Genomic DNA, 57,671 nt, shown 5'->3' with positions numbered 1-57,671 from the left:
GCACGAACTTCTCGATCGACGGAACTGTTTTCGAAATGCAGGACAAAATCAAGAACATCAACAACCACGAACTCGCGTTGTACGACAAATTCGTGATCGCGTTCGCTTGTATACTGATGTTTTTCATCGGCGCGCCTTTGGGAGCGATCATACGCAAAGGCGGAATTGGATTGCCTATCGTATTCGCGATCCTGATCTTCATCACGTTCCACTTCATCAACACATTCGGAAAGAAAATATCGCAGAGCGACGGAATTCCGCCATTCATGGGCGCTTGGATGTCATCGTTCATATTGTCGCCTTTCGCCGTTTTACTTACGTATCGAGCGACCAATGACATCGGGTTATTCAACTTCGATAGCGTGACCGAGCCGATACAAACATTTTTTACCCGTATTTTCTCGAAAAAGAAGAGAATACACGAACAACCTGAATCAAATGTCAATTAAACTCAACACCATAGAAGAAGCCATCGAGGACATCCGCCAAGGAAAAGTCATAATCGTGGTCGATGACGAAGACCGCGAAAACGAGGGCGATTTTTTAGCCGCCGCTGAAAAGACGACACCTGAGATGATCAACTTCATGGCAACCCACGGTCGCGGGCTCATTTGCGCGCCGCTGACTGAAAGCCGATGTAAGGAACTCGATCTGCGTCCGATGGTGACCAACAATACCGATCACATGGAAACGGCCTTTACGGTTTCCATCGATCTGAAAGGAAATGGCGTCACAACCGGAATCTCGGCCGACGATCGTTCAAAAACTGTGATCGCACTTACCGATCCCGATGTCAAATCGTACGACTTTGCTCGTCCCGGACATATTTTTCCTCTTATCGCCAAACAAGGCGGTGTGTTGCGAAGAACAGGACATACCGAGGCCGCCATCGATTTTGCGCGCCTTGCCGGATTCAAACCCGCGGGCGTTATTTGCGAGATCATGAACGAAAACGGCTCGATGGCGCGTTTGCCCGAACTTGTGGAAGTCGCCAAACGATTCGATCTGAAACTCGTCTCTATCGAGGATCTGGTCGCCTATCGCATGCAACACGACAGCTTGATCGTGAAGAAAGAGGATTTCGACGTGGAAACACGATTCGGGACGTTCAGGCTTCGCGCTTACGTACAGACGACGAACAAACAAGTCCATATCGCGCTTACGAAAGGAACCTGGAATTCGGGCGAACCGATCCTGACGCGCATCAATTCCACGCAGGTGAACAACGATCTGCTCGGAACCCTGACCAACAACGCCGACCAGAAACTCGACGATATGTTCAAGCGTATCAACGACGAAGGAAAAGGCGCCGTGCTGTTCATCAACCAGAATATGGAAGCCTACGGTTTGCTCAACCGCATCACCGAACTCAAGGATTTGCAGTCGCAGGGAGTTTACAAGGCGCCAAAGATCATCATCGACAGCAAGGATTTTGGAATCGGTGCGCAGATTTTGCACGACATCGACATCTGTAAAATCCGTTTGGTCTCGAACACCGAGCAAGGAAAACGCGTCGGGATGATCGGGTACGGACTTGAAATTACCGAATACGTCCCGTTTTAATCCGTTAAGATCTTTCCGAGTTTCATCCTGATCACGAGTGCCGAATCTTTCGAGACGTTCGCGGGATAACCCGTGCGTTTCACGAGATTTGCCGATGCCTGAAGCACGCGTATTTCTCCGGTTCGCATGCCGCGCAAACCTTCATCGACGGCTTGCGTAGCTTGGTTCGCCCCTATTTTTACTTTTACGGGTTTGCCAGAGTTCTCGTTCGAATACAAAACCGTTCCATCGCGATAACTCGTGGTTTCGAAAATGAGTACTTCGTCGCCAACTTTTGCGGGCTTTCCGTTGCCTTTTTTAATGATCGTATATTTCAAGCCCGACGCCGTTTCCACCGTTTTGGAAAGTCGGACACCGCATGAAACCGCGATAATAAGCGCGCCGATCGATAGTAATCGTTTCATTTCCATTTATTTTTTGGCGACGATCGCAATATTGAATTCGATGTAATCCGAAATGGTCTCATCGGCTAAATTCGCATAAAACCTGCCCGATTTGTACCGGATATCCCATTGCGTGCGATCGATGATCAGCCTGCCCGTCATTTTCGCGATTCCGTCCTTAATCTCGACTCTGGTCGGAAATGTAACGGAATGTGTAATTTCTTTTATGGTAAGGTTTGCGGTGACTTTGGCGTTTTCACCATCGGATTCCACGTTCGTGATTTCAAAAATCGAAACAGGAAATCGGTTGACGTCGAAGAAATCGGGATCCTTCAAGTGTTTCACAAGCCCGTTATCGCTTTCACGTTTCTCGTCTTGGATCGTGTTCATGTCGATTCTTGCCGAACCCGCAACCAGCAGGTCATTGTCGATCATCAAATTTCCGTCCGACACATAAATGTAACCCGTATGAAAATTCGAACCGAACGCATTCGAACCTTTCCACATCACGACACTTTCCTTCGCGTCCATTGTATATTTCTCTCCTGAAACCGAAGAATTCGCTGTTGAAATGGGCACACTTTCGGCTTTTACCGATTCACGGCAGCTGAAAACCAAAAACGCAAAAATCAAAACTAAACCCGTGACTGTTATCCTTTTGTTCATACGATAAAAACTATTTTGATTGATAAAAAATGAGATTACTTTTTGTTAGCGGATTCGTTGAAATCGGTAACTGTTTTTCCATCGTACCGATGCACGCCATCGAGATCGCCGAACCAAATGCTGCCATCGGACGCTTCCAGAATGCCGAATATCATGGCTTTGGTCGCTATTTCGGTCACCTTCGGATTTTTATCCGACAAAGAATTGCCGTCGTATCGCGAAAGCGCCCACAGCTTGCCGTTTATTTCGGAACTCGTCCAAACATTCCCTTTCTTGTCCTCGATAATATGCCCGACGAAACGCTGCGTGAAATTCGTAAACGTGCTCCCGTCGTATCGCCAGAGTCCATCGGCGCCGCCAAGCCAGATGTTGCCTTTTTTGTCTTTGATCATCGAGCGCACGTTTTTAAATGCTTTACCATTATTCGTAATTGTCGTAAGTGTCTTCCCGTCGTAAATCCTTGCGTAACCTCTCGTCGCAAACCAAAACTTCCCGGCTTTATCTTCGATTATGGCGTTCACGTCGTTGTGCGTCCAGTCTTGCGAAACTGAAAGTCTTTTTGACGAAATATGGACGGAATCGCGCCCGACATAAACAGAATCGTTTTTGTTGACCGACAACGGTTCGGTCATTTTCAAATTCCGAAACGATTTTCCATCGTAACGGCTTGCTCCATTTTCAGTTCCGAACCAGATAGCGCCCGACTTATCCTCGTAAATATGTGTCACGCGGTCGCTGCCAAGCCCATCTTCGGTCGTAAAATTTTTAAACGACTTCCCATCGTAACGATAAACGCCCGCACCGACAGAAGCGAACCAAAAGTTACCATGCCTGTCTTGCAAAATTGAAAAAAATCGCGCCGCGCTCACGTTTGCCGTAACGTTGACGAACGACTTCCCATCGTATTTGAAAATACCGTCGAACGCCGCGATCCAAATGTTGCCGTTTCCATCTTGGATGATATTTCGGGTTATCGCTTTCGGACCTTGAGAATTGATCACCATTTGGCTTTCGGTCTGCGTTTGCGCCTGAAGCGTACAAAAAACAAACAGCACGAACAGCATAAATAATTTCACGGGTCGTTTCATATCGTTTCCGGTTTTTCGTCAACCGACTCTTTCGTCCGGTTAAGCAAAACTATCAAGGTCGAAATCGTCCGAGCGTAAATTCGCGTAAAACCTTTGTAAAGAATTGTAAAAATCGATTTCCGATTGAAAACGCCATCGCCGAATTGGCTATTTTTACACATGCCAAAATCCAAACGCTATCTTATCGCCACCGCGTTGTCGTGCTTCCTGCTCACGATCGCGTGCGCTTACGTCGAACACGACGAAGGCGAAGCGTGGCGGCTTATCGCGTTGCGCAACATCGGGCATCACTTGTTGTTGCAGAGCGGCGACAGTACGTCGAGAGTCTTGCCGATTTCGAAATTGTCAAAAACCGAATATGAAATCCGGTTCGAAAAAGCGTTCCAATACGACGCGGATTCACTCGTCAAGCTCATCAGTCGCGAAGTCGCAAGCGGGCATTTGCCCACGAGTTATGTCGTGAACGTTGTCGACAGTAAGACGAAACACCAATATTATACGTTCGGGCAATCGGAAATGGGAGAACTTTGGACGCCGTGCGTCGGTCGAAAAAATCCAGTAAAGTTGTATTCGCTGCAATTTGTTTTAGCCGACAATTCGAGTGATTTCCCAAAACTGTTGTACGCGGGCGCGATTCCGATCGTATTGCTGCTCGTCGGATTCAGGCGAAACGAAAAGCCCGCAAAAAACCCTGTTCCTGACGAAAACAACGGTTCGATAACCATCGGAAACTACCGTTACAAGGTCAATACGCAGACCTTGACGTTAGGTCCGGACACGATCGTGCTCACGTCGAAAGAGGCGAAAGTGCTTGAAATCTTCGCGCGTCATCAAAACGAAATCGTCGCGCGTGAACTTTTGCAAAAAGAAGTGTGGGAAAACGACGGTGTTATCGTCGGACGAAGCCTCGATGTCTTCATTTCGAAACTTCGCCGCAAACTCGACGCCGACGCACGAATCAGGATTTCAAGCATCCACGGCAAAGGCTACAAACTCATCGTCGACGAAAGCATCATTCAGGCTTGAGCAAATGCGGTTTTTCCCTTGAGATTTTCCAGATCAGTTCCCCGAATAACGTGTTGGCCCATGCGAACCAGGAACGCGTGAATTTCTTCGGGTCGTCCTTGTGAAACGATTCGTGCATGAAACCCGTGTCGGCATGCGTGGTCTTGAGCGTATAAATGCATTGGCGGATCTCGTCGTCGTTCACGCTCGTAAGCGCCTGCATGATCAGGCTGATGTGCCAGATGTAATTTTCGGGCGTATGTGGCGCGCCTCCGCCTTTCGCATATTTCCCGACGTAATAATACGGGTTCGATGCGCTCAGGATCATTTTGCGCGTGTTGATGTAGATCGGATCGTCGACCGAACAACTTCCAAAGTACGGCATCGACAGCAAACTCGGCGCATTCGCATCGTCCATGTACATGCGGTTTCCAAAACCATCGACCTCGTACGCGAACACTTTTCCGAATTCGGGATGATCGACGATCGCGTATTTCTTCAACGCCGACTCGACTTCCGACGCCAATTCCACACAGTCCAGACTCAACGATTTGTCTTTCGTGATCACCGACGCCATTTCACTGAGTTGTCGCAGCGAAACGACCGCGAAATAATTCGACGGAACCAAAAACGGGAAAACCGTCGCATCGTCCGATGGTCGGAACATTGAAGCTATCAATCCGACGGGCTTTATCGGAAAACCATATCCGTCGAGCGGCGGCGTATCGATACTGCGCGGAGACGAACGCATGAAACTGTACGGACCTTTTCCGTCCTTGCGTTGCTGGTCGCGGAACGTCTGCACGACCAATTTCATCGCGCGCGTCCATTCGTCGTTGAATGGCGAAATATCCTTGGTCTGTTTCCAGTAGTTGTACGACAACCGGATCGGGTAGCACAGCGAATCGATTTCCCATTTGCGTTCGTGCAATTCGGGTTTCATCAATGTGATATCGTCTTTGAAGTCGGCGCTTCCCGTCGCATTTTTGTTGAACGCGTTTGCGTACGGATCGATCAGTATGCATTTGGTCTGCCTGTTGATCACGCCCAGGATCAATTTCTTGAGCTGCGGATCCTGTTTCATCAATGCGAGGTACGGCATAACCTGGGCCGTGCTGTCGCGCAACCACATCGCGTTGATGTCGCCCGTGATCACGAACGTATCGGGTTTGTTGTTCTTGATCGAAAAGTCGACCGTGGTGTCGAGCGTGTTCGGAAAGCAATTGTTGAACAACCAGGCGAGTTCGGGATCGCGAAGTTTGGTCTGCATGTCGGTAATCAACTTCTCGACTGCGACGCTTGAAAATTTGCGCTTCGATTTTGAGACGCGAACCGTTGGGAAGTCCTTGGCCGAAAGCGGCAAAAAATCGTAAAACATCATGCCCAAAGCTGCCAACGACGTGGTTTGAAGAAACTGTTTCCGATTCATTGCGTAGAAGTTAACTATCGCTAAGTTACGAAAAGTGTTTTACCGAGTTACTTTTTATAGGCGATGAACCCGTTCGTGCCCAAATCGGTCGTTCCGATCAGGATTGTTGCGCCTGTCGGAAGATTCACTTTCATTGGTTTTCCGAAATTCACGACAACCGTGATCGATTCACCTTCGAAACTTCGCACGAAAAGCAATCGGTCGTCGTCGAGTTCGAGTTTCTCGTAGGTTCCGTATTGCAAGGCTTTTTCGCGGTTGCGCAACGAAATGATTTGTTTGTATACCGACAACAGCGAATTTTTGTCGTTGATTTCCGATTTTATATTTGTCTTCAGATAGTCGGGCTGAACCTTGATCCAGCTTTTTCGGCTCGAAAATCCCGCAAATTCCGAGTCGTTCCATTGCATCGGGCTTCTCGATTTGTCGCGGTTCTGGGCGTTGGCGTCGACCAAGGCTTCCGAAACGTTCTTGCCTTTCTCAACCGACAATCTGTATTGTGTTTTGCCCTGAATGTCGACGATTTCGTCAAGATTTTGCGCGACGATGTTCCTCATCCCGATTTCCTCTCCGTAATACACGAACGGAACGCCTTTGGCCGTAAGCATGATCGCGGCGAGTGCGGCGGCTTTCTTCGGGTCTGAACCCGCGAGACGATCGATCATCCTGGGCATGTCGTGGCTGCCGAAGAACAGCGTCGGATAATTGCTCATGTTGGCTTCCATGCTTTGTAACTCGTCGAAAATCCGCTCGATCGAAAACGAAGGAATGCTGCCGAAGTTGAAATTGAAAACGACATCGAGCAGTTCGTCGCCTTGGTATTGTTCCAACACCTCGATCTTGTCGCTTCCGATTTCGCCGACGATGAATTTATTGGGATATTCGGAAACGGTCGCCTTGATCATCTTCATCGCCGGTTTTACGCCCAATTGGTTGATGTCGTAGATGTGTTCCTGTTTTCCATCGACGATCGGATTATCCTGCAAAATGCCGTCGGTCGTGAGGAAATTGATGACATCCAGTCGGAAACCATCGATACCTGAATCGAGCCAAAACTTCAATATTTTCCGGACTTCGAGTTGGACTTTAGGGTTCGACCAATTCAGGTCGGCCATTCGGACATCAAATTTATGGTAGTAAAACTGATTTGTCGCCTCGTCTTTTTGCCAAGCCGTTCCACCGAAAAACGATTCCCAATTATTGGGTTTATCTCTCCAGATGTAGTAATCGCGATACGGATTGTCCTTTGATTTTTTGGCTTCCCGGAACCATTTGCAATCGGTCGACGTATGGTTGAGCACCATGTCCATGATGACCTTGATGCCGCGTTTGTGGGCTTGTTTCAGGAAGTTGTCGAAATCGGATTTCGTTCCGTACGTCGGATCGACCGCGTAATAATCGGCGATGTCGTAACCGTTGTCGACTTTGGGTGAAGTCAGGAACGGCGTGAGCCAAATTCCTTTGATGCCCAGATCTTTAAGATAATCGAGTTTGGACGTCATGCCCTTGAAGTCGCCATAACCGTCGCCATCGCTGTCGGCATAACTCGGCATGTAGATTTGGTAGAAAACCGTTTCCTTCCACCAGATTTTTTGGCTCCCCGACTGCTGGGCAATCAGGGAGTTACTAACCCAAAAAAATGAAAATAATATGGCGATCGAAGGATCGAAGTAGGATCGCCTATTTGTTTTTCGCTGTTGCATGATAATCGACGACGATTCCGTTTACGAGCATTTTTGAACCTGAATGCGTGATTTTCGCGCCGCTCGGAACCATCACGATCACGGCCGAATTCTTAGCCTTGAGTGTAATCTCTTGAGATTTCGAAACACTTTTAGCTATGAAAGTTCCCGAAACCGTGTCGTAGAAATCGACTTTGTTTCCTTCGTCAACCGTAACCGAAAATGATTTCGGCTCGTTGAACGGGTTGTAAAATAAATACGACGGATAGGATTTGTCGGCGAAAAAATCAGTCGCATTCAAATCGAGGCGCAAGATGCCGTCGACTCCGGTTTTCTTGATGATGCTGCCGAAGATTCCTACGTGTCCGCTTCCGTAAACGCTCAATTGGGATTCGGGCGGATTCTGGTTCTCGACCCAAAGCGGGCCGTCGCCTTGCGCAACCGGAGCAGGAACGTGCTCGTATTTTTTCATGTTCGACTTCTTGATGATGCCTTCGTAAGCGATCACGCCTTTTCCGACCGATGCTTCCTCAGGAATCGATTCGTGTTCGTCGGGCATGTGTTCGGGATAGAAAAACTTCGAGGCGTTTGCCGCGTTGAGCATCCATTTCCCGATCGCATTTGCGTACGATTGGTCGTAACGCACCATCGGAATCAACGGCCAAGCCATATCGTATGTGTTCATCAGGAATCCGTAACCGCCGCGATCGACCGTACTTCCGACGATTCCCGAAATGTCGTAACCGTTCCAGTTTCCGACCAAAACGCCCCAACCTTCACGACAGATAGGCGTGCCGTCGAACGTCCAATGCAACATTTTGTTGACGTCGAAATTCTTGCCTTGTTCGGCATTAATACGGGCAGCAAGGGCAGCGCCGAAAGGCATAAGCAGTTCGTAGGTCGGGTTTGTCTTTTGCGCTTGCAACGCGTTCAACGCCGAGATCGCTCCGTCGAGATATTTCTTGTCCCCGAATTTCTTATACGCCGCATACAACACCCAAGCGTGTCCCGCCGACGCATCGGGCTGGGCGCAGATATTGTTCTTCATGGGCGTCATCTTCCCGTAGTCGAAATACGAATAGTCGTAGTTTCCGGCGAGGATTTTATCGGCTTCGTAGAATTTGTCGGCGATCGTGCGCGCCATTTTCTCGTATTCAGGTTCGTTCGGATATTGGTCGTAAATCGCGTAGAACAGCAAATTCGGGTACACGTCGTACCACCAATCGCGCCCGTAACCGCCGCCAAGAAGCGCGACTTCAGGACATGTATTGTTCATCATGATGTTCCAACCGGTTTCGCTGTTGTAATAATTCTTGAGCATCGCCACGTAATTGCGCCCGTCGCTTTTGGTTTTGTCGATACCGACCAGACTCGCACCCAAAGTCGCGCCCATCGTAGCCAACGCTTCGTGGAACATGCCTTTGTTGTGGTTCGGGCCTTGACGCACGTCGCCGATCGCGGTGTAAATCCCCACGACATCCTGCTTCGAATTCTTCTGGCTGTTATCGACCCAGACCAACGGCCAGAATTCGCCTTTCGCATTGAAATCGTAAACTGTCCTGTCAAAATCAAGCGCGAGTTTGTTGTAATCGATGATCTCGAAATGAGCCGGCACATCAGGCATCTGATCGACACGCGGAATCGGCTGTTGCTTTACCTGCGCGCCGCACGAAAGCACGACGAATAAAATGGAATAACTTAAGAATCTGTATTTTCTGTTCATATGAATTTATAATAATGAGTCGCAGCCTTTACGACTTTCGACTTTCGACTTTTAACTTTCAATTTTCACCTACACTATCTCTGCCGCGACTTCCTCCAACACCTTCGGATCTTCACCCGTTTTTTCAACTTCAGGTTCGATGGCATTGCCCTGTGCGATGATCTTCTTGCTGATCCAGATCGAACACAACTGCAACAATGCGATGATTCCTATCGCGTAGCGCAACGCCACGTCTTCAGACACCGCAAAATACAGCACCAAAAACGTACTCGCGCCTAACAATCGGCCGGCGTAAAGACCCGCTTCATGATTCAAAATATACGTGAATTCGCCTCGCTTTTCGATTTTGGAAACGATGTCGATCACGCGCAATTGGATCGGATAATACGCCAGATCCATCAACGGTTTCGCGATCAGCAACAGTAAAAGGAACACGATCACGCCCGTTTGGTTGAACAGCAATCCGTTCATGCACGCTCCGATAGCGAAAAGAATCAACCCGACCGAAAACGTTTTGATGCGATCCGATGGTTTTGAAAAACGTCCGATGAAATAAATGATGATCGCCGCCAAAATCGCCCCGATGGATTGTGCTTTGCCAAGCGCGCCTTCCTCGCCCAAAATCTTGAAGATCAACATGGCGGGCGCGGTAACCAAAAATCCTTGCGCGAGCCCTTTGAACATTGCGAGCGACAGCAGTTTATGCCACAGCGGATGGAACTTGAAGAAAACATAACGCTTCTGTATCGGGTTCTCGAACCGTCCGCGAAAGCATACGACCGATGCGATCATCGTAATCACGAAAACAACTCCGGTAATGATTTCGTAGGCCAAATGCTTCTGGTCGGCCCCGACTTTGGACTGGATGAACCAACCGATAGTCGCCGGGATCACGATCGCGATGATCGTATAGAAAAACGTTTCGAGCCCGTAGTAATAATTGCGGTTCTCGTCGTGCGTGGTCGATAAAACGAGGTAATCTCGGTTCGACCAATACAGCCCGAACGACAATCCCATCGTAATTCCCGCAACGCCGATCCCGATCAGATCGAGGTTCGTGAGCGACATCATGATGATCATCGAAACGCCGCTGAGCATCATTCCGGCCGAGTATAATTTCTTGATCTTGAAGTGTTTCAACAAGAATCCGTTGAGCAAAAACGTGAGCGGAATTCCCGTATAAATCGCCAACTGATAGATCACGACTTTGGACGTATCGTTGGAATTGCGCATGATGTAGGCCGCGACGAAGATGTCGATGACCGGCTGTACGAGCGCGTAAACCAAATTCGTGAGCACAAGAATCTTGAAATTGTGTTCCTGCTTCCTGAAATGGTTGAGTTCGTTTTGAAGTTTCTTGAACATTCGTCTTAGGTTAAGAGAGATAGGATTTCCTTGATCGAAAATGTCGCGCCGCACACGAATTCGTCGGCGGCACCGTAATACATCGTGATCGTGTCACCGTCCGGTTCGACGATATGGCCGTTGGTGAAGACGACGTTCCCGAAAAATCCGCTCGTTTCGTAGATTTCGGTGGGAACCATGATCGGTTGTTCGGTTCTTGAGAGCACTTTCGTCGGATCGTTCAAATCGAGTAGAAACGCGCCGAGACAATATTGGTGGTCTGCGTTGGCGCCGTGGTAAATCTCGAGCCAGCCTTTATCGGTCTTGATTGGCGACGCTCCGGCTCCGACGCGTTTGCTGTCCCAGGAATTTTTGCGGGTTCTCACGATGCAATGGTGGTTTCCCCAGTGGATTCCGTCGGGCGATGAAGCGATCCAGATGTAATTTCCGCCGATGTCGACGCTGCTCGGACGATGCAACGCATAGAATTTCCCATTGATCTTTTCCTCGAAAATCGCGCAATCCTTATTGTGAGCGGGCAAAATCATGCCGTGTTTCTCGAAGTTTTTCCAGTCGGTCGTTGTTCTTAGTCCGACGCCGACGCCATTGCTCGACACCGATGTGAACGTCAAATAATACGTGCCGCCGATCTCGACCACGCGGCAATCCTCGATTCCGAAAGCCTCGAGAATTCCTTCGCCCACGAGCGTCGGATAATCTTCAGGCTCGTAAAATTTCACGCCATCGTCGCTGCACAACAACCGCAGATGCGACAAGGTTGTCAAGTAATCGGAACCTTTGTAATTGATCACGCGAGCGTCATCGTCATTGAGATCGGGATCGTTTTTGGGGATTTCGATAATGTCGACGCTGCCGGTTTCAGTCAGGATCGGGAACGAAATCATATCGTCGCTTTGCTTGGGTCTTTCGGCAACGCGCACGATGAGCCAGGTCTTGTCCTGGAATCGGAAAACGCCAGGATTCAACAAACAAGTAATTTCGAGACCTTCCCTACTCGATGGTATATCGCCCGGAGACAATAAAGGATTCTCCGCAAAGCGTTTTGCGATGTCTTTCATAATTTGGGAATAAAAAAGTTAACCCGAACCCATAAAGGATCCGGGCCAACTATGGTGTAAAATCAATAACCATCATTTTGAGTGAGCGTGCCCGCCGATGCATCTCTTTCCGATTGTGGGATTGGATACAAATTGTGTTTGGCTTCGAAGTCGATGCCTTGCGCGTTCAAGACTTCCTGGGCGATTCCCCAACGTTTCAAATCAAGGAAGCGTTGGTTTTCAAAACCGAGTTCCACGCGGCGTTCCTGAATGAGCCAGTTCTTGACTTCGGCGGCGTTGGTTGACGCCGGACGGTCAGACAAGGTTCCTGCGGGTGGCGTCGATCCGTCGGCCGCGACTGAAGTTCTGGCACGGTTGCGGATTTGGTTGATGATCGCGACTGAACCCGCGTAATCGCCTGATTCAAGAAGCGCTTCGGCCTTCCACAACAACACATCGGCGAAACGGATGTAGATTTTGTTCGTCGGAGCATCGTCGTTGCCTTTGAAAGTTCCGTCGAGCGTACCCAACATTTTATTGATGTTCTGAGGGCCGACGTTCACCGTGTACAGCAAACGCGGATCGTTCGGTTCAAATGCGTCAAGGAAATTTTGCGTCGGAGCGAAAAAGCCCCAGCCAAGCGGCGCACAAATCCCGTTTCCGCGTCTCGGCGTCGCATTGGTCTGGTGATCGAATACGAATACGTCCTCATTTTCATTGAATTCCGATGTTTGTCGGAACGAGTCGAAATAGTTTGCGTTCAGGCTGTATCCCAAAGCCGCGACTTGGTCGACAAGGCTTGGAACGGCCGTCCAGTTTTCAGTGTACAGCTCGGACTTCGCCAACAATGCGATCGCGGCTGCTTTTGAAACACGCCATTTTTCAGTGTCCGATGAATATTTTGAATTTGGCAGCAATGAAATCGATTGGTTCAAATCGGCTTTGATCTGTTCCCATACGATGGCTTTGTCCTGACGAACCGAAACTTCGTAAGCCGTTTCAATGTCAATCACAGGCTCCAAAAGCAACGGCACGTCGCCGAAATTCGTCACCAATGAAAAATAATAATACGAACGCAAAAACAAACACTCGGCTAGCAATTGGTTTTGTCTTTGCTGACTGATTCCCGTGATCGTCTGGATGTCGGGGTTGTTCAAATGCTTGATTACGACGTTTACGCGCTTGACGCCTTCATAATTGTATTTCCAAAGACCGTTCGGCCCGCCGTTCGTCGATGTAAACGTAAAGTTGTTGAGTTCGTCGATCCACGGTTGGTCGCCATCGAGAACCCATTTTTTCTGCATGTCGTCACTCGCCACATCCTGGACAACGTAGTCGTTTTGGAAAACCAATCCGGCGTTCCAGTTCCACGTATCGAGGATATTCAATCGGCTTGAAAGCAAATCATACGATGCTCTCGTCTGGTTTTCGATTCCCGTCAACGTGGGAGCATTATCAATTTGATCTTGGGTAAGGTTCCCGATCGGGTCCTGCTCCAATTGATCTTCACAGGCCACTATCGTAAGCAGTCCTAATGCCAATCCTAATTTTAAAAACTTTTTCATCTTCTTTTCTTTTTACAATTTAATTCGTGCACCAAACATTACCGATGTCATTTGCGGATAAGTTCCCTGATCTTTCAGGTTAACAGACTCAGGATCAAGTCCTGTATAGTTCGTCCAGGTAAGCAAGTTTTGCCCCGAAACATATATACGTAAATTATTGAGCGTTTTGATGCTCGAAGGGAAAGTATAGCCAAGTTCGATATTTTTAAGTCGTACGTAAGACGCATCTTCGATCATCGCACTTGAAATTCTCTCGCTTCCATTAGCGTTGAACGTAAGGCGAGGCATTGTGTTGCTCGTGCCTTCCCCGTTCCACGCATCGAGCACTGCCGTAGTCGAATTGAACGGTCGTGAATCGTAATCGAGGATCTGTTTCAAGTCGTTGTAACGATCCACATTCGAGACGCCTTGAAAAAGGAACGATAAATCGAAGCCTTTGTACGACGCGCTGAAATTCAATCCATACGTAAACTCCGGAATTGGATTTCCGATGAACGTGCGGTCATTCGCATCGATCTTACCATCGGCGTTTATATCACGGAATTTCATATCGCCGGGCTGAGCGCCGTTGGCGTCTGCAAAAAGATAATTGTCGATCTCGGCCTGATTCTGGTAAATCCCGTCAAACTGGTAACCATAGTAAGACGCTATCGGTTGCCCGACTACCGTTCTCGTGTAATTGATGTTGTCCTCGATGTTGTTGACGTAGGTGTACAATTTCGTGACCTCGTTTTTCAATGTCGCCAAATTCGCCGAAACGCCGTACTTGAACTCGTTGTCGTTGTTTTGGTAACCAAGGAAGAATTCGAAACCTTTGTTTTCCACGGCACCTGAGTTGATATACGTCGCGGCATAAGAACCCAATGTTCCCGGAGGCGTGACCGTAAGCAAGATGTCGTCGGTCTTTTTGAAGAAATAATCGGCGCTGAACGTCAATTTGTTCTTGAAAAATCCAAAGTCAACGCCAAAATTGGTCTGGGTCGTGGTTTCCCATTGCACGTCGTCGTTCCCGAAACGAGTCAACTGAGGGCCATTTTCAGTGTTTATGTAAAGCGCCTGATATGCGTAATTCGGGATTTCCTGATTACCGTTCTTACCGTAGCTCGCACGCAATTTCAGGTTGCTCAACCAACTGACTTCCTTCATGAAACTCTCGTTCGACAAGATGTAGTTGGCTGACACCGATGGAAAATATCCCCATTTGTTGTTCGGTCCGAAGCGGGACGAAGCATCGGCACGCATCGTGCCCGTGGCAAACAATTTATTCTTGTAGCCGTAAGTAGCCGTGGCGAAATATGAAAATAACGTCCATCCTGATCCTGAACCGCCGGAGTAAGGGCGCGCGATCTGATCGCTGCCGACACTTCCGTAGTCAAGATAAAGGAACGGATTCAGCGTGATATCGTAATAAGAACGGGTTCCGCCGATTGTCTCTGAACTGTTCGTAATGTACTCCGTTCCGATAAGCGCATTGATATCGTGATCACCGATCGTTTTTACGTAATTGAGCGTGTTGCTCCACGTGAACGTAACATCCTGGCCACGGTTCTCGCTTAAATTGTTCGGCAAGTTGTTGCGTCCGAGCCCGAAATATGGATGATCCTCGGCAAAAATCTGGTTCGCGTCGCCGTAATTCTGCGCGAAGTTCTTGTTGTGGATGAATTTCGCATCGACACCAAGGTTACTCCTGAACTTAAGCGATTTGTCTCCAAGGAACGAATATTCAGCGTAGACATTCCCGAATGTTTGAAACAGTTCACGCTTGTCGTCGGTAAAGTGAACGATGGCCAAAGGGTTCGATGTGAATTCCAAGGCACTGTTCCAGCCTCCGTTCGGTCCTGTGTAGAAAGGCAAATCGGTGTACGGATCTTCTGCAGACCAAGTTGGATCGCTCGGATCTTTAAAGACCGCAAGTGCCGACGGACGGATCATCGCATGGCGGATCACACCCGGTGCATCTCCTGCCGACGACAATTTATCCTGTTTGATGAACGTCAACTGCAAGTTTGTCCCGACACTGAAACGGTCGCTGACCTTCGCGTTCAGGTTAGTACGGAAATTGACGCGTTTGTAACGGTCATTGTCTTCTTTCACGATACCATCCACGCCATAATAACCACCCGAAATCAAATACGAAATCTTGTCCGATCCGCCGCTGGCCGTAACCTGCGCACTTGTGGTGATTCCTGTCTCAAAAAGCTCGTCGAGCCAATCGGTGTCGGCCAGGTCAGTCCTGCTGCGCAATGCCGTATACGGGTTATTCGCGGGATTGTTGCCTGCCGTATTGTTATAAGAAGTCTCCTGTACATTCAAATATTGCTCAGTATTCAGCATATCGGGAAGATTCGTCGCGAAATGTACGCCCGTGAAAACTTCTGCTTCAAATGAACTTTTGCCTTCAGAACCTCTTTTCGTCGTAATCAGGATGACCCCGCCCGCGGCACGTGAGCCGTATTGTGAGGCTGAGGCGGCATCTTTCAGAACAGTCATGCTCTTGATGTCGGCCTGGTTCAAAAACGTAATGCTGCGTGACGGAACACCGTCGATTACATATAGGACGTCATTGTTTCCAAGCGTTCCTTGTCCACGTACACGCAATTGTATACCATCGCCCGGAGCACCTGTGCTTGCGGCAACGAATACACCCGCAACTTGTCCTTGCAGGGCTTGGGTCACGTCGGGAACTCTCGTTTTCGACAAATCTTCCATATCGACCTGGGCAACGGCTCCTGAGATCGATCGTTTTTGCTGGCTCGAATAACCTGTTACGATTACTTCGTTGAGCAACTGCGGATCCTGCACCAACACCGCGTTCACGATGCTTTCCCCATTTACGGGAACCTCTTTTGGTAAGTATCCTACATAAGTGAACACAAGAACCGCGTTCGGCCCTGCGTCAAGCAACGTATAGTTACCGTCGATATCGGTCGCAGTGTTGATCGACGTTCCTTTTACATTGACGTTTACCATAGGCAAAGGACCGCCGTTATCAGAGACAGTACCTTTAACAGTCTGCGCGTAGATGGCGCTCGTGGACAGGAACGCCCACATCAAAAACAGATAGTACGTAATTTTCCTCTTCATATTAAATTCTGATGAATTGTTAGTAATGGTTTGTTTTTTTTCATTTTGGTTAAAAATTGGTTGGAATAAAAATGAGATTGTTTACTACAACGTTTTAGTTGTTTTGATAAATGTACTTGTTGGACGCAAGATCATGTGTACACTATTTCGCCAAAAGTGTACACAAGTCGTGAAAACGTTTAAAATCAGTTGTTTGAAAAGGACAGCGCGCGCGTCTTGTATTGAAGTTGATAGCTTTTGGGCGTCGTTTGGTACATCTTATTAAACTCCCGATAGAAGTAAGAACGGTTGTTGAAACCCGATTTATAACAAACTTCCGACACTGTAAGCACATTCTTGCGCAACAATTCGGCCGCGTGTTTCAATCGGATCGTGCGAATGAGGTCGCCCGGCGAAATCCCGAAGATCTCCTTCGTCTTCCTGTACAATTGCGAAGAACTGATGCCGATTTCCTTTTCGATGAACGCGCTGTGCAGATTCTCGCTGTCGATGTTGCGTCGGATCAAATCGATGACCTGCCTGATGAATTCCTTCTCGCTGTGGTCGATCGGAAGCACCGACAGATCTTCGACGAGCGAATCCTGCGTGAAATGTTTCAGGATCAAATCCTTCTCCTGTAGCAATTTCTGCACACGCACGAGCAGATGATCGGGATAGAACGGTTTCGGGATGTATGAATTCGCGCCGCTTTCGAGTCCTTCGATCCTGTGGATCACCGAATCCTTCGCGGTCAGCATGATAAACGGGATGTGGCACGTCCTGATGTCGGTCTTGACTTTTTTGCACAGGTCGACGCCGTCCATATTGGGCATCATGACGTCCGAGATGATTAAATCAGGCAGCTCTTTTTCAATGAGTTGCAATGCCTCAACGCCATCGTAAGCCGTCGAAAGGTTATACGTTTCGCCGAGCAGATCGCGCAGGAACAGATGGATTTCCTTTTCGTCCTCAACGACCAAGATGGTTTTTCGCTGGTTTTCAAAGCGTTGCAGCAACTCGATCTTCTCGGGAACGTTCTCGGGCGATTCCTCTTTTTCCTCGAGGATATTTTTGAGGTGGTGCGAAATCAACACCGGCGACGTGCCCAAATCGATTTCATTTTCCTCGAACGCCGACTTTTCGCACGGCAACAACACCGTGAACTTCGTCTGTTCGTCGGGAATGCTTGAGACCTCGATTTCGCCGCGCAGGACCGTGACGAGTTTCTTGATATATGCCAATCCGATTCCGGTTCGGAACATTTCGGTATCCGATGCCTGATTGAGATCCGACAGGAAAAATCGGTCGAACAATGAATCCAGTTTCTCCTTCGGGATGCCTTTTCCCGTGTTCGTGATCGTGATGTTAAGTCGGCCAGATGTTGCGTTCTCAATCGCGAAACTGATCCAGATCTTTCCACCCGCAGGCGTATATTTGAACGCGTTCGACATCAGGTTGAACACGATCTTCTCAAGTTTGTCCTTGTCGAACCAACCCTTTAGTTCCGACGGGATTTCAAGATGGTATTCGATTTTCTTTTCGAACGCCCAATCGTCGAACAATTCCGCGATCTGCTCGATCAGGCTGACCAAGTCGAAATGCTTTACCGTGACGCCAAGATAATCGTGTTCGGCCTTTCGGAACTCGAGCAATTGCTGGGTCAGGAACAGCAACCGCGACGAATTGCGCTGGATCATGTTCACGAACTTCTGGTTGCGTTCATTGAGATTCTGGACTTCTGACAATTTCTGGATCGGCCCGACGATAAGCGTGAGCGGCGTCAGGAATTCGTGGGCGATGTTCGTGAAGAACGCCAATCGGTTCTCGTGCAGTTCCTCTTCGTTCTTTCGGAATAGGATATTTTGGCGCAACGACAGTTTCTTGAGCTGGTAACTGCGGACGAACAACAGGAAGCAAATCCCGAGAACCAGGTAAATGATCACCGCGAGGTTCGATTGCCACCAAACCGGTTTGATCTTGAGGTCGATCGCGCGCACGGGTTCCGTCCAGACACCATCGCTGTTCGACCATTTCACCCAAAGCGCATAATCGCCTCGCGGCACGTTCGTGAACGAGATGATCTTTCGGTTGTCAATCGTATTCCAGTTCTTGTCGAAACCTTCGAGTTGGTACGCGTACTGGCATTTCTCGGAATTCGTGTACGTGAGCGCCGACATCTGGATATCGAAGAAATTCTGGTTGTGTTTGAGCGTGATCGCCGGATTGGTCTTCGAATCGGGCGAAATGACGAGGCCTTGATAATACGGAACGGCCTGGTTCTGGCCCGAAATCTTGTCGATCAACAAATCAGGAATGACAGCCGATTCCTTGATTTTCTGCGGCAGGAAATAGTTGAAACCTTTGATGCCGCCCATGAAAACATAGCCCGATTCAGGATCGTCGTAGAACGCGCCGTCGGCAAACTCGTTGTTCTGCAAGCCTTCGTTCTTTGAATAATTGATGAATTTGTCCTGCTGTACCAAAAAGTTCGAGAGCCCGAAATTCGTGCTGATCCACAGGTTCGATTTTTGGTCGGGCACGATGCCGTGGACGGTGTTGTTGGGCAATCCGTTCGCGGTTGTGTAGCGTTTGAACACAGCCGTTCCGTCGGCATCCAATTTGTCGAGAGAATTAAGCCCGAAGCTCGTTCCGATCCATAATTTTTTCTTCGCGTCGAGCACCAGGCACAAAATATCGTTGTTCGACAAACTGTTCCGGTTGTCGGCCACATTCTTGAAAGTCGTGAACTTACCCGACTTCATGTCGAACAGATTCAATCCGCCGAGCCGTGTCCCGATCCAAAGCTGGCCGTCGTTTCCGGGAACGATGGAGAATACGATGTTACTGCTCAGCGCGTTCTCACCTCCCGCGTTATACTTTTGGAAATCCGAAACCGCGAGCCCGTCGCCCGATCTTGAAATCCGGCAACGCACCATTCCATAACCGTTCGTGCCCAGCCAGACAAAACCGTTTTTGTCCTGATAGATCGCGTAAACCGACTTGAAATATTCATGATTTTTGCTCCCGGCAACATCGCGCCAACTGATCATTTTTGACTTTTCAAGGTCGTAGATCGTCAATCCTTCGCCATCGGTTCCTATAAAAACGAGATTTTCCCTGCCTTTGCTGAGCGCGAAGACCGCGTTGTTCAACACACTGTTGCCTTCGTTGAAATTCACGTACGACAGCGGTTTCTCAGGATTGCGATAAAAATCGTCCGAAATCCGGAACAAGCCTCGGCCTTTCGTGCCCAGCCAGAACGAATTTTGTCCGGCTTCGAGGAAAGCGCGCACGATGCCGCCGTCGAGTTCGGGCAGTTGGGATTTGGAAACGAGGTGAAACGATTTCTTGCTCGGGAACATCTTGAAAACGCCGTCGCCGTCGGTTCCCGTCCAGACGATGTTCTCGTTGCCCTGCACGAGCGTCGTGATTTTTTGGTTCTTTAGGAATTTCGACCACGGACGCACGATTTCGTTTCCGTCGGCGCTTACTAAAATGTAACCCGATTTTGCCGAGAGTACGATTCCGTCGGGCGTTTGGCCAACTATATTTTCGACGTTCTTGACCGAAAGTAGTTTCGACGTTTTGCCAGACATCGAAAACAACGATGCCGTTCCATCAGACAAGACCATGCAGATTTTTTCGTCGCGCAAAATCTCGAAACCGCGCACTCCTTTTGATATAATGTCGATGTTTGCAATGGTTTTCGATCCGTCGGCGAGCGTTTCGAATGTAACCGAATGCAGGCTTCCGTCTTCAAGCAGCAACAGCAGATCGTCGTTTGAGAACGCCATTTTCGTGACCGTTTTTTGCGATAAGGTTTTGTTTCCGAGTGACTTGAAAACACTTCCGTCGAAATAGCCGATTCCCCAATCCTTGACGGCGCAGAATACGTTTTTGGAACCGTCGAGCGCCATGTTGAATTCGGATTCGGTCAATGGCGGCTTGTTCTTGCGGTCGAAATAATACTGCTCGAACGTATCGGTTTTCTTGTCGTATCGGTTGATACCGTGCATCGTAAGCACCCAAATCCGGCCGTTTTTGTCTTCTCCCATTTTGAGTACGACCTGGTTGCTCAGCGAATTCTTATTGTCGGGTTCCGACCGGAAAATCTTGAAATTGTTGCCGTCGTATCTGTTCAATCCGTCCCAGGTCCCGATCCACAACAGGTTTTGGGAATCCTGGAAAATACAGTTGACCGAACTGTTCGAAAGCCCTTTCGTATTGTCGAGCTGTTCGACGGAGTATTTGACATCGGGGTTTTGCGATGCGTTTTTCGTTTCGTTCTGTGCGACACCGACGGTTGGCGACTCGGCTTGGTCGTTGGTTTTTGCACACGACGCCAACACGGCGATCAACACGCAAGCATATAAGGTACGCCCGATGTTAATTTGGCGCAAACGGAATCTGGTATTTTTGGAAGTCATGCGTCGTGTCGAAATCGGCTTGAAAAATTTGCCGATTACTCAAATATACGAAGTAAATCGATTGCGAAACGAGGTTGACTTGGTTTAGGGATTCAGGTTCTGGAAAGGTTTATCTGACAATCAAACAGGCACGCCGGCATGAAGGAAAATTCCAAATTTTGTACGGTTGCGTTGCTGGACCCAATTCCTCTATAGCCGCCGATGTTCGCTCACGGCAACGACTTAAATCACGTCGCCCAAAACAGGAAACTCCAACGTGAACACGGTTCCATCGCCCGGCACGCTTTTCACCGACACTTCGCCTCCTAGGCTTTCCACTTGTTCCCTGACCATGAAAAGCCCCAACCCTTTCCCGCTGCCACGCTTGGTGAACCGTTTGTACAAACCGAACACGTCGCCTGCATGTTTTTCAAGGTCGATCCCGCTGCCGTTGTCGGCGAAAACCAGTTGCAGTTTTTTACAAGCGAGCCTGCTTTTGATCTTGATGTATGGCGTTCGGTCGCCATGTGCATACTTGATGCTGTTCGAAATAAGGTTTTGGAAAATGCTATACAGGTACGCGCGCACGGTGAACATGCCCGATATTTCCCCAAAATCGGTTTCTATGGTCGCGCCTGATTTTTGCACCTCGAACAGCAACCCGCTTCTAACGATGTCGACGAGTTCATCAAAGTTCACCATTTCATTGCCGTCCGACGGTTCGAACCGCACTTGCAAGATCACGTTTAAATCGCGTACTACGCTGTCCAATTGGCCGATGGCCTCGAGCAGCGCCTTTTGCAGGTCAAGCCGTATTTCGTCTGTAGCGGCGTCAAGCAACAATCCAATCCCGATGATGTTCGTGATCGGACCACGCAAATTGTGCGAAACGATGTATGCGAATTGCCTGAGGTCGGCGTTTCGTTTTTCAAGGTCGCGCGCAATCTTGACGAGTTTCTTCTCTGTTCGTGCACGCGTGGCGACTTCAGCTTCAATGCGTGCAATTGAATTCTCGAGGTTTCGCGTGCGTTCGCGAACCAATTTTTCGAGCATTTCGTTGGTTTCGAAAAGTCGGGCTTTGCTTTGCCTCATTTCCTGTTCCTCGAGTACGCGCCATTGTCCTTCTCTTTTGGCGATCACCTTTTCATGCACATGAGCGACGTCCAACAAATTCGAGGCGTTGCTTTGCTTAAGCGGATAAGTACATTGTACGATTATCTTTTTGTCGGCCATGAACGTGTTCAGGTCATCTTCATATTTCATGAACGCCTGCCATTGGTTTTCATCGATCCAACTTTCCATGCCGTTGGCGCGCATCCCTGAAAATCCGGCTTGTAACGCTTTATCGTAAGAGAGTTGCCATCGTTGGAACGTCTTCGCGGCATCGAATCGGCCGTTTTCAAAATACCATTCGTCATACGGAATGATCGTCAATTGCTTCTTGTCGAGATACAGCTCGAGATCGGGAAGCACGCCTTCAAGCGACAACAAGGCCTGGGCAGGCGAAACCGGAGGCGAAACCGCCCAAAGGCACATTTCATTGTTTTGCAGGCCCGATTTGAAAAACGAGGTCATGATGCCTAGCAGATCGTCGGTCGAATTAAAAAAGGTACAAAAATGCGAACCCCAGCTTACATCACCCAGCGCGGGAACGCCACTGTAAGTCGTTTGTGTTTCCATATATCTGAATACGTTTATTATTTCAGTCGCCGAATCTAAAACCGACAGACGAAGTTGAACCTGTTCCTCTCGATACCGTCCCATTCCATTTCTAGCACTTGGGCAACCGCGCCTCGAAGTGCCTCGATCGAAGTCGGCTTAACCAGATAGAGCGACGCGCCCAACCTGAAACATTCCTCGATTCCCTGCAACGCGCCCGATGTCGAGAACATGACCACGGGGATAGACGTATACGAATCAATTTTCCTTATTTCCTTTAACGTCGCGAAGCCATCCTTGCAAGGCATATTGAGGTCGACAAAAATAATTGACGGCTTAGGCGACGGATCTCGCAGCGACAAAAGCAATTCGTCGGCCGACGCAAAAAGCACCGTTTTGATGCCCATCGCATTAACTACATCTGAGAAGAAAAATCGGTCGTCGGCGTCATCGTCGACGTAAAATAATACATGCGTATTTTTTTTAATCATAAACCAAGGCGTTGAGCAAACATAAATCGTCAAGTATTTCTAAACCGATTTCTTTATTTCCTGCATATATGAAACAGTAACTGTATACGATTTGATCGAATTTCAACATCTTGAAACTGTCGAGATTTTGATGATAAGCGCCATAAAAAAAATGATAGTCCAGCGGCAGCGTCACATAGCAGACGAGGCAAACCAAATCCGTTCCCTGAAACTCTTTCAAGTGGCGCGGCCTGATTTCCCAACATTCATAAGCCTTCTCCTTACCTTGAAGTTTACGGTTGGATGTCAATATCTGCGTAGAGAATTCCATTACTCCGTTACATCTGTCGACAATGCCATGAGCCTGAAAAGCGGCTCGAACGTTTTGAAATGCTGTTGGATATCTCGTGTTGCCGTTATCGGTCCGACGCTTCCCTGCAAGCACAACAGTTTTCCGCCCGCGACAATCATGAATTGCAGCATCCTGACTTTGAGCCGTTTTCCCGATGCTTCGAACTCTTCCTCGGCATCGACTGAAACGGCGCGGTATCCATCGATTTCAATGGATTCGATCGCGTGCAGTTTGGCGTTTGGCGGAATCATCTCCTTTATGGAATTTTCTGAGAGTAAGTCGCCCTTTGATTCGGACACATCGTAAGCGATCACGATCATGTGCTCGCTTCCGTTGCCTGACATGCTCGTAAAATGTTTGAGCGCCTGAGGCATCGCGGGATCGATTTCCTTCCAGCTTTTAGGCATCGGCATCTTGAGGCGCAGATTTGCATTTCCCGCCACGGCAAAATGATTCGGGTCGAGCAGCCATTCGTTGTGCGGTTCGTCAATATAGGCCAAATGTAGAATCGCTGCAGGCAATTGCTTGTCGAGATCGCCGTTTGCGCGACGACGGACTTCTTGAAGGAAATCCCGTGCGTGCGCTTCTTTTTCTATGGGTTTTTCGTATTGCTTGTCGAGCGTCGATCTGATCTTGAGTTGTAATGCTCCGAAGTTCTCGCGACCCAGCTCGGCCAACAGCAATTTGTGCGCGTTCGTGCGCGCGCTTTCAAATATCGGATCGACCACTTTTCGTGTGGCGTGCACATCGTGCCTCAGCGTCGGATATTGGTCTTCAACTGTTGATAAAGCTTCATGCTGCCCTTCTAAAAAGGCGTAAGTATCCATGATGATCTGCACGCGCCGCCAACTTGTATCCTGTGAGTAAGATGACGCGGCAAGGGCATATAAAAGTAAAAGTAATGCTCTTCCCATTCCGGTTTTGTGTCTGGAACGACCGCCGGATCAAATCGCTAATAATAATAATTGAGGTGGATTACCTAACGGTACCGGAGCGAAAGATTGCGGCGATGTATTCCCGTTTAATGTTTTTCAAAACTACAAATTGCGATAAATTGCGCAAAAAAAATTCTCATTTTAACACTAACTTTTAATAATTGTTCACCCAATTTTGACAGTTTATTAAACAACTAACACAGTATCTAATTCTACCGAAGATGCGTCAAACCCTGTAAAAATGTTGCCCAGGATTCCAGTTACATTTGAGTGTTGCTTATGATCGTTCCAAAATACATAGCGCCTTGAAAAATACAATCAAAATAACCGCGACGTTTGCAATTCCAAGCTATTTAAATCTCGATTCGTCGCTCGACAATGACATTCACGAGGCGATCGTTTCATTGTTGGCATGGGGAAATCTGCACCATTCGAATTTGATTGTAGTCGATCAGTTCATTTCAGATTCATACATTAAAAATATATTCAATCGCGTCGAAACTGAAGATCCGTACCTGTATTTCCATCTCGTATTCGACGTCGACTTGCTCCTGCTTTCAGTGTTCGACGACGAATGCACGCGCCAGCTTACACAATACATCAAACGCATCGCCGATCCTGAAACCATGTATTGCCGCTCGCGTTTTATGGTCAACTAATCGAAGCATTTTATTCTCGACCTCGATTTCATGAAAGCCGACATCGAGCCGTTATTGCGCCTGATCCATAACTAGATTGCGTTGAGAACAGGAATGCTACTAAAATCTTCCATCACAACCTACAAATTCTACAACGCATTTGCCCTTGGAGATTCGGAAATTGTTGTTCCGAAAATGTAAATCCCATGGCTAAATTTCTAACCGTTTCAATTGCCTTCGCGATCCTGTTCAACATCAGCGAAACGTCGGCTCAAAAAGGAATTCCTCCAACCGATGTCGTCAATATTTCTACCACGACCAAATACGCACAGCACGTCGATTTCTCTCAGGACCATTTAAAGAACCTCAAAGTTCCCGAGGGCTGGCAAGTGTCGATGGTCGCGTCGGGACTTGGAAAACCCAGAATGTTGTACCTGGGCAAACCGGGCCAACTCTACGTGACGAGGCGGGACGCGGGCGATATCTTATTATTGACCGACAAAAACAACGACCGTAAATTCGACGACGTTTCCATTGCCGTGACCGATTTCAAAGGCGTGCACGGCATCGCGATTAAAGACGGCTGGCTCTACGGCTGCAACAACAACGAGGTGCGACGCTACAAGCTCAAACCCGACGGAAGCGCCGACAGCGACACGCCTGAAATCCTCATCAAAGACCTGCCGAGCGGCGGACAACACTCGAACCGGACCATCGAATTCGGCAAGGACGGATTGCTTTACATAACGGTCGGGAGCGTGTGCAACGATTGCGTCGGAGATAAGGAAACCGCGACAATCCTCGCGATCGATCCCAAAACCTGGAAGCGCTCGATCTATGCTTCGGGCTTGAGAAACACGATCGGTTTCGATTGGCATCCCGCGACGGGCGAACTCTGGGGCGTCGACAACGGGTCGGATTTCAAAGGCGATACGTGGCCGCCCGAAGAATTGAACAAACTAAAGAAAGACGCCGACTACGGTTTCCCGTTCGCATACGGAAAGCGCGAAGTCGACAATACGCGTGAAGATCCCGTTGGAGCCACGAAGGACGAAGTTGCCAAGGCCAGCGAACCGTCAATCATGGAATTTCCTGCTCACTCCGCTCCGATCGCGTTCCAGTTTTTCCCGACGGGCGCGCCATTGAGCGGCGATGCGCTCGTGTGCTGGCACGGCTCGTGGAACGCGTCGAACGTCGTCGGATACAAGGTGCAGCGCATTATGTATAAGGACGGAAATCCAACGGCAGCCGAGGATTTTCTTTCGGGATTTTTGATCAACGACAAAAAAGAACGCTTCGGGCGACCCGCCGGATTAGTCATCTCAGAAACTGGGACCGTCTATGTTTCAGACGACGCGAACGGCAACATCTACTGCATTTCCCCACAAAAAAAATAACCATGAAAAATCTGATCATAGCAACATTGGCCGTCTTTTCAATGACGATCCCGCCACAGCAAAAAATCGAATTCGAAGCGCCCGAAGCCTATCCTGAAGGTGTCGCGTTCAACCCTGCCAACAGGAAATTCTACGTCTCGTCGGCGCGATTGGGAACGATCGGAGAAGTGTCCGAAGACGGAAAATACAAGGCGATTTACACGTCGCCCGATCTGAAATCGTCGTATGGAATCAAAGTCCACGCCGACCAAAAACGGGTTTTCGTGTGCCTCGCCGACGCGAATTACAGCAAATTCAAATCGCCTGAAACCGATAAGAAAATGGCGCGCCTGATCGCGATAGACATCAAATCGGGCAAGAAAGTCCTCGATGTCGATTTGTCGAAACTCGTTCCCGGAAATCATTTTTCAAACGATCTGACATTCGACAAAACCGGAAACGCTTACGTGACCGACAGTTTCGCGAACGTCGTCTATAAAGTCACGCCTGACGGGAAAGCATCGGTATTTGCGAAAAGCGACTTGTTCAAAACCCAAGGTGTCGGGCTCAACGGCATCGCGTGGCATGCCAAGAATTTCCTGCTCGTTGCGAACAGCGGCAAAGGTTCGGTTTTCAAGATCGATGTCGCGAATCCCGCGATGGTCACGAAAGTCGAACTGCCCCAATTTTTGATGAACGCCGACGGATTACTGCTTCTTGATGCAAACACACTTATATTGGTGCAGAACGGCGGCAGCAACCGCATCCATAAATTACAGAGTTCCGACGACTGGAAATCGGCCAGGATCGTCGCCTCAACGCAATATGAGGATAGATTCGCGTATCCGTCGACCGCGACCGCCAAAGAAAATGATGTTTGGGTCATGAACGCCAAATTCAACGAACTCAATGACAGCACGGCCGTGTTCTCGAAAAAGTTCAGCATGCAGAAGGCTGAGTTTGTAACAATGAAATAGAACAGCACGTTCGTAAACTGTAAACTAAGAGTTATGGCGTCACGAAAAAAGAAATGGTCAATCGGAATCGGGGTTTTCATCGCACTGCTCGTCATCCTGAACTTTGCACTCGAACCCGTTGCGTTGCATTACGCTAACAAGGCGCTGTCGGAATTAAAAGGCTATAAGGGCAGCATCAAAAATATCGATATCCATTTGTATCGCGGCGCGTATCGCATTGATACACTCGTGATTGAAAAAGTCGGCAATGGAAAGACTTCCCCGTTTTTTAGGGCCGACGGCATTGACATTTCGATCGAGTGGAAAGCGTTGTTCAAAGGCGCCATCGTCAGTGAGTTTTATGTGGAACGGCCGGTCATCAATTTCATCAAGCAGGGCGACGACGTGGCGACGGGAGGCGGAAACGACTTTCTCGACGTGATAAAGAATCTCTCTCCAATTACCATAAACAAATTTACGGTGCAAAACGGGCAAGTCCATTATCTGGATTTCAGTTCAAAACCCAAAGTCGACATCGCAGCGACTCAACTTAACGCCGAAGCCACGAACCTGCGTAACGTCGACGATAAAAAAGACAAACTCCCTTCGAGCATTTTCCTGTTTGCGAATACGAGCGGAAACGGCCGCATCAGCAGTCACATGAAAATCAATGCGCTCAAGAAAGTTCCTGATTTTGATTTTAATCTGGAACTCAAACATATGGATCTCACGTATTTAAAGGATTTTACCGACGCTTACGCAAAATTCACGTTCAAGCGCGGACAACTGTATTTGTCCACCGAACTCGCCATGGAAGACGGCAGATACAACGGTTATCTCAAACCCGTACTTGAAAATATCAAAATCATCGACCTTACGCCCGATACGCCCGAAGAGAAAAAACGTCCGTTCTTCAGGCGTCTCTGGGAACTGATTGTGGGCGCGGGCGTTTCTGTCGTAAAGAACCATCCAAAGGACAGGCTTGCCACGAAGGTTCCGCTTAAAGGTGACGTCAATTCCAACGAGAGCTTCACGTGGACAGCGATCGTAAATATCCTTAAAAACGGATTCGTGAAGGCATTCGACAAAGATGTGGAAGGCTCGATCGATATCAATGACGCGAAATCAGGGAAAGTGGAGAAATAGCGGCCGGAGACGGAAAGGTTGGTTGGTTATTTGGTTAATTGGTTAATCGTTTAGCTATAAAATTTGCCTTCTGATTATAAATAACAATCACTAACCGCTTAAACGACTAATCGTTTAAACGGTTAATTGGTTAATTGTTTATCTGTGGAAAATTTGCCTTCCGCCTACGAACTGAACTGATGTCATCGAGATTATAAAGTCGTCGAAGACATAACGCAAACGACCAATAACCGCTTAGACGATTAACCAGTTAAACAAAAAGTCATCAAAGGCGTACCTCAAACGACCACTAACCAATTAAACAAAAAAAAGCCGGCAAAAACCGGCTTTCAAACAAAATAACAAAACCAACTATTGTAACGTATAGGTGTAACCAACGTTACCTGTGCCGTATTCAAAATCGCCGGTCGTTGCGTTGATACTCGGATACTGGGCATTGGCCTGTGTTCTCGATAACGTTGTGCCTGATGAATTCCACGTCCAGCTGTTTGTTCCAGATCCGCCCGCGGTAGTCGTAGTTGCAATCGTATTGCCTGTTCTCGTCCAGGTTCCGCTGCTGTTCACTGACGACGCGCATGACGAAACTCCCGAACTGATACCGACGCCATTATAGGTCGACGTGAACGTACCGTCTTCATTCAACGTCATGACCGTATTGTTATAGCAATCGCTCTCCGTCATCATATTGACCGAACTGTCGCCGTCGTCATCGTAGTCGATAGCGGTTGGAGAATTGAAGGCAGTCATTCGATACGTCCCGACGATATCGGCGTTTTGATTGTTGTTGTTTCCGTCATCGTCGCTGCTGCATCCTGCCCACATGCATCCCGCAAGGGCAAGCAGGAAATAAGTGATTTTTTTCATGTTGTGTTGTTTAAAAAATTAATACTGACACAAAGTTATAGAGGCATACAAATAAAAGATTTGTAGGATTTTATAGGATTTTGACAGGATTTAAAACGGTTTATAAATTATTCCATAATTATTGAAAATATTGTAAAAGGCGTCGTAGATCGAATTCGGAAATTTAAAGGACGAACATAAAACATCAACCAATGTCCCAAAAAACACCTTTCGACAGCGACGTAACATCAGGCAGGAATTTATCGTACTGGAACCAATCGGCACCTTCGTTGTCTTTTTCCGGATTGACATCTGATCTAAATACAGATGTCCTGATTATCGGCGCCGGAATCTCAGGATTGACCGCCGCGTACTGTCTGCTCAAAGCCGGAAAAAATGTAGTCGTCGCTGAAGACGGAAATATCGCAAGCGGCGAAAGCGGCCGTACTACGGCACATCTGAGCTGCGCACTTGATGACCGATACCATGACCTCGAACGAATTTTCGGGAAAGAAAACAGCGCACTTGCGGCTCGAAGCCATAAAGAAGCTATTGCGTTCATCAAAGACCTTGTCAAGATGGAGAAAATCGATTGCAACTTCAAGGAAGTTGACGGTTATTTGTTCAGGCACGAAACCGATTCCGATCAAAACCTCGACAAGGAATTCGAGGCCACGACAAATGCCGGACTGCTAACCGAAATGACCAAGAAAGTGCCCGGAATCCAAACTGTTCCGGGCAATCGCGCCATCCGATTCCCCTTTCAGGCGCAATTCCACGCCACGAAATACTTGAACGGACTTGCAAATTCGATAATCGGGCTTGGCGGAAAAATCTACACCCAAACCAAAGTTACGGCGATACATTCAAAAGGAGCGACCGCTAACGATTTCGCTATCCACGCCAACCATATAATCGTGGCGACGAACAGCCCGATCAACGATATCGTAACGATGCATACAAAACAAGCGCCGTATCGGACGTATGCGATTGCGGGAAAGGTAGAAAAAGGTGCATTACCCTACGCACTGTGGTGGGATACGGGCGACCAGAAATCAAAATGGACAAGTTTTCCTTATCGATACATCCGTCTGGAACCGTTCGACGACGAATACGACCTGTTGATTTCAGGAGGTGAAGATCATAAAACCGGGCAAGCTGAAGCAGAATCCTTGTGCGAAGAAATGCGATATGCAAAATTGGAAAACTGGATGCGCGAGCATTTTCCGGCATTCAAAAATGTCGAATATCGTTGGTCGGGTCAAGTCATGGAACCCGTCGATTGTTTGGCGTTCATCGGAAAAAATCCCGGAGACGAAAACATTTACATCATCACGGGCGATTCAGGAAATGGGTTGACGCACGGTACAATTGGCGGACAACTCATCTGTGATATGATTTCGGGCAAGAAAAATCCGTATGAAAAACTGTACGATCCGTCGCGCATTTCGGTTTCTACCGCTAAGGATTTCCTGTCGGAACAAGGCAATGTCGCCAAACAATATCTGGATTGGCTTTCATTTGAAGACGGAAAGGGAACTGAAAAACTGCTCCCCGGTCAAGGTGCTATTGTGGGCAGCGCGCTCGCAAAGAAGGCCGTTTATCGCGATGACGACGGCAACCTCAACATTTTCAGTGCCATATGTCCGCACTTGGGCTGCATCGTGAAATGGAACAACGACGAAAAAAGCTTCGACTGCCCTTGCCACGGATCCAGATTTGACACGAACGGCGATGTACTCAACGGGCCGTCGATTTCGGGATTGAAGAAATTAGAACACTAACAAGCAACGATATGAAAAACTACAGCGAATATACGCCCCAGCAAATCGAGGGCAAACGCGTCCTGATAACGGGCGGAACAACGGGAATCGGGCGCGCCACGGCCGTGTTGCTGGCACAAATGAAAGCAAAGGTCTTTGTGTGCGGACGGCACCGGCAGGAATTGGACGACACCTTTGCCGACGCGGCCGAAGCGAACACGCCGATACAAGGATTGGTCGCCGACGTTTCCACAGAGCAGGGCATACAAAAACTATTCGAAGCTGCCGACGCTTCCCTGGGCGGACTCGACATCTTGATAAACAACGCCGCAGTCGCCTACCAAAGTATACTCGACGGGAATTTCGAGGATTGGCAATACGTAGTCAACACTAACCTGCTCGCGTATTTGGCGTGTGCGCGCGAGGCTGTCGACCGCATGAAAGAGTCGGGCGGACATATCGTAAACGTAGGTTCGATGAGTGCCGAAGTGCGCGAGAAAGGCAGCAGCGTGTATGTCGCAACCAAGTCGGGGATCGAGGGTTTCTCAGCAGCGTTGCGCAAGGAAGTGTCCGACATGAACATCAAGATTTCGCTCATAGAACCCGGCGCGACGGCGACCAATATGCAAGGAGACGACGCGCCTACGCTCACCAAAAAGACCGAAGATCTCGAAATGCTCACAGCCGACGACGTCGCGGTCAGCATCGCCTACACATTATGCCAGCCCAAACGGTGCAACGTCGTATTGTTGCAATTACGTCCACACAAACAGGAGATTTAAACTACCAACTGATCCGAACGGTAGTGTTTCCTGGAATCGCGAACTTCTTTTTGGATTTGCTTTCCACACTTTCGTATTTGCGATATTGCATCGATTCGATTGTCAATGTCGCGGCGACCTTGTGCGGAACGTGCATGAGCTCTACCGAGCATTGGAGCGATTCGCTGCCGACGATTGTAAACTTGAACGCGTTTTCACCGTTTCGTACGTGGGTTACGGGATAGTCCACAAAAATCATAAATCCCGCCTTGGTCTTGAAATACTGTCGCGGAACGACGGCGAACGGCAAACCCGAACCGTACACTTCCTGTCCTACTTTCCCGCTTTTGTGCCAGCCGTCCTGCATATCCTCGAGCGGCACGGCAAGATCTCTTTGGATTTCGCCGGTCTTGACGTCGGCTGAAATCATTGCGGCGGGCAGCATCGCGGGATAGTAATACGGCAATCGGGTAATCGCGTACTTGATGAACTCGGGGATTAGGATTTTGAGCGCGGGCATCAGGTCAACATCCTTCGCGCGGATCAGGTATTCCGACAGCGCGGCGTAGACTTCCAACTCCTCGTACGCCGCCGTGTAAGGTGCGTCGTTCAACGGGAAAACCGCAAAAAAATCGGGGATATTTTTTCCGAAGCCATACTTACAATCCCAAAGTCGCACATTCCTAAAGATTGCAGCGAGGCAACTGTAACTCAATTGCAGGTACTTCTTATCATTCGTCTCAAGATACAGATCGAGCAACACGCCCGCCGAGAATGCGGTGTTGTTCGCCTGATAGAAAATTCCGAAGCCGAGCCCTTCGAGTTTTTTGACGGCTTTCTTAGCCTCGTTGAGATATTTCTGCTCGCCCGAAAGCTTGTAGGCGAGCATCATCACATGCGCGTAAGAGCCCGCGACGTCGAACTCGCCGCCTTTTCCTGGTTTCGTTTCGGCTTTCAAGACTTCAAGCGTCGTCATTTTATAAAACACCGGCCATTCGTAGTCGAAATGATGTGCAACGCGGATTGCGAAGTCGATAGAATCGAAAAACAATTTCCCGTCTTCCTCTTTTCCTTTCAAACCCATGCGCGCGAGGTTCATAAGCGGATGGTGCAGATACCATGAATCCATGACCATGGCGCGCTTTTGTTCCTCGGAATTGTCGAGTTCATCCTCAAGCGCCGGATGCCATCGCACGATCGACTTCACGCGCTCGTCGTAAAAATGCTCCAGCCCCGAATTCAGGTCATCGAACAGTTGGTGGCTTTCGCCTTTCCATTCCAGATATTCCTGAAGCGGGAGTTTAACGGCTAACTGCACCATGATCTCCGACGGCGTCTTGTAATCGCCTACATATGCATTCAGGTACGGCACCCCAAAGGTCTGGGTCCAGCACCCCTTGTTGTGGAGCAAGTCGGCGGCAACCTTCTCGGCTATCTCGGGCCAATCGTGCGAAACGGTTTCGGGACGCGGCAGTAACAGATAAACCTTCGCAAGATAATCGAGAAACATACAAGTGGTTTGAATATCGTCGCGCGGCACGGATTCATCGAGTACGACAAACGCATCTGAAATTATGAATTCGACATCGGCGGGAATCGGTTGCTCCTTGTTCACGGGAAATTGAAATCCGATCTCAGGCCATTTGCCTCCGACCGAATCGAGTACGTCGGTCTTCGAAGTGTCGCAATACTCACCCATGGCCGTGAGGTTCTGCATATAGAAAACCGTAGCTTCCTTAGGTGTCGTCATACTAAAGAACATTTGTCCCGACCTACCGCCTTCCTGGTGCGCATGAATCGCGCCAGTGGTGTTCTCTATTCGACCGTTATCGGTAAGCGGTAAAATATCGCGAGGCCAGAACGGGATCAATATCGGGAACTTTACCGTGAATTTCGTCGTGTATCGGAATATCGGTTGCCCAGCATCCGGAAATTGGACTTCGATAGCATAGGCCGCAAGGCGCGTGTCAGCGTTGATCACGACATCTTGACAGCTATCGAGAAATTCCACATCATCAAAATTACTGTTCATGCCGAAAGCCAAACGAAACGCGAATCTCGCTGCACTCGGCCACGTTACCGTAACCCAAATAGAATCTCCTGTGTTGTAAAATTGAAAATCGTAACCGCCGACTTTTTTTTGATAAAGTACGTCGCTTCCGTCTATATCGTTTTGAGCGGTTGCAGCCCATGGCGTAACGGTCGTAATCATTATTTTTTCTTTTGGTGGGTTTTGATATTAGTGGTTATTAATTCAGCCGCTTTATCGATTGTTCGCAAAACGACTGCTTCTGCCTCACCGTCAAACCATTCTGAATGCGGCACCTCCCCGAAAGGTGTGATGATGTGAAGAAACATCGTGCCCACGGGCTTTTCTTCAGTCTCGCTTCCGCCCGGTGCCGTGAGTCCGGTCACTGCGACTACAATATCGGCATCTAACAATTTCTTTACTGATTTGGCCATGAGGGCCGTGATCTCGCTCGATTCGGGTGTGAATTTCTCAAAAAGCGCCCTCCGAATCTTCAAAATTCCTTCCTTGACGCACATGTCGTAACACGTCAACCCACCCAGCAGTATGTCTCCCGAATTCGGCGTCATCGCAAATTCGGCACACATTCGGCCCGCAGTCGCGCTTTCCGCGAATGCTATTTTAAATTTTTGGGCAGCCAACAATTTGCTGCAGTCGATTACTTGTTTTGAAGGCATATCGAATTATTCTCCGGTTTCAAAATTGGGTGCGTCGACGGGTTTTGATTGGGGCGAACCTTTCTGCCTAAGAAATATCGACAGTACGATGATCGCAAACACTGAAAGGAATTCGCTCTGCCAGTTCTGGAACGATTCGAACCAGAACCGTGAGTCTGAAATATAGTCGGACACGTTTTCAAGAGATTCGCCTTTAAGTGCCAATCGCACATTTTCATCTTTCAAACTGCCGTAAAAGTGAAGGCCGAACGCGGCTATGAAAAGCAGTGTGAGTGCGATGGTCAATGAATGGTTGTAGATTGAGAGCATCCATCCTCCTCTTTTGACGGGCCATGGCGCATTTTTTCGATTCGGCGAAGGCTCGCGATCAACTTCTTCTTGTTTGTCGAAGTCTTTCGATTCAGACGAGCCTTTTTGCTGAAGCACTATCGTGACCAATACGAATAATGCCATTTGCAGGAATTCGCTTTCCCAATTCTCAAACGTCGATTGCAGGAAATGTCCCGAGGTCAGGTACGAAACCAACGTGACTTTTTGGCCACCGTCTTCGATAAGTTCCTTGTTGTATTCCTCGAATCCGAACCATATCTGACCCAACATCGAAACCACGAAAGCCGACAAAAAGAAGAGCGACAATCCGTTATTTTTAAGTAGTTTTCTCATGGCGTTTCAACTTACCCAAATTTCGGAATTAACAAATGTTCATCGTTATATGATGTTTTTCAGTGGTTGTAAAATTTTTATTATGATATAATCTGTTACAAAATCCAACTAGTTATCATTCGGAATATTGTCAATCCAGTTCAAACATTCAGTCACCCACGAAAGCACCCTGCGATGCAAATCTGTGCTTCCCTTGTCGATTCGTCTGAGTACTGCGAGGCATTCGTGCGGTCAACGCGACGCAAAGCCTCAAATTTTTTCAAGTGTCGTTTACATGACAATCGCACGTCTTACTTATCAGGCGCAGTTCCCGTAGTGTGCGGTTTGACGTCACCCTTCGGGTTGCTGCTTTTAGTATCGATCGTGTCATTTTGGGAAATCGTAGCCGATTCCGTCCGCTTGGCGTGTGCCGGTTCCTGTGCGGGAACTGACGGGTTGCTTTCTTCATTTTCAGATGGGTCGACGTGCGTATATCTGCACGATGCGAGCGTAATTAGTGACAAAAGGCTCGCTCCGATAAGGATTTTTACATCTTTCATGACGGTATTCTTTAGTTAATATGATTTGTAAGTTCGTATCCTAAAGTTAAATACCAAACCAGCTTTTCGCATTGTAAGATTGAAGGAAGTGCGTGCATAATTTTTTAAGACGATAGCCGTTTACGTCGATTGAACTTATATCCGTGTTTCTTGGATAGTTGCTGTGACAACCAAACTCAAAATAAAAAGGTGCAACACATTTGGTGACAAAAATTTTTCGCAGAAAAGTTTGTCACAGCCTCCCGGTATAAAAAAAGCCCTTTAGTAAGGGCTTGTGAATTAAAATTTATTTTTTCGATAGCGGTTTATTCGCGGACCCCGATTCGAGCTCTTCAGCGGCATCGAAGTTAATCGCGTTGTAAGCTACATCGCTCAACAGCATATCGGCTTGTTTTTCTTCGGCCAATGTTTGCATCAGCAGTTTTGCGGCATCGTTCTCTCCCAACGTCTTCGCGAATGCGCAGAGCGTGCCATAGGTGGCAATCTCATAATGCTCGATTTTTTGTGAGGCCGAGATGATGCCCGCGTCGCGAACCGGTCCATAAGCGGTTTCCTCGAGGATGCCGTCGCCTTCCTTGACCAAACCAGCCATGGCCTCACATTTTTTCCCTTCGGCTTTTTCGCCAATCAGCTCGAACACCTTTTCGAGACGCGCTACTTGATTTTGGGTTTGCGTAAAATGGTCTTTTATGATTGAGGCCAAATTCGGCGAAGACGCATTGTCGGCCATTTTGGGCAACGCTTTAAGCAAGGCATTTTCAGCCCAGTAAATGTCTTTCAGGCTATCGACGAAAAGTGTTTTCAGTTCTTGCGCAGCATCTGCCGCCGCGGCTACTATTTTAGGATTTGAATTGTTCATAATCGTATTTTTAAATTAAAGAATTGCTTCGCGCTCCCAGATTCGGTGCGCGCCCATCGCTTCAGTGAAGCGTTGTGCGAATTGTGCCAGGTCGGGTTCGGTTTCGAGCAACAAGCCCGTATCATCGGCGTTTTCATTTTTAGAGGCGAATTTCGTGCCCGCAATCAGTTCGACGCCTTCAGATTCCGCGGCGATCACTTTACAATGCTTGTACGCATCTTCAATGAACTCCATCACATCTCCGTTTTCGGCTAGTTCTACCAATCCCGAACCGCCCGGAATGTATATCGCATCGAACAACACCGACGAAGAAGTCAGGAAACTGAAATCAACCGGAACCTGCCCGCCCTGGTCAGTCGTGATGAATCCCATATGAGGCGCAATGATACAACCTTTGGCATCCGCCTTCAAAAGCGCCAGCTTTACCGCGGCTACGCTTTCTTCGTTCGTTCCATCGGCGCAAAGGATCGCTACTTTCCTCGAAGCGATCGTGGGTGAAATCGTCGGGTTTTTGATCATGCTGAGTGCGTCCGAAGGGGCAAGCGATGTATCGACCGGCTTCGGCTCTTGTGCATTTGGATCACTGTCGGGCGAAACACCATGGTTCATAGGCGTCTCGGGTTTCGGCGGAACGGGTAATCCAAGGCCTTTCGCGACTTCCTGGGCGAGTGAATCATCGATCTGAGACAACAGTCCCAACATCCTGACGCGGATCGCAGTGGTCTTTACTTTTCCGAGTTCGAACCGCAACGCCCGAATGATGTGTTTTTGCTCCACCTCGGTCTGGCTGATGTAGAAAAGCCGCGCCTGGCTGAAATGATCCGAGAAACTCTCACTGCGCGAACGTACCTTCACGGCGTCGATGCGTTCATTGAAACTCGTGAAGCCGCCTTCGGCAACCATCGCCTGGTATGGACATCCGCCGCCAAGCGAATTGGGGTGATAACTCACGCGGCCCGTATTAATCTCGTGTCGTGCGATACCGTCGCGTTGGTTATTGTGCACGGGTGCGACGGGACGGTTGATCGGGATTTCGTGGAAATTCGGGCCGCCAAGCCTTGAAAGTTGTGTGTCGGTATACGAAAACAGACGTCCTTGTAATAGCGGGTCGTTCGTGAAATCGATTCCGGGAACGATATGTCCCGGATGAAACGCTATCTGTTCCGTCTCGGCAAAGAAATTATCGGGGTTGCGGTTCAGTACCATGCGTCCGACGATAGTTACGGGAACCAATTCTTCAGGAATCAACTTGGTCGGGTCGAGCAGGTCGAAATCGAAATTGTGTTCGTCGGCATCGGGTATGACCTGGACACCCAGTTCCCATTCAGGGAAATTCCCCGTGTCGATCGCCTCCCACAAATCCTCGCGGTGAAAGTCAGGATTCTTACCCGATATCTTTTGCGCTTCATCCCAAACAACGGCATGCGTGCCCAGTTTCGGTTTCCAATGGAATTTTACGAAATGAGATTCACCTTGGTCGTTGATCAACCTAAACGTATGGACGCCGAATCCTTCCATCATTCGGTAACTCCGTGGAATGGCGCGGTCACTCATGGTCCACATCACCATGTGCATCGATTCGGGCATCAATGAGATAAAGTCCCAAAATGTATCGTGGGCCGATGCCGCCTGTGGAATTTCATTGTGTGGCTCGGGTTTCACCGCGTGGATCAAGTCGGGGAACTTGGCCGCATCCTGTATGAAGAATACCGGAATGTTGTTCCCGACGAGGTCAAAATTTCCCTCCTGTGTATAGAATTTAACAGCGAATCCGCGTACGTCGCGAGCAAGATCGGTCGAGCCGCGCGAGCCTGCGACAGTTGAGAATCTCACGAACACAGGCGTCTTCTCGCGCGCCTGTTGCAGGAAATTGGCTTTCGTAAACTGCGGAATCGGGTTGGTCACTTCGAAAAATCCGTGGGCGCCTGAGCCGCGTGCATGTACGATCCTTTCAGGAATGCGTTCATGATCGAAGTGCGTGATTTTCTCGCGCATGATAAAATCTTCCAAAAGCGACGGACCACGTTCGCCGGCCTTGAGCCAATTGTTGTCGTCGTTGATACGAACGCCGTGATCAGTAGTCATGGCCTTTCCGTTAGCGTCGGATTTGTTGAGCGTCAGATCCTGCTGCTTGTCGTTCTGATGGTTTACTCGGGTATCTTGTTGTTTCATGATTTGTGCTGATTATTAACGGGTGAAGTAACAAAATGAATACACGTTTCGCGTTACACAATTTGAGCGCACTAGTGTACCTTTTTTTATCGGGTCAACCCGACTGTTATATTTATCGCAAAAAAATCCCGACACGGCCGGGGATTTGGATTACTTGGTTGGCGTTCCACCACTTCCTGTGGGAGTCGGAGATGATTTGGAAGTACTTGGAGTGGTCGTGCCGGGAGTAGTTGTTGGTTGCGAGCCTGTCGAGTTTGTCCTGCGATCTGTGCTGTTCGTAGAAGGTGTCGTCGTGGTCGAACCGGATTTCTTCTTATTCTTCGAAGACGTACTCTTCGATTTTTCCATTTTCGATTTCGAGGTTTTCGAAGTCGTTGTCGTATCGGTCTGGGCCGATGCGATTCCTACGCAAAGCAATGCGCTTAGCAAAAAGAAGGCTTTTTTCATGATCTTGATTTTTATGGTTTCATTACTTTTTAAGATTGTTGTTTGCCGAGCTGTCGGCAATAGTTTCACTTGATTTTGAAGCCGTCTTTCCGTCGCGCTTCTCATCGTCTTTCAATTCGTTGAACGGTCGGTCGAGCTTGCGGTCGTCCAAATCCTCGCGACCCATTTTCTGCTCGTCGGTGCTGAAATTCTTGCGGTCTTTGTTTACTTGTCGTGTTCCCATGATGTGATGTCGTTTATTCGGCTCTTTCAGTTGCTCCGCTGCCGTCGTCGAGATTATCGTCATCGCTTTCGAGGTCATCGCCAACATTTTCCGATTGTTCGCGTTTGTCGTCCTCATTGTAAGGTTGGTCCGTTTGGCGGCCCGGATTTTCAAGGTCGCGCTCTTTGTCGTCTCGTGTCATAGTATTTGGATTTAAATTAGAATTGTAATCGGTGTTTAAAACATGGAGCGTCGCGAGTGCCGTAAGCCCGAAGTGAAACGCGAGCGCGCTTTTGTCTTTCCTTATCATCCTGGCAGCGAACATTCCATATAAAATCGACAGATTGACTATGTCGAGTTTCTCATGCGTTTTGACCGAAATCAACCGCCGGAACCCGACGCCGTGGTCTGTTGTGCCGTTTATCGCGACCACGTTGCCTCCCATGATGTCGTAAAACGTCTTGGCTTTATGGTTCACGCCCATCAATCGTGGTAAAAAGAACAATGCTGCGGCAAATCCCCAATCGCAAAAGCCGTGTTGTCTTGCAGAAATAGGTTTGGAAGCCATTGTCATCACGTTATTTGTTATCGACAGGTTCCTGCTGTTTCTTCAATTGGTCGGCCAAAACGGTGTCGGGCGTTATGTTACCCATCGCGACCTGCACTTTATTTTTGAATCCTGAGATCAATTTATCTTTGCCCGCCATCAGCGCCTCGTATCCGTCTTTGGCCACATCGGCAGGATCGGCCATCGCGTCTTTATCCTGTATCGCCTTGCTTTGTTGCATATCGGCCTTGTTGAAGAAGTCGGTGTCGGTAACTCCCGGCAATAACGCCGTAACAGTAATGTCAGTGTCGGCGAGTTCTGATCGCAAGGCTTCGGTGAACGACAAAACGAATGCCTTCGTGCCGTGGTAAACCGCTTGCCACGGACCGGGAACCGTGCTGGCAATCGACGCAAGATTGAGTATTTTACCGCTGTTTCTCGCCGTCATCTCTTTTACGAAATGCTTCGTAAGGATTACGGTCGAAGCGATATTGAGGTCTATTATCGACAATTCACGTTCGATATCATTGTCCTTGAATAAGCCGTAAACGCCCTGGCCTGCATTGTTAACGAGCACATCGACTTGGATTCCGCTGCTTTTGATTTGTTCAATGACTTGCATCGCTTCGTCGCGGCTGAACAAATCTTTGGCGATCGTTACTACCTCGACTCCCATTGACTCAAATTCGCGTGCTTTCGCGTCAAGTTCGTCCTGGCTTCTTGCAATTATTATCAAATTGTATTTATCGTGGGCGAACAACTTTGCGAGTTCGTAACCTATTCCGCTCGTGGCACCCGTGATGAGTGCAAAATTCTTATCTGACATGGTTTTTCGATTTTAAGTTTCCGATCGTTTAACTAAGATTGAATTTACTTTTTATCGCATACTCGCGCTTTACACATAAAGTCAAAATCTTGCTACCATTTAAAACGGCCTATGTTAAAATCCTGTGCATTACTTTTATATCGTATAACGGTTTTGATAGTTCTTGTAAAAGAGTTGCCTTTCAGGAATGGTAATTTCACGATTCAATTTTTTCACACGATGAATGCAATTACACTTTTAGGCACGTTGAAACCCACAGGGAAATCGAATACGCTCACTTTGGTCGAGTTCCTAAATGGCTATCTGGAGAAGAAAGGAATCACGAATGAAATCGTCCGACTTGCCCAACATACAATCGGAACCGGAATTTATACGAAACTGCAAGAGCCTGACGACTGGCCCGGGATTTACAGCAAAATCCTCGACGCAGACATTATTTTATTCGCGACGCCAATCTGGTGGAACAGTCATTCCTCAGAACTGCAACGCATTATCGAGCGCCTTGACGAGGTCTACGACATCATCCAAAACGGCAAGCCATCTCCGCTCGAGGGCAAATTCGGCGGCATGATCATTACGGGCGACCGCGATGGTGCCGAACACATAACAGGAAATATTGCGAACTTCTTCTGTTCGTTGGGTGTGACCGTTCCCGCCTATTCTACTCTGGGCGTGCTTTGGGAAGGTCACGGCAAGAAAGAAAAGACGACGAAGGCGGAACTCCTTGATTATTACAAAAAAGAATATGCCAGGGACGCGCAATCGTTCGCATCGTCGATGGCGAAATTCTCACCCAAATAAAACTCATGTAACTTCTAATACAACACAATATGAAAGCAGCAGTCATTCATGGCCCGGGTTCTATCCAATACGACACGGTCGACGATCCGATCCTCAAAGAGCAGGACGACGTAATCATAAGAGTAACCTCGACCGCGATTTGCGGTTCCGACCTGCATATCTACTCGGGTGGAATCCCGCAACCGCGACCGATGGTCCTGGGACACGAATTCATGGGAATCGTTGAAGAAGTCGGCAGAGGAGTGACCAATCTCAAACGTGGCGACAGAGTCGTCGTGCCGTTTCCCATCGCCTGCGGGCATTGCTTTTTCTGCAACCACGAACTCCCCGGCCATTGCGAACACAGCAACCCCGAAAATTACGGCCCTGAAGGCGGCTTGCTCACCGAGAAAGGCGGCGCGCTGTTCGGATACACCGATCTATACGGCGGTTATGACGGCGGACAAGCGCAATATGTCAGAGTGCCGTATGCCAACTTCGGGCCTCGCGTCGTGCCCGAGAACCTTACCGACGAGCAAGTCTTATTCCTCACCGACATTTTCCCGACAGGCTATACGGGCGTGGATTGGGGCAACGTGAACGGCGGAGAAACCGTTGCGATTTTCGGTGCGGGACCTGTCGGGCTGATGGCCGCAAAAAGTGCCTGGTTACGAGGAGCGGGCCGCGTAATCGTGATCGACACGCTCCCCTACCGATTGGAGAAGGCAGGACTTACGACTCGAAGTGAAACGATCTTATGGGAAGACGGGCCCAAAGACGTCGTCGCCCAGATACGCGATATGACGCAAGGGCGCGGCGCCGATGTCTGCATCGATGCAGTCGGTTTTGAACCCGATCGGGGTTTGCTCGATCGCGCGAAAGCCGTCATCAATCTTGAAAAAGGTTCGGTAAAAGTTTTGGAAGCGTGTATGAGTGCCGTGCGCCGCGGCGGAATCGTTTCAGTTTTGGGCGTCTATCCGACGACGTACGACAATTTCCCCATCGGGCAATTCTTTGACAAAGGCCTGATCATAAAAGGCGGACAGGCTCCGGCCCAAAAGCATATCGACAAGTTATTGGAATATGTCGTGTCAGGCCAGGTCGAACTGGACGATATCATCACGCACCGATTGCCGCTTTCTCAGGTCGCGCATGGATATGACATTTTCAAAAAGAAAGAAGACGGATGCGTGAAAGTCGTGATGGATCCGTGGTTATAAGCTTATGCATCTAATATATTTGAAAGCCCGCCGCGACGGGCTTTCTTAGTTAATACGCAACTTATTATTTAAAAACTCGTATTTTTACCGCGCTAAAAAACTAAGATGCCACACCTCCAAAAATTCCTCGACGCCCAAAATCAACTTTATCTCACCGCCCTAAAAGAAATCAGATCCGGAAAAAAAGAATCGCACTGGATGTGGTTTATATTTCCACAAATCGATGGGCTTGGTAAAAGTGAGACGGCGCGTTTTTATGCGATAAAAAATCTTGAGGAAGCCCAGAAATATTACGCGCATCCCATTTTGGGCGATCACCTTGTTCAAGTATCGAGTGAGCTGTTGAGTTTGGACGGGCTATCGGCTGCCGACATCTTTGGTTACCCTGACGACCTAAAACTTCGATCGTCCATGACGCTTTTTGCAAACGTTCCGAATTCATCGAACGTTTTCCAGCAAGTCCTAGATAGGTATTTCGATGGGATGGCCGACATCAAAACGCTGGAGCTTTTGCGCGTCGTATAGTTCTCGCGGGAATCAAAACGTACAAAGTTCGATTCGTCCGATGTAAGGAATTTTAAACGGAATTGGAGGAAATTTGCCCACAAAGAATCTTGTGATGGAATTGCTGCACCTTATCGTCTCATCGTTCATCGGCACATGCGTCATGACGTCTTTCAGTTACATGATATCAGAATCATTCGGACAAATGTATCGCGAACCTGCCTTGCTGGGATATATCATACAACGGTTAAACATCACCGTTTCCGATCGCCTTAAAAACTTGTTGGGATGGGCGCTTCACTATGCAACGGGAATCATTTTTACGCTTTGCTTCCTGCCGATATGGATTTCCCAAGGCGTGACTGTTGCGAATACATTGATAATGGGCACATTTGCGGGAATCGCGGGCATTCTAAGTTGGATGGTCGCGTTTCGCCTCTCGCCTGAAAAGCCCAAGATTGACTATTTGGGATACTATGCCCAACTGTTCGTCGCTCACTTTTTGTTTACGGCCGGTGCTTCTTTCGCGTGGTCGGCTACACAATGCATGTTTGAATAACAATGTCGACTCATACATTGGATCGGTGTTCGATTCGACGATCGCCATGTGGTTTTTGATGTCAGCCATACCTGTGCTTCCAATCCATTTTTAACTTTGTGTATTTCTCGTCTGATTCCGCTTTTTGCCACGCGTCGTAAAAGATTGCTGCCGAGCGTGCCTTTTCGGGATCGCCTGTGCCGCGTTCCATCAAGGAATAATTCTCTTCTTTTTTATATTTTTTCCCTCCTTTGTAGTTTGCGTATCGGCGCGCGCGTGTAAAGCCCATCTGTAAATATTTCCGCGCCATATCCGCTCCGACGAAATCATCATTCGACAAATATTCATCGAACAGTTTTAGAATTTTTGTGCTGCTCCCGGTGGCGACAACGACATCCTTGAATCTCCAAAACTGCCCGATCTCAGATTTATACGGTTCGCAAATTAAAACACCCTGCTCGCCTTTTCCGACCTTGTACAATTCGGGATGCTCGCGATAGTTTACACCGGGTTTCCACGCATAATCGTCGTTGTTGAAATTTAAATAGCTGGGCTTGTCCACGTTTTATTTTTCAGGATACTTAAGGTAAGGATAATTCTTATTATGGTCAATAATAAAATTTGCAACGATTGTTATAACAACACAAATTCCTTCAGATTTGTGTCACACCTGACTAACGCTATCGTGATTTTGACTCTAATTCTAAAAACAGCATGGTCACAACTTTAAAAATCATACAAAATTGCCACGGTAAATCGCAACGCGCATGGCTTGCACATTTTTTAATTTAGGACATTACAACATTAAAAACCTTATATCATGGCCGATAGCAAAACGAAAACAGGAAAACCAGACCGCAACAAAGTAAACGGTTCTGAAAATTATGAAATCCAGTACTTCAAAGACAAACTTGGCGTAAGCGGACAAGCAGTCGCAGGCGCAATTCGCGCGACAGGATCAAACGACAGAAAGGTGCTTACTGACTATCTGAAGAACAAAAAGAAGTAGTTTGCAACGACATAATGGCACTCGAAAAGTATAAGGAAATACGAAATGCATCTTTAACGCCCGAGCCGTTCGGAGGTAAAGGCGATAAGGATGTTTTGCGTTTTGTAATCCAGAAACACGCTGCGTCGCATCTGCACTATGACTTTCGATTAGAAATGGAAGGCGTGCTTAAAAGTTGGGCCGTACCGAAAGGACCGTCGACCGATACTGACATCAAGCGCCTTGCTATGATGGTAGAGGATCATCCGTACGACTATCGAAACTTTGAAGGCATAATCCCGAAAGGGCAATACGGCGGAGGAACGGTCATCGTTTGGGACGAAGGAACGTACGAACCCATAGAATCAGACGCGACAACCAAGAAAGAGCAGGACAAGCAGTTGCTGCATGGGTTGCATAGTGGCAAAATCAAATTTAGGCTTAAAGGCAAAAAACTGAAGGGCGAATTCGCATTGATCAAAGCCCATGGCCGGGGCGAGAACGGTTGGCTGCTTATGAAGCTCGAAGACAAATACGCATCGATCGACGATATAACCAAGAAAGGCAAATCGGTCATTTCAGGAAAAACTTTAGACCAGGTCGCGGCCGATTTCGAAAAGTCGGAGCCTTCGTCAAAGCTAGTCTCCAGACAACGGAAAATAAAAGAAGCAGTAAAGCATGACGAGGAACCTACAAAGGAGTTGTTGCTTCAAGCCGACGCCCTTTTAAAGAAAGGCAAACCATCAAAAATTCCAAACCAAATCAAGCCGATGCTAGCCACACTGGCAAACGAGCCTTTCGACGATCCGGCCTGGACGTACGAAGTAAAATGGGACGGTTACCGCGCGATAGCGTACATAAACAACCAAAATGCGGAGCTTTCTTCGCGCAACAACAAATCATTTACTGAGAAATATTATCCAATCGTGAATGCGATGAAGCAATGGACGATCAACGCAATTCTCGATGGTGAACTATTGGTGATCGGGAAAGACGGTAAAGCCAACTTTAGCGCACTCCAGAATTGGAGAAGCGAGGCCGACGGTGACCTTGTATATTATGCTTTCGATTTGCTTTGGTATGAAGGTAAAGAAATCACAGGCTTGCCGCTCCTGGAAAGACAGGCGATCCTCAAAGAAATTTTGCCCACGAACGACGACCGTATTCGATTGAGCAAAGTGTTTACGGCAAACGGACTCGACTTTTTCGAGGCGGCAAAGAAAATGGGCCTTGAAGGGATAATGGCGAAAAGATCCGATTCCGTTTATTCGCCCGACAGCCGATCAAAGGCATGGCTCAAGATAAAAGCAAACCAACGCCAGGAAGTGGTGATCGGAGGCTTTACCAAAAACGAAGGCAGCGCCAAAACGTTTAGCTCGCTGTTGCTTGGTGTATATGAAGAAGGAAAACTGAAATACGTGGGTAAGGTCGGAACAGGCTTCAATGCGAAAACCCAAAAGGAAATGATGGAGAAGTTCAAGCCTCTCGTCATCAAAACGAATCCGTTCCTGACGGAACCCGACATCAACAAACCGTCACGTTTCAATCCGAACCCTCCCAGGGCTACCGCAACCTGGCTAAAACCTGAACTTATATGTGAGGTAAGTTTCACCGAGGTTACGTCTGATGGCGTTTTCAGGCATCCCTCGTTCGAAGGCATGAGAACCGATAAAAAAGCAAAAGATGTCGTGATGGAAACGGCGACGGAAACCCAAGAAATCGTTGAGACAAAACACAAATCAACGTCGCCAAAAAACGATTTGCTCAAAGCACCAAAAAATGGCGGTCGCCAAACCTTGTTGAATCCCAACGAAGAAACGCAGGTCAAAAAAATCATTGGACACGATCTCAAATTTACGAACCTGAGCAAAGTGTATTGGCCTGAAGATGGGTTCACGAAACGCGACATGTTCAATTACTACTATCAGATAGCCGACTACATACTTCCATACCTTAAAGACAGGCCGCTTTCGCTCAACCGTTTTCCAAGTGGGATACACGGCATGAGCTTCTATCAAAAAGACGTAAAAGGAAAGGCGCCGGATTGGGCCAAAACCTTTCCATATACTACAAGCGACGGCGAGGATAAAGAATATCTGGTTGGTGATGACCTAGACACTTTACTATGGATGGCATCTTTGGGTTGTATCGAGGTAAACCCATGGTTCAGTACCGTACAACATCCTGACAATCCTGACTATTGCGTGATCGATCTCGACCCAGACAAAAACACGTTCAACCAAGTGATACAAGTGGCACAGGAAGTAAAGAAAATCCTCGACAGTCTCGGAATCCCGGGTTATCCCAAAACATCAGGATCCACCGGCATGCACATTTACATTCCGCTGGGCGGTAAATACTCGTACGACCAGTCGCAAATGTTTGCCAAGCTGATCGTTACCCTTATTCACAATCAACTCAGTGAGTTTACGAGTATGGAAAGGCAAATAAAGAATCGCGATGGCAAGATGTATCTCGACTTTTTGCAGAATCGTCCCGGAGCCACAATTGCCGGGCCCTATTCGCTTCGACCGAAAGTCGGCGCGACGGTCTCGATGCCGCTCCATTGGGACGAGGTCAAACTTGGACTTACGATGAGGGATTTTACGATTACGAATGTCGTGTCGCGAGTACGAGAGGTTGGCGATCTATTTGCCGGGACAATCGGGAAAGGAATCGATATGGAAAAAGCACTCGTGAAAGCGCAGGCGTTTTAACAATAAAGTTTTGGAATCTCGTTGTTAAACTTTTAAGAGCGAAGTAAAATAACGGTATTTTTGCTACGTTATCCGTAACAAACACATTTTAGAATTGGGCTTGCAGGCGCCATCCTGCAAGCCTTTTTTTTTGCGGCTAAAAATTTGCCTCTTACCTATTTCAGTTCAAATCAATTTTCTGGACTTTTTGCAGGCATCGGATTTTGCGGCTGTTTGATGCGTTTTGTATTTTCGGAATTAAAATTTGTTCCGGGCTCATCCAAAGTCGACGATGAAGTCGTATCTCGCTTGACAGTAACACGGGATTTTTTAGACGATCTCAAAGCAGCATTCGACTTGATTTTCTTAATATTTGCAACGCTGTCCTCTTTGAGCTTTTCAGATTTTGAGGTCCGCTCAGGTTGCGCATTTTGTCCTGTGGTTTTCGTCACCAATGTATCGACCTGAGCCGACATCGCTGTCCATCCGAAAAGCATTGCCAATGTAAATAGTATCGCCTTCATAGTACTTGAATCAGACATCAAAGGTCGCACGATAGGTTGGTCGGATAATTATATTTAATTGATTTACCATGGTAAAATTCACAAACTATTACCATGATGCTCCGCAAAGAGGTTGCAGCTCGCAGGCTGCGAACCTTAAAATTCTTATTAACATAACGAATAATAAGGCGTTGCCTACGGTCTTAAAGAAGAATAGATGAATTGCATGGCGTTGCATCATGGCGCAACTCAATTATAAATACTGTTTAATATCTATAGCCGAAAATTCACCGAACAAATAATGTTGTTTAAAAAATATTGTGAATTCGTGGACTAAAGTTAATCTCCCGCCAAAATCGAAACATCTCAAATCGTGAAGTCGTAAATTAGAGTTCCTATAAAATAGGAGCGGCAGGAATATCAATAAATAGTGGAACTTACATAACTGTAATTTTTGCTATTTTTTTTTGGCATAAACATGAAAGTTAGATTTTACTTCGACCAGTCTGTCTTACGTGCGCGTATCTTAAAAGATCAATTGGACCTTTTAGGCATAAATTATAAGGAAGATGAATATGGCGTGCCTGAACTTGCAAGCAAACCAAATCCTGACGACCAGAGGGAATTAAGCCTCGCATTGCAGCGATATGGGTTAGAGATTCTCGAGAAGCCGAACAAATGCTTCGTACAACGAGTCAAGGATATAATTGTCCAGGAGATCGAATCTGAGAAACCACCGCGAAAGACACTGTCAAGTGTGTTGTGTGATGAATTCGGGTGTTCCTATACACACATCGCGTCAATGTTTGTAACGGAGACATTGGTGACCATTGAAAAATTTACATTACTGATGCGCATTGAAAAAGTAAAGCAGATGATAACGGCCGGCGAAATGACTATAAAGGAAATTTGCGACAGGCTACATTATAGCAGTTCGGGACACCTTTCAAAGCAATTCAAAAAAGTCACGGGGCTGACAATTACCCAGTTCAAAAACATCTCAGCGAGATGGCTCGAAAATGCCTCACAAGTAAATTACCATACGCTTTCTAAAAACGCAATGGCATCACAAAGGGATAAACGCTTGAACTGAAAAGTTTTCAATACGACGATCCTGCGCAATTGCGTCTTTTAAACTTCGATATGTATTGGCGAACCCTACCAACGACAGCTACATTTGTACGTGAAATGGCACGTTACAAATGCAGCGGTCTCAACTTTGTCGTCGGTAAGAACGTGATGCGAAGCTACTAATTTTCTTACTTTTTTACAACCAAATTCTATTTTCAGGAAACTTTTCATTCGTGCTTACACTCCCTAAACTTTGCGCGTTACTCCTTTCACAATTCTATTTTTGAAACTATAAACGGTCTCGCATATTACTCCCCAAACTCTGCACCCTGCACCTTGCACCCTTACCTTTATATTACCACAACAAAGACTCTCCCAATCCTGTTTCAACGGGCACAACACTCGTAAAAAGTCGCCCGGAGTCCGATTATCCAACTGTGCAGTTTTTGTGCGACGCAATAAAAATATTTTCGTGGGCAAAGCGCTACATTGCAGCGTCGTCCATTAGTCGCCGAATTAAAATCGAAACCCACGAACCATGCTCAAAAATACCCGATTCCTAATCCTGACTTTATTTCTCATCACCATCCCGAATTGCCTCGCGCAGGTTGATATCGTATACAACGATCTGGTCTGGTCGGACGATTTTACTACGAACGGGCCGGTCAGCGCCACGAACTGGTTCCATCAGACGCAATTGCCAAACGGGACGGGTTGGTTCAACGGTGAAGTACAGCACTATACCAATTTGCAGAGCAACTCGTTCGTAGATGCGGGCCTGTTGCATATCGTCGCCAAAAAAGAAAACTATACGAGCCAAGGCGTCACGAAAGCCTATACATCGGCGCGGTTGAACTCCAAGTTCGCATTCAAATACGGTCGCATCGATGTCAGGGCGAAACTTCCCGTCGATTCGGGAACCTGGCCCGCGATCTGGATGCTGGGCAAGAACGTGAACGAGCCCGGAGGTTATTTTTCGTCGGCGTTCGGAACCACCGACTGGCCGGCCTGCGGAGAAATCGATATCATGGAACATGGGATTTTCCCGTCCCAAACCGTAGATTATGTACAGAGCACCTTGCATACGCCGTCATCGTTCGCGAATTCGGTCAACCACGGAGGCACGATGGCTGCAAACCTTGCGACCGAATACCATGTATACTCGCTCAATTGGTCGCCTTACCAATTATCGTTCTTGCTTGACGGCGTCGTGTATTATACCTATAATCCCGCCGTCAAGAACGACAGCACCTGGCCTTTCGATAAGGAACAGTACTTGTTGCTCAATATCGCTCTCGGCGGCATAGCCGGAAACCTGAACGCCAATTTCGATGAGGCATCGATGCTCATCGATTACGTGAAGGTCTATCAAAATACAGCGAGCGATACACAGGCACCGACAAATTTTACGGCTTCGATCGGGACCGTAACAAGTTCATCGGTGGAAATATTGGTGAATGTGACCGACAATTCGGGAAGTGTGGGCTATGAGGTCGCTTACGGCGCGTCGTCGGTGTCTTCGGCAGGAGCTTCGGGCGTACAAAAATCGATCGTCGTTTCAGGACTGTCGCCGAATACGACGTATAATTTTCTCGTGTCGGCAAATGATCAGGCAGGCAACCAGGCGGCGAACAACGCGATTCCGCTCGCGGCAACTACGCTCGCACTTACACAATGTAGCGGCACGTCGTCGGCTGCACAGCAAGGTAGTTTTACCGTTGGCTACACATATTCGTTCCAGACCATAGGGTCGAATGTGCAAGTCACGATTGACCTGCTCGATACCGATAAAGTCGGGCTTGTCGCTTTCTTATGGAACCAGAATCCGTTCGGCGAGGTTCAGATGACAAACGTTTCAGGCAACACATTTACCGTTACGATTCCGGGACTTACCGCGGGTACGACAATCAACAAGGCTGTTAAGTTCGCATTCGCGGGCGGGTTGTCGGTTACACCGTATTTCAGCTATGTGGTCGGCAATGACTGCTCGCTGGGCGAAGATGTCGTTACGTCATCGGCTCCGGTCTTGTTTCCGAATCCTGTCGACGACATGCTGAACCTGCGATTGCCCGACGAACAAAATACCGTATTCGTGACCGACATTGCGGGACGCCTCCAAGTAAAGGCGCAAGTGAAGGCTTTCGATACGCTGGACCTGAGCGCGTTGAAATCGGGGATTTATTTCATCAGGATCGAGAATTCAAACGGGAGCCGAACGTCGAAAATAGTTAAGAGATAAAGCCGAGTCAGGTAAAACGAATCGGTCAAATCCAAGATTTCAATACAAACGAAAAGCCCTCCGTATGGAAGGCTTTTTTTATTTGTCTATTGTCTTTTCCGACTATAAAAACGTGTCGAAGCGTTCCCAATGGCACGTATATCCGTCGGGTTTTTTGAGCAGATAATCCTGATGATAACCTTCGGCCGTCCAGAATCTCGTGAAGGGTTCCAACGTCGTTACGACTGGCCCGTTCCATTTATTCGATGCGTCGACGATTGAAATAACTTCTTTCGCGTCAATCTCTTCCTGCTCATCCTGTATGAAAATAGCCGAACGGTAACTCGAGCCCCGGTCGTTGCCTTGTCGATCGACGGTCGTCGGATCATGAACGCGGAAAAAATAGTCGAGGATTTCCCTGAACGAGGTTTTGTTGCTATCGTATGTGATTTCAATTCCTTCGGCATGGCCCGGATGGTTCTCGTAGGTTGGGTTGTCGTTGCTGCCGCCGAGATATCCCACTTCAGTATCGGTCACGCCGGGACGTGTCCTGAACAATTCTTCCATACCCCAGAAACAGCCGCCGGCGATATAGGCTTTTTTTAAATTTTCCATAGTTGTCGTGTTGGTGTAAAGATACGATTATGGGATTGTTGGGATTTGTAAGAAAGTGTTATAATGTTGTTGGATGTTGTGTTTTTTTGGATGATGCGTTTCGAGGATGACATTTAAATTTCGGGAAATTTACGCACATGATTTGCGCTTTTGAAGGGGAAACTTTTATTGTTTTATTTCTATAATTTTTAAGGTTCGTGAGATAGTGCAGCGCTTGTATTGTTGTTTCAAACGCTTCGCATTAGCAGCGCAAAAATCGTCGCTGATGGACGTTTTGTTTTTGTGATACATTTTGTTTCCAGATGGACGTTCGATGCAATCCGTTAGAAACTGATACTCTTTTACAATTCACGAGAAAAGTTGCAAGATCGCACTAATACTTGTAAAGTTTTATGACCAAAAATCGAATGCTTTCTCGACTGCATTTCTTCACCTGCACATTCATTTACTAAGCACCGGCAAATTTTACTGGAATATTTTTACCTTTAATCAGAAACCAAAATTTTTAACATCATGAAAAATTTACTTAGCAAGACATTTTATGTAGCACTATTTGTATTAGCCGGAATCGTTTTCCAGATCAGCTGCTCAAATTCAGATGACAGTTCCTTACCCGCGCAGACGAATAAAATTGTATTTTACAAAGGAAACGCTACCGAAAATGGGTTTTACACATCTAATTATGATGGAAGCGGACAAACATTGATCCCTGTCACTTTACCATCTACGATTTTTCTGACTACAACAACGGCTTCTCCGCACCTGTCTCCGGACGGACAAAAAGTATTTTTTGTAGGAATCGAAACTGCAACCAATTCGCAAAACATTTATTCATTCAATATTGACGGTTCCGGTTTCCAGGAAATAATAGACAGTGAAAGTGGGATTATCGCTTTAGGAAACGCTAATTGATTTTGAAGTCAAACTGAAGTGTAACAGCGCATATTGTTGCTTGTTTTATAAATCGACACATCTTTTTCCTTACTTTATTTTGTGTTCCGCAATGAGTACAACCGCCGCGCACAATGAACCTTCGCGAATGGATAATAATTCCTGCAAAAGAACTGGACATCTAATGGACAAACAGCTTCACAAAAATAAAAACCTCGAAATGTATTCGCTGGCAATTTGCTGCTTGTTCCTCATTGCCGTCTTTGCCGATTACGCGACCGTATTCGATTTTCAGAAGGACAAGATTTCAATCGCGCTGAGATTCATAATCTTGGGAATAGTCGTTATCTGGAGTATCACGAACTCAATTGAAATATTTGTTGACGCTAAAATGCAGGGTTTAAAAAAAGCATTATGGCTCACGATCAGCTCGGCTCCCATTCTTTTCATCTTTGGAGTTTTATTGTACTTGTCAATTTTCTAGATTGAAATAATTTCGAATATGCGATAACGTAACAATTGAAACATGGATTCCACACGTCGCCGATTTAGGTTGCTGCGGTACATGCAATTAAATTATAGATTTCGGAAACTAAAAAATGGTGAATTCGTTTCCATTTATCGAGTTTGAAATTTATACTCTTTCTTACCTTCGGTTATAAAAATGCCAATTGGTATATCGCCGCGACAGTATTGAGCGATTGAACATTGCACTACGTCCGAAAAAAAAAGTCACATGAACACAAAAAAGATTTTAACCGTTTGCCTCTTTTCGATTGTCCTTCTTAGTGCGATTTTGCTCACAATGGCGCTGCGGATGGGGACAATCGCCAGTTATGAGAAGCTCGCCAATTCGCATGTCAATAGGGTAGCGTCTAAATTGCAGGATAAGGAATCGATTGCGTACACAATGCGTCTTGGAGAAGTCGATAAAAAAAATTTCAAAAAAAATGTCGATGCATCAATTGCCTCGGGTGTAATAGCGTTCCTTGCTTTATTCTTATTAATACAGGAGATCAAATCGAAAAAATGAGACTCGCATACGCAAAGTATCTTCGGTCGGGCAGCGTAAAATCAAATTGAAGCGACCTAACGGCGAGTCGACTAGTGAAACTTAGTAAATCGTAATGAGAAAAATACTGTGGGTTATAGTGTTGTCAATTGGGATTTTCCACACAAACCCATATTCTCCAATATTCATCTTCAACGAAAAATCGTATAAGCGTGTTATGTGAGATTTCAAAAATCACGAAAATTGCAAAGATTACCATTTTTTGGTAACTTGCAATTATATTTTTGAAATCATGGGAAAGAACACATCAATTTCACTCGGTAACCATTTTGAAAGTTTTATCGAAAGCAGCGTTACTAACGGACGCTTTAATAATGCGAGCGAAGTAGTGCGCGCTGGATTGCGCCTTTTAGAAGAAGAAGAAAACAAAGTAATTAATTTACGAAAAGCAATCCAGGAAGGTATTGACAGTGGAATTGCCAAAGATTTTGAACCAAAGAAATTTCTCGAATCTTTAAAGTCGAGAAATAAGTAGATGGCAAAGTATCACTTTACAATTAGAGCAACTGAAGATCTAATTGATATTTGGAATTACACAACCGAAGAATGGTCGGAAAATCAAGCCGAGAAATATTATAATTTAATCATTGCGTCCTGTACGGATTTGGCAAATAATCCACAACTTGGGAAGCCATATGAAATTCTATCCTTAAATGTATTTGGTTATAAATGCGGTCAGCATATTATTTTCTTTCGGGTAATTTCAAATAATGAAATCGAGATTGAGAGAATCCTTCACGGAATGATGGATTTGAAAAATAAATTATAGAAACCTCACGTAACAGCGCATCTTGCCCAATCGCTGGTTTCAGGTAAGTTGAACGTGCTTTTTCCTTAAGTTCGTTTTCGCTCGGCAGAGATTACAATCTCCGGAAGACCGCGACAGCCAAGATGTGCGAAGCGATATAATCAATCCGAGGCAAGTCGAAGATTTGTAGAGTAAAATTTTAAAGGAAGGCCAAATTACACGGTAAGCGGCTCATTTTAACATTGCCGCGATGATTAGGACGTTATATATGGTGTTGAATACAGGCTCAAATAAATCATGGTTGAAGTTAAACTTTCATTTCCGAATAACTCAGATAGCGCCGTCTACGTCTATCGGGATGGAATAGCAATTTACCAGATGGAACGCGATTTTCTATTCGGATCTGAAAAAATCGCACGAATATTTCAACAGGATAAATTCCTTCTTAAAGTATCGGACTTTTTCCTCAACATAAAAATCCACGAGCAAAGTTTAGAACCCCGGATTACATTAAAATCGAACACTCTTTTTTCGGCAAACTTTCGGGCGGCGCAAGACAATATACGGGTTACTCAATACCACTTGATCTGGCTGATCGATAAGAGAAAATACGTAAAGATTTTGTGGAACTCTGAAAAGATCGGAACAGTATGCATCGATAAAATCCTCGATCCAAACGGCTTACATTTCACTATGCATCTGGACACGGACGATGAACACAAAATCAACTATTCGATCCTGTGCTTTTTGATGACGCAACTAACCACGAATATTTAAATTGGCGGGAAACGATTTCAAAGGGACAAGTTTCGTTAACTTTACGTATGAAGATGATAGCGTTTCAACTTGCCGAACTGCGGATGTCGGCCGAAAATTAACGGAAAGCAATCCAATCCAATTTTAATATCAGTGCAAAATGAACGAAACTAAAATACCTTACTATCTCGTAATTGCTGCGATCTGCGTTTTTGTGCTTGGACGTATCGACTTGAGCCATACCGTTTTTGACATCAATATCAATTCCGGGTTTTACATCTTAGGTTTGCTCTTTTCAGAATTCTATTCGATCGTCTTATTGGCCATTGCCGCTGTTTTGTGGTTCGTCAATCGATCGAATTTAGTAGTAGGCAAACTTTATAAAAACGTTCATTTCTTTGTAACCGTCGGATTGATATTCTTCATTGTGCTCACCAATTTATACTTGAAGCTAACCGACATTTCTGACGGTGATAATTTGACCAGATACGCTATCTTTTACTCGTTGCTGATTTTGACCCTGCTGGTTCAACCCGTTTATCTTAAGTTTTAAAAAGAGATAAAACCTCATCTGCCTTTCCTCCGACCATGGTTCTTTCAACTCTCCATGGCATAAAAAATAACAAGTTGTGCTACCGTTCCATCGAGCAAAAAAACGCGCTCCGAAAGAGGGCAATCCAAAATCAACATTCATGATGATAAACTGCAAATTCTTTCTTTTTCTGTTTGTCACAGCTTCGATAGCGTCGTCAGCGCAGACTAAATCAAACACGTCGACAAATTGGATTGAAAATCTTCGTGAATTCAGAAACGCTTTATACCAAAATAACAGGTCATCGACAAAAGCATTTTTTGAATTTCCGATAACCGATGGAAATGAGATCTGGTATTTCGCCTATTCCGACAGTGATGCCGTACCTGAAAAGATGGGCGATAAAAAACCATTCACCGAAACGGATTTCGATAAATGTTTTGGAAAATTATTTACGAAACAATTCATTGACTGCTTTTTAAAAATTAACACCAAAAATCTATCGGACGAAGGCGCGAGTGAAAGTTCTGAAATCAAAACCGATTCTTCCACTTACAAACTTTATGTGACTTTTGACAAAAAAGAAAGAATAGTCGAATTGAATTTTGCGACGACCTATAAAGTCGACGATGAAAACGAGATCGGAGAAACGAATTATATTTACTTTTTTAAGATTTTGAATAACGGACGAATGAAATTTTTGAAATTTTTTATAGCTGGTTAATAAACTGCGGTAACATATTATGAAAACAATGGTAAAGACAATTTTTCTATTTCTGGTTTCACAAATTTCCCACGCACAGGGTGTAATGGATATTGCCCTTAAAAACAAACCGCTATTAATCGAAGAAAGTGCGTTTGAAATCAAAGAAATAATGAGCTCTTTAAATGTCACGTTTGTGAATGAAGAATTTCACATCATAGACAAACCACTTCTCGATGACTTAAAACTTCAGTCGGAAAAAGAACAAAAATCTTCTTGGAAAAAATCTGATTTTAAAAATAGGATCCTGATTCGGCAAAACGAAAAAATAAGCCTGGATTCTATCAAAGAAGTCGCTAATTCACTGAATAAAGAACAAAAGAAACTTTTAACAGAGCAAATTAAAAGTTACAATGCAAACGAGGTGCTTTACCGCGGTTTTCCGATTAAAATTTCAAAACCGGTTTATTCATCAGATCGAAGGTTTGCAGTCGTCGGCTTCAGCAAAGGAAACAACGGTGGCGAAATCGTGTTGTATAAGTTAGTCGGTGAAAAATGGAGAGAGGAAAATGTATTGAAAAGATGGGCTTATTGAACGGGATGGTTCGCAACATCGGTATGTGACGTATTAATACCTCCACGCGAAATTTCGCTATTATAAATGCCGTAGCCGATTTTACGGTATCAACGAGTTACATTTCGTTTGAAAAAAATAATGTGTAACGGAATTTGTTGCAATTTATTTTTTGAAGAAGTTTTGTGACAATAATCGTTAAAGTCAAGTCCTACAGAACTTTAAATCATATATCCAAAAAGGAAACTGCATGGATAACGGCCTCCGCTGGCGAGAGCGTCCAGGTCGTGCCTTCCTTTTCTTCTTCAAACACTTTACAATCGATTCGCCTGCCGGAACTTAAATTATACAATCAGGATTTGTCTCCAACCTTCTTTTGTCTCGCAACAAAAGAAGCAAAAATGCGTAGCGCCAAGTTTCCCAGACGACC

General features: G+C 47.0%; 52 protein-coding genes (1 of these 52 running past the window's edge). 22 read left to right on the top strand and 30 right to left on the bottom strand.

Annotated features, from left to right (window positions below; all coding sequences use genetic code 11):
• Both EOO50_RS10475 and ribB read left to right on the top strand, forming a co-directional pair.
• Positions 1-449: the end of an LptF/LptG family permease gene (locus tag EOO50_RS10475; protein ID WP_290839895.1), read on the top strand. 1,042 nt of this gene lie to the left of the window's left edge; the window shows 449 of its 1,491 coding nt (coding positions 1,043-1,491); its start codon lies beyond the left edge, outside the window; the stop codon is at positions 447-449.
• Entirely contained in the window at positions 430-1,563 is a 1,134-nt protein-coding gene (gene ribB, locus EOO50_RS10470; RefSeq protein WP_290839914.1) for a 3,4-dihydroxy-2-butanone-4-phosphate synthase, read from the top strand. The genes EOO50_RS10475 and ribB overlap by 20 nt, the downstream gene beginning before the upstream one ends.
• On the opposite strand, the gene EOO50_RS10465 is transcribed toward ribB, so the two are convergent.
• Genes EOO50_RS10465 through EOO50_RS10455 form a run of 3 tightly spaced genes read right to left on the bottom strand, consistent with a single transcriptional unit; the run spans position 1,560 to position 3,700 of the window.
• On the bottom strand, positions 1,560-1,967 hold the full coding sequence (locus EOO50_RS10465) for an FKBP-type peptidyl-prolyl cis-trans isomerase (protein ID WP_290839894.1): 408 nt from the start codon (positions 1,965-1,967) through the stop codon (positions 1,560-1,562). The genes ribB and EOO50_RS10465 overlap by 4 nt on opposite strands.
• A gap of 6 nt (positions 1,968-1,973) precedes the next feature.
• The gene (locus EOO50_RS10460) at positions 1,974-2,612 is read right to left on the bottom strand and encodes a YceI family protein (RefSeq protein WP_290839892.1); all 639 of its coding nucleotides are present in this window, start codon (positions 2,610-2,612) and stop codon (positions 1,974-1,976) included.
• Positions 2,613-2,647: 35 nt separating this feature from the next.
• Complete coding sequence (locus EOO50_RS10455) at positions 2,648-3,700, bottom strand: two-component regulator propeller domain-containing protein (RefSeq protein ID WP_290839890.1); 1,053 nt, start codon at positions 3,698-3,700, stop codon at positions 2,648-2,650.
• Positions 3,701-3,859: 159 nt separating this feature from the next.
• Between EOO50_RS10455 and EOO50_RS10450 the strand changes: the two genes are divergently transcribed.
• Positions 3,860-4,726 (top strand): response regulator transcription factor, encoded by an 867-nt coding sequence (locus tag EOO50_RS10450; protein WP_290839888.1) that lies wholly within the window; start codon positions 3,860-3,862, stop codon positions 4,724-4,726.
• On the opposite strand, the gene EOO50_RS10445 is transcribed toward EOO50_RS10450, so the two are convergent.
• From EOO50_RS10445 to EOO50_RS10390, 12 genes are all read right to left on the bottom strand, one after another.
• Positions 4,713-6,134, bottom strand: coding sequence for a glycoside hydrolase family 125 protein (locus tag EOO50_RS10445; RefSeq protein ID WP_290839886.1), 1,422 nt, complete (start codon positions 6,132-6,134; stop codon positions 4,713-4,715). The two genes, EOO50_RS10450 and EOO50_RS10445, sit on opposite strands and share 14 nt — an antisense overlap.
• A 47-nt stretch (positions 6,135-6,181) precedes the next feature.
• Complete coding sequence (locus EOO50_RS10440; RefSeq protein WP_290839884.1) at positions 6,182-7,834, bottom strand: alpha-glucosidase; 1,653 nt, start codon at positions 7,832-7,834, stop codon at positions 6,182-6,184.
• The gene (locus tag EOO50_RS10435; RefSeq protein ID WP_290839882.1) at positions 7,812-9,536 is read right to left on the bottom strand and encodes a hypothetical protein; all 1,725 of its coding nucleotides are present in this window, start codon (positions 9,534-9,536) and stop codon (positions 7,812-7,814) included. The genes EOO50_RS10440 and EOO50_RS10435 overlap by 23 nt, the downstream gene beginning before the upstream one ends.
• Positions 9,537-9,605: 69 nt before the next feature.
• Positions 9,606-10,901 carry an MFS transporter gene (locus EOO50_RS10430; RefSeq protein ID WP_290839880.1) on the bottom strand — a complete coding sequence of 432 codons (1,296 nt, stop codon included), beginning with the start codon at positions 10,899-10,901 and terminating at the stop codon, positions 9,606-9,608.
• Between the two features lie 5 nt (positions 10,902-10,906).
• The gene (locus EOO50_RS10425; RefSeq protein WP_290839877.1) at positions 10,907-11,959 is read right to left on the bottom strand and encodes a glycoside hydrolase family 130 protein; all 1,053 of its coding nucleotides are present in this window, start codon (positions 11,957-11,959) and stop codon (positions 10,907-10,909) included.
• A 62-nt stretch (positions 11,960-12,021) separates the two neighbouring features.
• On the bottom strand, positions 12,022-13,503 hold the full coding sequence (locus tag EOO50_RS10420) for a RagB/SusD family nutrient uptake outer membrane protein (protein ID WP_290839876.1): 1,482 nt from the start codon (positions 13,501-13,503) through the stop codon (positions 12,022-12,024).
• A gap of 12 nt (positions 13,504-13,515) precedes the next feature.
• The gene (locus tag EOO50_RS10415) at positions 13,516-16,587 is read right to left on the bottom strand and encodes a TonB-dependent receptor (protein ID WP_290839874.1); all 3,072 of its coding nucleotides are present in this window, start codon (positions 16,585-16,587) and stop codon (positions 13,516-13,518) included.
• 185 nt (positions 16,588-16,772) lie between these two features.
• The gene (locus tag EOO50_RS10410; protein ID WP_290839873.1) at positions 16,773-20,966 is read right to left on the bottom strand and encodes a two-component regulator propeller domain-containing protein; all 4,194 of its coding nucleotides are present in this window, start codon (positions 20,964-20,966) and stop codon (positions 16,773-16,775) included.
• 249 nt (positions 20,967-21,215) lie between these two features.
• Positions 21,216-22,652 carry an MEDS domain-containing protein gene (locus tag EOO50_RS10405; protein ID WP_290839871.1) on the bottom strand — a complete coding sequence of 479 codons (1,437 nt, stop codon included), beginning with the start codon at positions 22,650-22,652 and terminating at the stop codon, positions 21,216-21,218.
• A 35-nt stretch (positions 22,653-22,687) separates the two neighbouring features.
• Positions 22,688-23,122: a response regulator gene (locus EOO50_RS10400; protein WP_290839869.1), complete on the bottom strand. Its 435-nt coding sequence runs from the start codon at positions 23,120-23,122 to the stop codon at positions 22,688-22,690.
• Positions 23,115-23,432 (bottom strand): hypothetical protein, encoded by a 318-nt coding sequence (locus EOO50_RS10395; protein ID WP_290839867.1) that lies wholly within the window; start codon positions 23,430-23,432, stop codon positions 23,115-23,117. Before EOO50_RS10395 ends, EOO50_RS10400 begins: the two co-directional genes overlap by 8 nt.
• Complete coding sequence (locus tag EOO50_RS10390; protein WP_290839865.1) at positions 23,432-24,367, bottom strand: hypothetical protein; 936 nt, start codon at positions 24,365-24,367, stop codon at positions 23,432-23,434. The genes EOO50_RS10395 and EOO50_RS10390 overlap by 1 nt, the downstream gene beginning before the upstream one ends.
• A 326-nt stretch (positions 24,368-24,693) precedes the next feature.
• Here EOO50_RS10390 and EOO50_RS10385 point away from each other — a divergent pair, with 326 nt between their 5' ends.
• The 4 genes from EOO50_RS10385 to EOO50_RS10370 all read left to right on the top strand — a co-directional run bounded on the left by EOO50_RS10385 (position 24,694) and on the right by EOO50_RS10370 (position 28,504).
• Positions 24,694-25,047, top strand: coding sequence for a hypothetical protein (locus tag EOO50_RS10385; RefSeq protein ID WP_290839864.1), 354 nt, complete (start codon positions 24,694-24,696; stop codon positions 25,045-25,047).
• A gap of 185 nt (positions 25,048-25,232) precedes the next feature.
• A complete protein-coding gene (locus EOO50_RS10380; RefSeq protein WP_290839862.1) occupies positions 25,233-26,423 on the top strand; it encodes a PQQ-dependent sugar dehydrogenase in 1,191 nt (396 codons plus the stop codon).
• Positions 26,424-26,425: 2 nt separating this feature from the next.
• Positions 26,426-27,379, top strand: coding sequence for a gluconolaconase (locus EOO50_RS10375; protein WP_290839860.1), 954 nt, complete (start codon positions 26,426-26,428; stop codon positions 27,377-27,379).
• A 33-nt stretch (positions 27,380-27,412) separates the two neighbouring features.
• Positions 27,413-28,504: a DUF748 domain-containing protein gene (locus EOO50_RS10370; RefSeq protein ID WP_290839858.1), complete on the top strand. Its 1,092-nt coding sequence runs from the start codon at positions 27,413-27,415 to the stop codon at positions 28,502-28,504.
• Between the two features lie 351 nt (positions 28,505-28,855).
• On the opposite strand, the gene EOO50_RS10365 is transcribed toward EOO50_RS10370, so the two are convergent.
• Positions 28,856-29,368, bottom strand: coding sequence for a lipocalin family protein (locus EOO50_RS10365; RefSeq protein ID WP_290839856.1), 513 nt, complete (start codon positions 29,366-29,368; stop codon positions 28,856-28,858).
• 191 nt (positions 29,369-29,559) lie between these two features.
• Here EOO50_RS10365 and EOO50_RS10360 point away from each other — a divergent pair, with 191 nt between their 5' ends.
• Positions 29,560-31,131, top strand: coding sequence for an FAD-dependent oxidoreductase (locus EOO50_RS10360; protein ID WP_290839854.1), 1,572 nt, complete (start codon positions 29,560-29,562; stop codon positions 31,129-31,131).
• Between the two features lie 11 nt (positions 31,132-31,142).
• Positions 31,143-31,892 (top strand): SDR family oxidoreductase, encoded by a 750-nt coding sequence (locus EOO50_RS10355; RefSeq protein ID WP_290839852.1) that lies wholly within the window; start codon positions 31,143-31,145, stop codon positions 31,890-31,892.
• 1 nt (position 31,893) lies between these two features.
• On the opposite strand, the gene EOO50_RS10350 is transcribed toward EOO50_RS10355, so the two are convergent.
• The 10 genes from EOO50_RS10350 to EOO50_RS10305 all read right to left on the bottom strand — a co-directional run bounded on the left by EOO50_RS10350 (position 31,894) and on the right by EOO50_RS10305 (position 40,832).
• Entirely contained in the window at positions 31,894-34,083 is a 2,190-nt protein-coding gene (locus tag EOO50_RS10350) for a hypothetical protein (protein ID WP_290839850.1), read from the bottom strand.
• On the bottom strand, positions 34,083-34,577 hold the full coding sequence (locus EOO50_RS10345) for a CinA family protein (RefSeq protein ID WP_290839848.1): 495 nt from the start codon (positions 34,575-34,577) through the stop codon (positions 34,083-34,085). The genes EOO50_RS10350 and EOO50_RS10345 overlap by 1 nt, the downstream gene beginning before the upstream one ends.
• A gap of 6 nt (positions 34,578-34,583) precedes the next feature.
• Positions 34,584-35,240 carry a DUF6766 family protein gene (locus EOO50_RS10340; protein WP_290839846.1) on the bottom strand — a complete coding sequence of 219 codons (657 nt, stop codon included), beginning with the start codon at positions 35,238-35,240 and terminating at the stop codon, positions 34,584-34,586.
• 290 nt (positions 35,241-35,530) lie between these two features.
• Complete coding sequence (locus tag EOO50_RS10335; protein WP_290839845.1) at positions 35,531-35,779, bottom strand: hypothetical protein; 249 nt, start codon at positions 35,777-35,779, stop codon at positions 35,531-35,533.
• A 286-nt stretch (positions 35,780-36,065) separates the two neighbouring features.
• A complete protein-coding gene (locus EOO50_RS10330) occupies positions 36,066-36,638 on the bottom strand; it encodes a ferritin-like domain-containing protein (protein ID WP_290839844.1) in 573 nt (190 codons plus the stop codon).
• Between the two features lie 15 nt (positions 36,639-36,653).
• Positions 36,654-38,810: a catalase gene (locus tag EOO50_RS10325; protein WP_290839842.1), complete on the bottom strand. Its 2,157-nt coding sequence runs from the start codon at positions 38,808-38,810 to the stop codon at positions 36,654-36,656.
• Positions 38,811-38,960: 150 nt separating this feature from the next.
• Complete coding sequence (locus tag EOO50_RS10320) at positions 38,961-39,257, bottom strand: hypothetical protein (protein ID WP_290839840.1); 297 nt, start codon at positions 39,255-39,257, stop codon at positions 38,961-38,963.
• 22 nt (positions 39,258-39,279) lie between these two features.
• Entirely contained in the window at positions 39,280-39,480 is a 201-nt protein-coding gene (locus EOO50_RS10315) for a hypothetical protein (RefSeq protein ID WP_290839838.1), read from the bottom strand.
• Positions 39,481-39,493: 13 nt separating this feature from the next.
• Entirely contained in the window at positions 39,494-40,027 is a 534-nt protein-coding gene (locus tag EOO50_RS10310) for a hypothetical protein (protein ID WP_290839836.1), read from the bottom strand.
• A gap of 10 nt (positions 40,028-40,037) precedes the next feature.
• Entirely contained in the window at positions 40,038-40,832 is a 795-nt protein-coding gene (locus tag EOO50_RS10305; protein ID WP_290839834.1) for an SDR family oxidoreductase, read from the bottom strand.
• 219 nt (positions 40,833-41,051) lie between these two features.
• On the opposite strand from EOO50_RS10305, the gene EOO50_RS10300 reads away from it, so the two are divergent.
• The 4 genes from EOO50_RS10300 to EOO50_RS10285 all read left to right on the top strand — a co-directional run bounded on the left by EOO50_RS10300 (position 41,052) and on the right by EOO50_RS10285 (position 43,895).
• A complete protein-coding gene (locus EOO50_RS10300; RefSeq protein WP_290839830.1) occupies positions 41,052-41,633 on the top strand; it encodes an NAD(P)H-dependent oxidoreductase in 582 nt (193 codons plus the stop codon).
• Between the two features lie 29 nt (positions 41,634-41,662).
• A complete protein-coding gene (locus EOO50_RS10295) occupies positions 41,663-42,832 on the top strand; it encodes a zinc-dependent alcohol dehydrogenase (protein WP_290839827.1) in 1,170 nt (389 codons plus the stop codon).
• 105 nt (positions 42,833-42,937) lie between these two features.
• Positions 42,938-43,357 carry a DUF1810 domain-containing protein gene (locus EOO50_RS10290; protein WP_290839825.1) on the top strand — a complete coding sequence of 140 codons (420 nt, stop codon included), beginning with the start codon at positions 42,938-42,940 and terminating at the stop codon, positions 43,355-43,357.
• Between the two features lie 94 nt (positions 43,358-43,451).
• Positions 43,452-43,895, top strand: coding sequence for a hypothetical protein (locus tag EOO50_RS10285; RefSeq protein WP_290839823.1), 444 nt, complete (start codon positions 43,452-43,454; stop codon positions 43,893-43,895).
• A gap of 61 nt (positions 43,896-43,956) precedes the next feature.
• Here EOO50_RS10285 and EOO50_RS10280 read toward each other — a convergent pair whose 3' ends face one another.
• Complete coding sequence (locus tag EOO50_RS10280) at positions 43,957-44,436, bottom strand: DUF4385 family protein (RefSeq protein WP_290839821.1); 480 nt, start codon at positions 44,434-44,436, stop codon at positions 43,957-43,959.
• Between the two features lie 258 nt (positions 44,437-44,694).
• On the opposite strand from EOO50_RS10280, the gene EOO50_RS10275 reads away from it, so the two are divergent.
• Both EOO50_RS10275 and ligD read left to right on the top strand, forming a co-directional pair.
• Positions 44,695-44,883: a DUF3606 domain-containing protein gene (locus EOO50_RS10275; RefSeq protein WP_290839819.1), complete on the top strand. Its 189-nt coding sequence runs from the start codon at positions 44,695-44,697 to the stop codon at positions 44,881-44,883.
• A gap of 14 nt (positions 44,884-44,897) precedes the next feature.
• Positions 44,898-47,579, top strand: coding sequence for a DNA ligase D (ligD, locus tag EOO50_RS10270; protein ID WP_290839817.1), 2,682 nt, complete (start codon positions 44,898-44,900; stop codon positions 47,577-47,579).
• A gap of 170 nt (positions 47,580-47,749) precedes the next feature.
• On the opposite strand, the gene EOO50_RS10265 is transcribed toward ligD, so the two are convergent.
• The gene (locus tag EOO50_RS10265) at positions 47,750-48,082 is read right to left on the bottom strand and encodes a hypothetical protein (protein WP_290839816.1); all 333 of its coding nucleotides are present in this window, start codon (positions 48,080-48,082) and stop codon (positions 47,750-47,752) included.
• Positions 48,083-48,539: 457 nt separating this feature from the next.
• Between EOO50_RS10265 and EOO50_RS10260 the strand changes: the two genes are divergently transcribed.
• Positions 48,540-49,154, top strand: a complete 615-nt coding sequence (locus tag EOO50_RS10260) for an AraC family transcriptional regulator (RefSeq protein ID WP_290839814.1) — start codon at positions 48,540-48,542, stop codon at positions 49,152-49,154.
• A gap of 516 nt (positions 49,155-49,670) precedes the next feature.
• Entirely contained in the window at positions 49,671-51,371 is a 1,701-nt protein-coding gene (locus tag EOO50_RS10255; protein WP_290839813.1) for a family 16 glycosylhydrolase, read from the top strand.
• Between the two features lie 102 nt (positions 51,372-51,473).
• Here EOO50_RS10255 and msrA read toward each other — a convergent pair whose 3' ends face one another.
• Positions 51,474-51,965, bottom strand: coding sequence for a peptide-methionine (S)-S-oxide reductase MsrA (gene msrA / locus EOO50_RS10250; protein WP_290839811.1), 492 nt, complete (start codon positions 51,963-51,965; stop codon positions 51,474-51,476).
• Between the two features lie 513 nt (positions 51,966-52,478).
• On the opposite strand from msrA, the gene EOO50_RS10245 reads away from it, so the two are divergent.
• The 4 genes from EOO50_RS10245 (at position 52,479) to EOO50_RS10230 (ending at position 54,697) form a co-directional block, all read left to right on the top strand.
• Positions 52,479-52,877, top strand: coding sequence for a hypothetical protein (locus EOO50_RS10245; protein ID WP_290839810.1), 399 nt, complete (start codon positions 52,479-52,481; stop codon positions 52,875-52,877).
• A 715-nt stretch (positions 52,878-53,592) separates the two neighbouring features.
• Positions 53,593-53,889 carry a hypothetical protein gene (locus EOO50_RS10240; RefSeq protein ID WP_290839809.1) on the top strand — a complete coding sequence of 99 codons (297 nt, stop codon included), beginning with the start codon at positions 53,593-53,595 and terminating at the stop codon, positions 53,887-53,889.
• Positions 53,890-54,160: 271 nt separating this feature from the next.
• Positions 54,161-54,403, top strand: a complete 243-nt coding sequence (locus EOO50_RS10235) for a type II toxin-antitoxin system ParD family antitoxin (protein ID WP_290839808.1) — start codon at positions 54,161-54,163, stop codon at positions 54,401-54,403.
• On the top strand, positions 54,404-54,697 hold the full coding sequence (locus EOO50_RS10230) for a type II toxin-antitoxin system RelE/ParE family toxin (protein WP_290839806.1): 294 nt from the start codon (positions 54,404-54,406) through the stop codon (positions 54,695-54,697).
• 1,186 nt (positions 54,698-55,883) lie between these two features.
• On the opposite strand, the gene EOO50_RS10225 is transcribed toward EOO50_RS10230, so the two are convergent.
• Positions 55,884-56,204, bottom strand: a complete 321-nt coding sequence (locus tag EOO50_RS10225; protein ID WP_290839804.1) for a hypothetical protein — start codon at positions 56,202-56,204, stop codon at positions 55,884-55,886.
• A 503-nt stretch (positions 56,205-56,707) separates the two neighbouring features.
• On the opposite strand from EOO50_RS10225, the gene EOO50_RS10220 reads away from it, so the two are divergent.
• Entirely contained in the window at positions 56,708-57,262 is a 555-nt protein-coding gene (locus tag EOO50_RS10220; protein WP_290839802.1) for a hypothetical protein, read from the top strand.
• The last annotated feature ends 409 nt before the right edge of the window (positions 57,263-57,671 follow it).

It is taken from the genome of Flavobacterium sp., from assembly GCF_004211145.1.
Classification (GTDB): Bacteria; Bacteroidota; Bacteroidia; order Flavobacteriales; family Flavobacteriaceae; genus Flavobacterium.
This window is presented reverse-complemented; position numbering and strand designations above follow the sequence as displayed.

What these genes read in the sequence shown, in the direction of transcription:
- EOO50_RS10465 (WP_290839894.1), bottom strand. Translation starts at nt 1,967, where the DNA reads ATGAAACGATTACTATCGATCGGCGCGCTTATTATCGCGGTTTCATGC.
- EOO50_RS10460 (WP_290839892.1), bottom strand. Translation starts at nt 2,612, where the DNA reads ATGAACAAAAGGATAACAGTCACGGGTTTAGTTTTGATTTTTGCGTTT.
- EOO50_RS10455 (WP_290839890.1), bottom strand. Translation starts at nt 3,700, where the DNA reads ATGAAACGACCCGTGAAATTATTTATGCTGTTCGTGCTGTTTGTTTTT.
- EOO50_RS10450 (WP_290839888.1), top strand. Translation starts at nt 3,860, where the DNA reads ATGCCAAAATCCAAACGCTATCTTATCGCCACCGCGTTGTCGTGCTTC.
- EOO50_RS10445 (WP_290839886.1), bottom strand. Translation starts at nt 6,134, where the DNA reads ATGAATCGGAAACAGTTTCTTCAAACCACGTCGTTGGCAGCTTTGGGC.
- EOO50_RS10440 (WP_290839884.1), bottom strand. Translation starts at nt 7,834, where the DNA reads ATGCAACAGCGAAAAACAAATAGGCGATCCTACTTCGATCCTTCGATC.
- EOO50_RS10435 (WP_290839882.1), bottom strand. Translation starts at nt 9,536, where the DNA reads ATGAACAGAAAATACAGATTCTTAAGTTATTCCATTTTATTCGTCGTG.
- EOO50_RS10430 (WP_290839880.1), bottom strand. Translation starts at nt 10,901, where the DNA reads ATGTTCAAGAAACTTCAAAACGAACTCAACCATTTCAGGAAGCAGGAA.
- EOO50_RS10425 (WP_290839877.1), bottom strand. Translation starts at nt 11,959, where the DNA reads ATGAAAGACATCGCAAAACGCTTTGCGGAGAATCCTTTATTGTCTCCG.
- EOO50_RS10420 (WP_290839876.1), bottom strand. Translation starts at nt 13,503, where the DNA reads ATGAAAAAGTTTTTAAAATTAGGATTGGCATTAGGACTGCTTACGATA.
- EOO50_RS10415 (WP_290839874.1), bottom strand. Translation starts at nt 16,587, where the DNA reads ATGAAGAGGAAAATTACGTACTATCTGTTTTTGATGTGGGCGTTCCTG.
- EOO50_RS10405 (WP_290839871.1), bottom strand. Translation starts at nt 22,652, where the DNA reads ATGGAAACACAAACGACTTACAGTGGCGTTCCCGCGCTGGGTGATGTA.
- EOO50_RS10400 (WP_290839869.1), bottom strand. Translation starts at nt 23,122, where the DNA reads ATGATTAAAAAAAATACGCATGTATTATTTTACGTCGACGATGACGCC.
- EOO50_RS10395 (WP_290839867.1), bottom strand. Translation starts at nt 23,432, where the DNA reads ATGGAATTCTCTACGCAGATATTGACATCCAACCGTAAACTTCAAGGT.
- EOO50_RS10390 (WP_290839865.1), bottom strand. Translation starts at nt 24,367, where the DNA reads ATGGGAAGAGCATTACTTTTACTTTTATATGCCCTTGCCGCGTCATCT.
- EOO50_RS10380 (WP_290839862.1), top strand. Translation starts at nt 25,233, where the DNA reads ATGGCTAAATTTCTAACCGTTTCAATTGCCTTCGCGATCCTGTTCAAC.
- EOO50_RS10375 (WP_290839860.1), top strand. Translation starts at nt 26,426, where the DNA reads ATGAAAAATCTGATCATAGCAACATTGGCCGTCTTTTCAATGACGATC.
- EOO50_RS10370 (WP_290839858.1), top strand. Translation starts at nt 27,413, where the DNA reads ATGGCGTCACGAAAAAAGAAATGGTCAATCGGAATCGGGGTTTTCATC.
- EOO50_RS10365 (WP_290839856.1), bottom strand. Translation starts at nt 29,368, where the DNA reads ATGAAAAAAATCACTTATTTCCTGCTTGCCCTTGCGGGATGCATGTGG.
- EOO50_RS10360 (WP_290839854.1), top strand. Translation starts at nt 29,560, where the DNA reads ATGTCCCAAAAAACACCTTTCGACAGCGACGTAACATCAGGCAGGAAT.
- EOO50_RS10355 (WP_290839852.1), top strand. Translation starts at nt 31,143, where the DNA reads ATGAAAAACTACAGCGAATATACGCCCCAGCAAATCGAGGGCAAACGC.
- EOO50_RS10350 (WP_290839850.1), bottom strand. Translation starts at nt 34,083, where the DNA reads ATGATTACGACCGTTACGCCATGGGCTGCAACCGCTCAAAACGATATA.
- EOO50_RS10345 (WP_290839848.1), bottom strand. Translation starts at nt 34,577, where the DNA reads ATGCCTTCAAAACAAGTAATCGACTGCAGCAAATTGTTGGCTGCCCAA.
- EOO50_RS10340 (WP_290839846.1), bottom strand. Translation starts at nt 35,240, where the DNA reads ATGAGAAAACTACTTAAAAATAACGGATTGTCGCTCTTCTTTTTGTCG.
- EOO50_RS10335 (WP_290839845.1), bottom strand. Translation starts at nt 35,779, where the DNA reads ATGAAAGATGTAAAAATCCTTATCGGAGCGAGCCTTTTGTCACTAATT.
- EOO50_RS10330 (WP_290839844.1), bottom strand. Translation starts at nt 36,638, where the DNA reads ATGAACAATTCAAATCCTAAAATAGTAGCCGCGGCGGCAGATGCTGCG.
- EOO50_RS10325 (WP_290839842.1), bottom strand. Translation starts at nt 38,810, where the DNA reads ATGAAACAACAAGATACCCGAGTAAACCATCAGAACGACAAGCAGCAG.
- EOO50_RS10320 (WP_290839840.1), bottom strand. Translation starts at nt 39,257, where the DNA reads ATGAAAAAAGCCTTCTTTTTGCTAAGCGCATTGCTTTGCGTAGGAATC.
- EOO50_RS10315 (WP_290839838.1), bottom strand. Translation starts at nt 39,480, where the DNA reads ATGGGAACACGACAAGTAAACAAAGACCGCAAGAATTTCAGCACCGAC.
- EOO50_RS10310 (WP_290839836.1), bottom strand. Translation starts at nt 40,027, where the DNA reads ATGGCTTCCAAACCTATTTCTGCAAGACAACACGGCTTTTGCGATTGG.
- EOO50_RS10305 (WP_290839834.1), bottom strand. Translation starts at nt 40,832, where the DNA reads ATGTCAGATAAGAATTTTGCACTCATCACGGGTGCCACGAGCGGAATA.
- EOO50_RS10300 (WP_290839830.1), top strand. Translation starts at nt 41,052, where the DNA reads ATGAATGCAATTACACTTTTAGGCACGTTGAAACCCACAGGGAAATCG.
- EOO50_RS10295 (WP_290839827.1), top strand. Translation starts at nt 41,663, where the DNA reads ATGAAAGCAGCAGTCATTCATGGCCCGGGTTCTATCCAATACGACACG.
- EOO50_RS10290 (WP_290839825.1), top strand. Translation starts at nt 42,938, where the DNA reads ATGCCACACCTCCAAAAATTCCTCGACGCCCAAAATCAACTTTATCTC.
- EOO50_RS10285 (WP_290839823.1), top strand. Translation starts at nt 43,452, where the DNA reads ATGGAATTGCTGCACCTTATCGTCTCATCGTTCATCGGCACATGCGTC.
- EOO50_RS10275 (WP_290839819.1), top strand. Translation starts at nt 44,695, where the DNA reads ATGGCCGATAGCAAAACGAAAACAGGAAAACCAGACCGCAACAAAGTA.
- ligD (WP_290839817.1), top strand. Translation starts at nt 44,898, where the DNA reads ATGGCACTCGAAAAGTATAAGGAAATACGAAATGCATCTTTAACGCCC.
- EOO50_RS10265 (WP_290839816.1), bottom strand. Translation starts at nt 48,082, where the DNA reads ATGAAGGCGATACTATTTACATTGGCAATGCTTTTCGGATGGACAGCG.
- EOO50_RS10260 (WP_290839814.1), top strand. Translation starts at nt 48,540, where the DNA reads ATGAAAGTTAGATTTTACTTCGACCAGTCTGTCTTACGTGCGCGTATC.
- EOO50_RS10255 (WP_290839813.1), top strand. Translation starts at nt 49,671, where the DNA reads ATGCTCAAAAATACCCGATTCCTAATCCTGACTTTATTTCTCATCACC.
- msrA (WP_290839811.1), bottom strand. Translation starts at nt 51,965, where the DNA reads ATGGAAAATTTAAAAAAAGCCTATATCGCCGGCGGCTGTTTCTGGGGT.
- EOO50_RS10245 (WP_290839810.1), top strand. Translation starts at nt 52,479, where the DNA reads ATGAAAAATTTACTTAGCAAGACATTTTATGTAGCACTATTTGTATTA.
- EOO50_RS10240 (WP_290839809.1), top strand. Translation starts at nt 53,593, where the DNA reads ATGAACACAAAAAAGATTTTAACCGTTTGCCTCTTTTCGATTGTCCTT.
- EOO50_RS10235 (WP_290839808.1), top strand. Translation starts at nt 54,161, where the DNA reads ATGGGAAAGAACACATCAATTTCACTCGGTAACCATTTTGAAAGTTTT.
- EOO50_RS10230 (WP_290839806.1), top strand. Translation starts at nt 54,404, where the DNA reads ATGGCAAAGTATCACTTTACAATTAGAGCAACTGAAGATCTAATTGAT.
- EOO50_RS10220 (WP_290839802.1), top strand. Translation starts at nt 56,708, where the DNA reads ATGAAAACAATGGTAAAGACAATTTTTCTATTTCTGGTTTCACAAATT.